At 50.3% G+C, this 53,874-nt stretch carries 75 protein-coding genes (1 of these 75 only partly in view); 22 read left to right on the forward strand and 53 right to left on the reverse strand.

Going from position 1 to position 53,874, the window contains the following annotated elements; translation table 11 throughout:
• The first annotated feature begins 289 nt into the window (after positions 1-289).
• Positions 290-832 carry a gamma carbonic anhydrase family protein gene (locus EYY67_RS16170; protein WP_131693874.1) on the forward strand — a complete coding sequence of 181 codons (543 nt, stop codon included), beginning with the start codon at positions 290-292 and terminating at the stop codon, positions 830-832.
• A 52-nt stretch (positions 833-884) separates the two neighbouring features.
• On the opposite strand, the gene aroE is transcribed toward EYY67_RS16170, so the two are convergent.
• Genes aroE through dprA form a run of 5 tightly spaced genes read right to left on the reverse strand, consistent with a single transcriptional unit; the run spans position 885 to position 4,477 of the window.
• Positions 885-1,712 carry a shikimate dehydrogenase gene (gene aroE / locus EYY67_RS16175; protein ID WP_131693875.1) on the reverse strand — a complete coding sequence of 276 codons (828 nt, stop codon included), beginning with the start codon at positions 1,710-1,712 and terminating at the stop codon, positions 885-887.
• Positions 1,713-1,715: 3 nt separating this feature from the next.
• Entirely contained in the window at positions 1,716-2,285 is a 570-nt protein-coding gene (gene tsaC / locus EYY67_RS16180) for an L-threonylcarbamoyladenylate synthase type 1 TsaC (protein WP_131693876.1), read from the reverse strand.
• On the reverse strand, positions 2,278-2,838 hold the full coding sequence (locus EYY67_RS16185) for a DNA topoisomerase family protein (protein ID WP_131693877.1): 561 nt from the start codon (positions 2,836-2,838) through the stop codon (positions 2,278-2,280). The genes tsaC and EYY67_RS16185 overlap by 8 nt, the downstream gene beginning before the upstream one ends.
• Before the next feature lie 24 nt (positions 2,839-2,862).
• On the reverse strand, positions 2,863-3,336 hold the full coding sequence (locus EYY67_RS16190) for a DUF494 family protein (protein WP_095923740.1): 474 nt from the start codon (positions 3,334-3,336) through the stop codon (positions 2,863-2,865).
• Positions 3,308-4,477, reverse strand: coding sequence for a DNA-protecting protein DprA (gene dprA / locus EYY67_RS16195; RefSeq protein ID WP_131693878.1), 1,170 nt, complete (start codon positions 4,475-4,477; stop codon positions 3,308-3,310). Before dprA ends, EYY67_RS16190 begins: the two co-directional genes overlap by 29 nt.
• Before the next feature lie 128 nt (positions 4,478-4,605).
• On the opposite strand from dprA, the gene def reads away from it, so the two are divergent.
• The 5 genes from def to mscL all read left to right on the forward strand — a co-directional run bounded on the left by def (position 4,606) and on the right by mscL (position 9,423).
• On the forward strand, positions 4,606-5,118 hold the full coding sequence (def, locus tag EYY67_RS16200; RefSeq protein ID WP_119825222.1) for a peptide deformylase: 513 nt from the start codon (positions 4,606-4,608) through the stop codon (positions 5,116-5,118).
• Position 5,119: 1 nt separating this feature from the next.
• Complete coding sequence (gene fmt, locus EYY67_RS16205; RefSeq protein WP_195817664.1) at positions 5,120-6,079, forward strand: methionyl-tRNA formyltransferase; 960 nt, start codon at positions 5,120-5,122, stop codon at positions 6,077-6,079.
• A 75-nt stretch (positions 6,080-6,154) separates the two neighbouring features.
• Positions 6,155-7,444 (forward strand): 16S rRNA (cytosine(967)-C(5))-methyltransferase RsmB, encoded by a 1,290-nt coding sequence (rsmB, locus tag EYY67_RS16210; protein WP_131693880.1) that lies wholly within the window; start codon positions 6,155-6,157, stop codon positions 7,442-7,444.
• Positions 7,445-7,504: 60 nt separating this feature from the next.
• Positions 7,505-8,881: a Trk system potassium transporter TrkA gene (trkA, locus tag EYY67_RS16215; RefSeq protein WP_095923745.1), complete on the forward strand. Its 1,377-nt coding sequence runs from the start codon at positions 7,505-7,507 to the stop codon at positions 8,879-8,881.
• 125 nt (positions 8,882-9,006) lie between these two features.
• On the forward strand, positions 9,007-9,423 hold the full coding sequence (gene mscL / locus EYY67_RS16220; RefSeq protein WP_095923746.1) for a large-conductance mechanosensitive channel protein MscL: 417 nt from the start codon (positions 9,007-9,009) through the stop codon (positions 9,421-9,423).
• Between the two features lie 20 nt (positions 9,424-9,443).
• Here the strand turns inward: mscL and EYY67_RS16225 are convergent, their stop codons facing one another.
• The 33 genes from EYY67_RS16225 to EYY67_RS16385 all read right to left on the reverse strand — a co-directional run bounded on the left by EYY67_RS16225 (position 9,444) and on the right by EYY67_RS16385 (position 26,654).
• Positions 9,444-9,644 carry an alternative ribosome-rescue factor A gene (locus EYY67_RS16225; RefSeq protein WP_095923747.1) on the reverse strand — a complete coding sequence of 67 codons (201 nt, stop codon included), beginning with the start codon at positions 9,642-9,644 and terminating at the stop codon, positions 9,444-9,446.
• Between the two features lie 98 nt (positions 9,645-9,742).
• Positions 9,743-10,159 carry a Zn(2+)-responsive transcriptional regulator gene (gene zntR, locus EYY67_RS16230; protein ID WP_131693881.1) on the reverse strand — a complete coding sequence of 139 codons (417 nt, stop codon included), beginning with the start codon at positions 10,157-10,159 and terminating at the stop codon, positions 9,743-9,745.
• A 2-nt stretch (positions 10,160-10,161) separates the two neighbouring features.
• Complete coding sequence (locus EYY67_RS16235; protein WP_095923749.1) at positions 10,162-10,530, reverse strand: DnaJ family domain-containing protein; 369 nt, start codon at positions 10,528-10,530, stop codon at positions 10,162-10,164.
• A gap of 171 nt (positions 10,531-10,701) precedes the next feature.
• Positions 10,702-11,091 (reverse strand): 50S ribosomal protein L17, encoded by a 390-nt coding sequence (gene rplQ / locus EYY67_RS16240; protein ID WP_013573706.1) that lies wholly within the window; start codon positions 11,089-11,091, stop codon positions 10,702-10,704.
• 40 nt (positions 11,092-11,131) lie between these two features.
• Positions 11,132-12,121: a DNA-directed RNA polymerase subunit alpha gene (locus EYY67_RS16245; RefSeq protein ID WP_002919219.1), complete on the reverse strand. Its 990-nt coding sequence runs from the start codon at positions 12,119-12,121 to the stop codon at positions 11,132-11,134.
• Between the two features lie 25 nt (positions 12,122-12,146).
• Complete coding sequence (gene rpsD, locus EYY67_RS16250) at positions 12,147-12,767, reverse strand: 30S ribosomal protein S4 (protein WP_095923750.1); 621 nt, start codon at positions 12,765-12,767, stop codon at positions 12,147-12,149.
• A 30-nt stretch (positions 12,768-12,797) separates the two neighbouring features.
• The gene (rpsK, locus tag EYY67_RS16255) at positions 12,798-13,187 is read right to left on the reverse strand and encodes a 30S ribosomal protein S11 (protein ID WP_004929731.1); all 390 of its coding nucleotides are present in this window, start codon (positions 13,185-13,187) and stop codon (positions 12,798-12,800) included.
• Between the two features lie 17 nt (positions 13,188-13,204).
• Entirely contained in the window at positions 13,205-13,561 is a 357-nt protein-coding gene (rpsM, locus tag EYY67_RS16260; protein WP_013573704.1) for a 30S ribosomal protein S13, read from the reverse strand.
• A 148-nt stretch (positions 13,562-13,709) separates the two neighbouring features.
• Positions 13,710-13,826: a 50S ribosomal protein L36 gene (gene rpmJ / locus EYY67_RS16265; protein ID WP_012768118.1), complete on the reverse strand. Its 117-nt coding sequence runs from the start codon at positions 13,824-13,826 to the stop codon at positions 13,710-13,712.
• Between the two features lie 33 nt (positions 13,827-13,859).
• A complete protein-coding gene (gene secY, locus EYY67_RS16270) occupies positions 13,860-15,191 on the reverse strand; it encodes a preprotein translocase subunit SecY (protein WP_014333605.1) in 1,332 nt (443 codons plus the stop codon).
• Positions 15,192-15,198: 7 nt separating this feature from the next.
• Positions 15,199-15,633 (reverse strand): 50S ribosomal protein L15, encoded by a 435-nt coding sequence (rplO, locus tag EYY67_RS16275; protein WP_013573702.1) that lies wholly within the window; start codon positions 15,631-15,633, stop codon positions 15,199-15,201.
• Positions 15,634-15,636: 3 nt separating this feature from the next.
• On the reverse strand, positions 15,637-15,816 hold the full coding sequence (gene rpmD, locus EYY67_RS16280) for a 50S ribosomal protein L30 (protein ID WP_013573701.1): 180 nt from the start codon (positions 15,814-15,816) through the stop codon (positions 15,637-15,639).
• 6 nt (positions 15,817-15,822) lie between these two features.
• Positions 15,823-16,323, reverse strand: coding sequence for a 30S ribosomal protein S5 (rpsE, locus tag EYY67_RS16285; RefSeq protein ID WP_013573700.1), 501 nt, complete (start codon positions 16,321-16,323; stop codon positions 15,823-15,825).
• A gap of 14 nt (positions 16,324-16,337) precedes the next feature.
• Complete coding sequence (gene rplR, locus EYY67_RS16290; protein ID WP_013573699.1) at positions 16,338-16,691, reverse strand: 50S ribosomal protein L18; 354 nt, start codon at positions 16,689-16,691, stop codon at positions 16,338-16,340.
• 9 nt (positions 16,692-16,700) lie between these two features.
• Entirely contained in the window at positions 16,701-17,234 is a 534-nt protein-coding gene (rplF, locus tag EYY67_RS16295) for a 50S ribosomal protein L6 (RefSeq protein ID WP_119825232.1), read from the reverse strand.
• Between the two features lie 13 nt (positions 17,235-17,247).
• Positions 17,248-17,640 carry a 30S ribosomal protein S8 gene (gene rpsH, locus EYY67_RS16300; RefSeq protein ID WP_013573697.1) on the reverse strand — a complete coding sequence of 131 codons (393 nt, stop codon included), beginning with the start codon at positions 17,638-17,640 and terminating at the stop codon, positions 17,248-17,250.
• Between the two features lie 33 nt (positions 17,641-17,673).
• On the reverse strand, positions 17,674-17,979 hold the full coding sequence (rpsN, locus tag EYY67_RS16305) for a 30S ribosomal protein S14 (protein ID WP_013573696.1): 306 nt from the start codon (positions 17,977-17,979) through the stop codon (positions 17,674-17,676).
• A gap of 13 nt (positions 17,980-17,992) precedes the next feature.
• Positions 17,993-18,532 (reverse strand): 50S ribosomal protein L5, encoded by a 540-nt coding sequence (rplE, locus tag EYY67_RS16310; RefSeq protein ID WP_013573695.1) that lies wholly within the window; start codon positions 18,530-18,532, stop codon positions 17,993-17,995.
• Between the two features lie 14 nt (positions 18,533-18,546).
• Entirely contained in the window at positions 18,547-18,861 is a 315-nt protein-coding gene (rplX, locus tag EYY67_RS16315; RefSeq protein WP_095923752.1) for a 50S ribosomal protein L24, read from the reverse strand.
• 10 nt (positions 18,862-18,871) lie between these two features.
• Complete coding sequence (rplN, locus tag EYY67_RS16320) at positions 18,872-19,243, reverse strand: 50S ribosomal protein L14 (RefSeq protein ID WP_008457164.1); 372 nt, start codon at positions 19,241-19,243, stop codon at positions 18,872-18,874.
• 170 nt (positions 19,244-19,413) lie between these two features.
• The gene (gene rpsQ, locus EYY67_RS16325; RefSeq protein ID WP_014333604.1) at positions 19,414-19,668 is read right to left on the reverse strand and encodes a 30S ribosomal protein S17; all 255 of its coding nucleotides are present in this window, start codon (positions 19,666-19,668) and stop codon (positions 19,414-19,416) included.
• Positions 19,668-19,859, reverse strand: coding sequence for a 50S ribosomal protein L29 (gene rpmC, locus EYY67_RS16330; RefSeq protein WP_013573692.1), 192 nt, complete (start codon positions 19,857-19,859; stop codon positions 19,668-19,670). The genes rpsQ and rpmC overlap by 1 nt, the downstream gene beginning before the upstream one ends.
• A complete protein-coding gene (gene rplP / locus EYY67_RS16335) occupies positions 19,859-20,269 on the reverse strand; it encodes a 50S ribosomal protein L16 (protein ID WP_009639183.1) in 411 nt (136 codons plus the stop codon). The genes rpmC and rplP overlap by 1 nt, the downstream gene beginning before the upstream one ends.
• 12 nt (positions 20,270-20,281) lie before the next feature.
• Entirely contained in the window at positions 20,282-20,980 is a 699-nt protein-coding gene (gene rpsC, locus EYY67_RS16340) for a 30S ribosomal protein S3 (RefSeq protein ID WP_013573691.1), read from the reverse strand.
• Between the two features lie 17 nt (positions 20,981-20,997).
• On the reverse strand, positions 20,998-21,330 hold the full coding sequence (rplV, locus tag EYY67_RS16345; RefSeq protein WP_004391423.1) for a 50S ribosomal protein L22: 333 nt from the start codon (positions 21,328-21,330) through the stop codon (positions 20,998-21,000).
• Between the two features lie 14 nt (positions 21,331-21,344).
• The gene (gene rpsS / locus EYY67_RS16350) at positions 21,345-21,623 is read right to left on the reverse strand and encodes a 30S ribosomal protein S19 (RefSeq protein ID WP_004929772.1); all 279 of its coding nucleotides are present in this window, start codon (positions 21,621-21,623) and stop codon (positions 21,345-21,347) included.
• A 14-nt stretch (positions 21,624-21,637) separates the two neighbouring features.
• Complete coding sequence (gene rplB, locus EYY67_RS16355; RefSeq protein WP_095923753.1) at positions 21,638-22,462, reverse strand: 50S ribosomal protein L2; 825 nt, start codon at positions 22,460-22,462, stop codon at positions 21,638-21,640.
• An 18-nt stretch (positions 22,463-22,480) separates the two neighbouring features.
• Positions 22,481-22,783: a 50S ribosomal protein L23 gene (rplW, locus tag EYY67_RS16360; protein WP_013573689.1), complete on the reverse strand. Its 303-nt coding sequence runs from the start codon at positions 22,781-22,783 to the stop codon at positions 22,481-22,483.
• A complete protein-coding gene (gene rplD, locus EYY67_RS16365; RefSeq protein WP_013573688.1) occupies positions 22,780-23,385 on the reverse strand; it encodes a 50S ribosomal protein L4 in 606 nt (201 codons plus the stop codon). Before rplD ends, rplW begins: the two co-directional genes overlap by 4 nt.
• Before the next feature lie 16 nt (positions 23,386-23,401).
• Positions 23,402-24,031 carry a 50S ribosomal protein L3 gene (gene rplC, locus EYY67_RS16370; protein ID WP_013573687.1) on the reverse strand — a complete coding sequence of 210 codons (630 nt, stop codon included), beginning with the start codon at positions 24,029-24,031 and terminating at the stop codon, positions 23,402-23,404.
• Positions 24,032-24,064: 33 nt separating this feature from the next.
• Positions 24,065-24,376: a 30S ribosomal protein S10 gene (gene rpsJ / locus EYY67_RS16375; RefSeq protein ID WP_009639175.1), complete on the reverse strand. Its 312-nt coding sequence runs from the start codon at positions 24,374-24,376 to the stop codon at positions 24,065-24,067.
• 234 nt (positions 24,377-24,610) lie between these two features.
• The gene (locus tag EYY67_RS16380) at positions 24,611-25,114 is read right to left on the reverse strand and encodes a hypothetical protein (protein ID WP_095923754.1); all 504 of its coding nucleotides are present in this window, start codon (positions 25,112-25,114) and stop codon (positions 24,611-24,613) included.
• 7 nt (positions 25,115-25,121) lie between these two features.
• Positions 25,122-26,654: an ExeA family protein gene (locus tag EYY67_RS16385; protein WP_242675605.1), complete on the reverse strand. Its 1,533-nt coding sequence runs from the start codon at positions 26,652-26,654 to the stop codon at positions 25,122-25,124.
• Between the two features lie 188 nt (positions 26,655-26,842).
• On the opposite strand from EYY67_RS16385, the gene gspC reads away from it, so the two are divergent.
• The 12 genes from gspC to EYY67_RS16445 are packed head-to-tail and all read left to right on the forward strand — an operon-like array spanning position 26,843 to position 37,920.
• Positions 26,843-27,676 carry a type II secretion system protein GspC gene (gene gspC, locus EYY67_RS16390; RefSeq protein WP_131693882.1) on the forward strand — a complete coding sequence of 278 codons (834 nt, stop codon included), beginning with the start codon at positions 26,843-26,845 and terminating at the stop codon, positions 27,674-27,676.
• Complete coding sequence (gspD, locus tag EYY67_RS16395) at positions 27,660-29,639, forward strand: type II secretion system secretin GspD (protein ID WP_119825236.1); 1,980 nt, start codon at positions 27,660-27,662, stop codon at positions 29,637-29,639. The genes gspC and gspD overlap by 17 nt, the downstream gene beginning before the upstream one ends.
• A 3-nt stretch (positions 29,640-29,642) precedes the next feature.
• Entirely contained in the window at positions 29,643-31,166 is a 1,524-nt protein-coding gene (gene gspE / locus EYY67_RS16400; protein WP_131693883.1) for a type II secretion system ATPase GspE, read from the forward strand.
• Positions 31,166-32,383, forward strand: a complete 1,218-nt coding sequence (gene gspF / locus EYY67_RS16405) for a type II secretion system inner membrane protein GspF (RefSeq protein ID WP_131693884.1) — start codon at positions 31,166-31,168, stop codon at positions 32,381-32,383. Before gspE ends, gspF begins: the two co-directional genes overlap by 1 nt.
• A 12-nt stretch (positions 32,384-32,395) precedes the next feature.
• Entirely contained in the window at positions 32,396-32,851 is a 456-nt protein-coding gene (gspG, locus tag EYY67_RS16410; RefSeq protein ID WP_095923759.1) for a type II secretion system major pseudopilin GspG, read from the forward strand.
• 2 nt (positions 32,852-32,853) lie between these two features.
• Positions 32,854-33,375 carry a type II secretion system minor pseudopilin GspH gene (gene gspH, locus EYY67_RS16415; protein ID WP_131693885.1) on the forward strand — a complete coding sequence of 174 codons (522 nt, stop codon included), beginning with the start codon at positions 32,854-32,856 and terminating at the stop codon, positions 33,373-33,375.
• Positions 33,375-33,764 (forward strand): type II secretion system minor pseudopilin GspI, encoded by a 390-nt coding sequence (gene gspI / locus EYY67_RS16420; RefSeq protein ID WP_131693886.1) that lies wholly within the window; start codon positions 33,375-33,377, stop codon positions 33,762-33,764. The genes gspH and gspI overlap by 1 nt, the downstream gene beginning before the upstream one ends.
• Entirely contained in the window at positions 33,761-34,441 is a 681-nt protein-coding gene (gene gspJ / locus EYY67_RS16425) for a type II secretion system minor pseudopilin GspJ (RefSeq protein WP_131693887.1), read from the forward strand. Before gspI ends, gspJ begins: the two co-directional genes overlap by 4 nt.
• Positions 34,438-35,424: a type II secretion system minor pseudopilin GspK gene (gene gspK / locus EYY67_RS16430; protein WP_095923763.1), complete on the forward strand. Its 987-nt coding sequence runs from the start codon at positions 34,438-34,440 to the stop codon at positions 35,422-35,424. Before gspJ ends, gspK begins: the two co-directional genes overlap by 4 nt.
• Positions 35,425-36,600, forward strand: coding sequence for a type II secretion system protein GspL (gspL, locus tag EYY67_RS16435; RefSeq protein ID WP_131693888.1), 1,176 nt, complete (start codon positions 35,425-35,427; stop codon positions 36,598-36,600). It abuts the gene before it with no gap.
• The gene (gene gspM / locus EYY67_RS16440) at positions 36,597-37,055 is read left to right on the forward strand and encodes a type II secretion system protein GspM (protein WP_131693889.1); all 459 of its coding nucleotides are present in this window, start codon (positions 36,597-36,599) and stop codon (positions 37,053-37,055) included. The genes gspL and gspM overlap by 4 nt, the downstream gene beginning before the upstream one ends.
• A 31-nt stretch (positions 37,056-37,086) precedes the next feature.
• On the forward strand, positions 37,087-37,920 hold the full coding sequence (locus tag EYY67_RS16445) for a prepilin peptidase (RefSeq protein WP_131693890.1): 834 nt from the start codon (positions 37,087-37,089) through the stop codon (positions 37,918-37,920).
• Between the two features lie 11 nt (positions 37,921-37,931).
• Here EYY67_RS16445 and bfr read toward each other — a convergent pair whose 3' ends face one another.
• The 11 genes from bfr to fkpA form a co-directional block, all read right to left on the reverse strand.
• Complete coding sequence (gene bfr / locus EYY67_RS16450; RefSeq protein WP_014333589.1) at positions 37,932-38,411, reverse strand: bacterioferritin; 480 nt, start codon at positions 38,409-38,411, stop codon at positions 37,932-37,934.
• An 85-nt stretch (positions 38,412-38,496) separates the two neighbouring features.
• Positions 38,497-38,691 (reverse strand): bacterioferritin-associated ferredoxin, encoded by a 195-nt coding sequence (gene bfd, locus EYY67_RS16455; protein ID WP_014333588.1) that lies wholly within the window; start codon positions 38,689-38,691, stop codon positions 38,497-38,499.
• Positions 38,692-38,839: 148 nt separating this feature from the next.
• Positions 38,840-40,024 carry an elongation factor Tu gene (tuf, locus tag EYY67_RS16460; RefSeq protein ID WP_095923767.1) on the reverse strand — a complete coding sequence of 395 codons (1,185 nt, stop codon included), beginning with the start codon at positions 40,022-40,024 and terminating at the stop codon, positions 38,840-38,842.
• 71 nt (positions 40,025-40,095) lie between these two features.
• Positions 40,096-42,210 carry an elongation factor G gene (gene fusA / locus EYY67_RS16470; RefSeq protein WP_013573669.1) on the reverse strand — a complete coding sequence of 705 codons (2,115 nt, stop codon included), beginning with the start codon at positions 42,208-42,210 and terminating at the stop codon, positions 40,096-40,098.
• A gap of 96 nt (positions 42,211-42,306) precedes the next feature.
• Complete coding sequence (rpsG, locus tag EYY67_RS16475; RefSeq protein WP_005969574.1) at positions 42,307-42,777, reverse strand: 30S ribosomal protein S7; 471 nt, start codon at positions 42,775-42,777, stop codon at positions 42,307-42,309.
• Between the two features lie 96 nt (positions 42,778-42,873).
• Positions 42,874-43,248: a 30S ribosomal protein S12 gene (gene rpsL / locus EYY67_RS16480; RefSeq protein ID WP_013573668.1), complete on the reverse strand. Its 375-nt coding sequence runs from the start codon at positions 43,246-43,248 to the stop codon at positions 42,874-42,876.
• 143 nt (positions 43,249-43,391) lie between these two features.
• A complete protein-coding gene (tusB, locus tag EYY67_RS16485; RefSeq protein ID WP_119825258.1) occupies positions 43,392-43,679 on the reverse strand; it encodes a sulfurtransferase complex subunit TusB in 288 nt (95 codons plus the stop codon).
• Positions 43,680-43,692: 13 nt separating this feature from the next.
• Complete coding sequence (tusC, locus tag EYY67_RS16490; protein WP_095923769.1) at positions 43,693-44,052, reverse strand: sulfurtransferase complex subunit TusC; 360 nt, start codon at positions 44,050-44,052, stop codon at positions 43,693-43,695.
• 22 nt (positions 44,053-44,074) lie between these two features.
• Positions 44,075-44,467, reverse strand: coding sequence for a sulfurtransferase complex subunit TusD (gene tusD / locus EYY67_RS16495; RefSeq protein ID WP_095923770.1), 393 nt, complete (start codon positions 44,465-44,467; stop codon positions 44,075-44,077).
• Positions 44,464-45,186: a helix-turn-helix transcriptional regulator gene (locus tag EYY67_RS16500; RefSeq protein WP_013573664.1), complete on the reverse strand. Its 723-nt coding sequence runs from the start codon at positions 45,184-45,186 to the stop codon at positions 44,464-44,466. Before EYY67_RS16500 ends, tusD begins: the two co-directional genes overlap by 4 nt.
• A 265-nt stretch (positions 45,187-45,451) precedes the next feature.
• Positions 45,452-46,303 carry an FKBP-type peptidyl-prolyl cis-trans isomerase gene (gene fkpA / locus EYY67_RS16505; protein WP_131693891.1) on the reverse strand — a complete coding sequence of 284 codons (852 nt, stop codon included), beginning with the start codon at positions 46,301-46,303 and terminating at the stop codon, positions 45,452-45,454.
• A gap of 292 nt (positions 46,304-46,595) precedes the next feature.
• Here fkpA and EYY67_RS16510 point away from each other — a divergent pair, with 292 nt between their 5' ends.
• Positions 46,596-46,814, forward strand: coding sequence for a protein SlyX (locus EYY67_RS16510; protein ID WP_095923772.1), 219 nt, complete (start codon positions 46,596-46,598; stop codon positions 46,812-46,814).
• Positions 46,815-46,880: 66 nt separating this feature from the next.
• Here EYY67_RS16510 and slyD read toward each other — a convergent pair whose 3' ends face one another.
• The 4 genes from slyD to kefG form a co-directional block, all read right to left on the reverse strand.
• Positions 46,881-47,486 (reverse strand): peptidylprolyl isomerase, encoded by a 606-nt coding sequence (gene slyD, locus EYY67_RS16515; protein ID WP_095923773.1) that lies wholly within the window; start codon positions 47,484-47,486, stop codon positions 46,881-46,883.
• A gap of 198 nt (positions 47,487-47,684) precedes the next feature.
• Positions 47,685-47,888, reverse strand: coding sequence for a YheV family putative zinc ribbon protein (locus EYY67_RS16520; protein ID WP_013573660.1), 204 nt, complete (start codon positions 47,886-47,888; stop codon positions 47,685-47,687).
• A 78-nt stretch (positions 47,889-47,966) separates the two neighbouring features.
• The gene (gene kefB / locus EYY67_RS16525) at positions 47,967-49,775 is read right to left on the reverse strand and encodes a glutathione-regulated potassium-efflux system protein KefB (protein ID WP_095923774.1); all 1,809 of its coding nucleotides are present in this window, start codon (positions 49,773-49,775) and stop codon (positions 47,967-47,969) included.
• Entirely contained in the window at positions 49,775-50,329 is a 555-nt protein-coding gene (gene kefG / locus EYY67_RS16530; protein ID WP_095923775.1) for a glutathione-regulated potassium-efflux system ancillary protein KefG, read from the reverse strand. Before kefG ends, kefB begins: the two co-directional genes overlap by 1 nt.
• Before the next feature lie 129 nt (positions 50,330-50,458).
• On the opposite strand from kefG, the gene EYY67_RS16535 reads away from it, so the two are divergent.
• The 3 genes from EYY67_RS16535 to EYY67_RS16545 all read left to right on the forward strand — a co-directional run.
• Positions 50,459-52,375, forward strand: coding sequence for an ABC transporter ATP-binding protein (locus EYY67_RS16535; protein ID WP_095923776.1), 1,917 nt, complete (start codon positions 50,459-50,461; stop codon positions 52,373-52,375).
• Positions 52,376-52,529: 154 nt separating this feature from the next.
• A complete protein-coding gene (locus tag EYY67_RS16540; protein WP_411740905.1) occupies positions 52,530-53,696 on the forward strand; it encodes a toxic anion resistance protein in 1,167 nt (388 codons plus the stop codon).
• A protein-coding gene (locus tag EYY67_RS16545) for a 5-bromo-4-chloroindolyl phosphate hydrolysis family protein (protein ID WP_131693892.1) crosses the window boundary here: on the forward strand, positions 53,693-53,874 show its beginning. The gene runs 874 nt beyond the window's last position; only the first 182 of its 1,056 coding nucleotides appear in the window; its start codon is at positions 53,693-53,695; the stop codon falls past the right edge of the window. Before EYY67_RS16540 ends, EYY67_RS16545 begins: the two co-directional genes overlap by 4 nt.

Genomic DNA, 53,874 nt, shown 5'->3' on the forward strand with positions numbered 1-53,874 from the left:
GTCAACCGTTTATTTCATCCGGTCATCACTGTTTTTAATCTTTCCGACCCGGTCACTTCGTGATGTTGTTCACGTTGTTCCCTGTCGATGGAGCGGCATTATAGGGATCCGATTTTTTTGCACAAGCCTTTTTTCCAATAAAAGGATCGACTGCGTGTTTTTCGACCCTTTCGCGGAGATCTCACCCGATCCGCTGGTTTTGACACCGATCTCAGCGGGTCCAAATTGGTATTTCCTCTGACCCGAACTATATTGCCAAGGTTATAACTCACTTATGGGGTACTTACAGATGTCTGAGGCTTTACGTATTTATCAGGGATTAACACCCACATTGGGCGAAAGAGTCATGGTTGATCCCTCCAGTGTGGTCATTGGCGATGTGGATCTTGCGGATGATGTCAGCATCTGGCCGTTAGTTGTCATACGTGGTGATGTGAATAATGTCGTAATCGGCTGCAGAACCAATGTTCAGGATGGCAGTGTGCTACATGTGACCCATCAGTCACGACAGAATCCCGAGGGCTATCCTCTTATTATTGGGGAAGATGTTACTGTCGGACATAAAGCAATGCTGCATGGCTGCACAATCGGAAATCGGGTTCTGGTCGGGATGGGATCCATTTTGCTGGACGGGGCGATTGTAGAAGATGATGTCATGATTGGTGCCGGTAGCCTGGTTCCACCGGGCAAGACGCTTGAAAGTGGCTACCTCTATTTAGGCAGCCCCGTTAAGCAGATACGGGAACTGACCTCTGAAGAACTCGCAGGACTGACGTACTCTTCTAATAACTATGTGACATGGAAAGATCTCTATCTGTCGCAAGAACCATAAAGAAGTGCGTTGCCTGAACAGTAATGAATCCGGACTGTTCAGGCATTACCGGTTATCCCAGCAAATCTTCCTTTAGCTGTTCCAGCACAGGTTCTATCTCCGGCATCACGCCATGCCATAAATAGAAAGCATGAGCCGCCTGCCCCACCAGCATACCCAATCCATCGGCATAACGGATTACCCCATTATTTATAGCCCACGCAATAAAAGGCGTTAATCCTGCCTGATAATACATATCGTAGACGCGAGTCCGGGCTGTCAGTACTTTTTCGGGGATCGACGGGATCTCACCTTTGATACCCGATGCTGTGGCGTTAATAATCAGATCGAAAGATTCATCAGCGAGATCCGCTAATGCTACCGCGCGGATATCTCCTTTTTCTTCGAAAATATGGCTCAGCTGCTGCGCCCTTTCAAACGTCCGGTTTGTGACGATCACTGAACAGCCATAAGACAACAGAGGAAGGATCACCCCACGCGCGGCCCCACCCGCACCGACCAGTAAAACCCGGTCGCCGTGCTGCAAAAGCGCCAGCCGCTCCAGATCACTCAGCATACCGATGCCATCCGTGTTATCCCCAAGCAGTCGCCCATCCTCACATATTTTGAGGGTGTTAACCGCTCCGGACAGCGCAGCACGTTCCGTCAGCTCATCAGATTGTGCAAAAGCACGCTCTTTGAAAGGGACAGTAATATTGGCACCACGAGCGCCGTCTTCAAAAAAGGATCGCAGGGTTTCTTCAAACGTTTCATGCGGAGCCAGAACCGTACCATAGGTGTGATCAATTCCCGTCTGGCTGGCAAACAGCGCATGAATACGCGGGGATTTACTATGGCCGATAGGATTCCCAAATACTGCAAAGGATGGCGTGACTTTCATTGTTTAGCCCTGACGAATAAGGTTGCCGGTAATGGCATCCCTGATTTCAGATGGATTGTCTCTTCCTCCCACATGGCCATTCAGCACCGGGAAATCATTTCCAAACTGGCGTCTGACCTCGTCGGAAAGTCGGCACGGCGGCTGGCCATTCAGATTGGCACTGGTGGACACCAGCGGTTTGCCAAACTTTTGGCTGAGTTCTTTTACCAGGGGATGATCGGTGACACGGACGGCCAGCGAGCTGAAGCGGCCGGTTAACCAGTCTGGTGTCGATGGCTTCGCTGGCATCACCCAGGTGACCGGGCCGGGCCAGAATGACCAGATATGCTGAAGTTGCTGCTCAGTTAATGATGAGTCATCGATATAGGGAAGGAGTTGCTGGTAGCTGTCAGCAATCAGAATCAGTCCTTTATCTTTAGGCCGCTTTTTAAGTGCCAGAAGGGCCTCTACTGCTTGTTCACTGTCAGGATCACAACCCAGACCGAATACTGCTTCTGTCGGATACGCAATGACTTGTTGCCCGCGCAGCGCTTCAAGCACTGTGCTTAATGTATTTTCTGTTTCTTTATTCATCTTGTTCGTTATCTTTTATTTCGACGGCCTTACCGCACAATTTACTGGCACAGAATAACTTTATTCCCTGAGCCGTTTTCTTTTCCATCAATAAGGGGTAGTGGCAATGTTCGCACTCACCCGCCACCGGCTTATTGTTGATAGCAAACTGGCAATCCGGGTAACGGTCACAGGCGTGGAAAGCTTTACCAAAACGTGATTTTCGTTGTAGTAAATGACCTTTTGCACATTGCGGGCATCCGAGGCTGGTTTCTTCAGGTTTATCGATGGCTTCAATATGGTCACATTCAGGATACTGACTGCAGCCAATAAACATTCCATAGCGGCCCTGACGCAGCACTAAAGTAGATTCACATTTAGGGCATGCTTGTCCCTCCAGAATTTTCACAATATGACCATCTGCCTGTGATTTCAGGGGACGAATATATTGGCATTGTGGATAGGATGAACAACTGAGAAAAGGGCCGTGGCGACCACTACGGATCACCAACCCGGCCCCGCATTCTGGACAGGATCCATTTTGCTTCTCAGCAAAAAGTGCTGCTTTTGTCATAGGTTACGTTTTACCTGTTATCTCTTAATGGAGATAACCTTCATTAACTTCAAATAATAGCTCTTCCATTTGCTGATACGCACTTTCATATCCGGGAATATTAAACAGAACCATCAGCACGACCCATTTCAGATCCTCAAGATCAAATTCCTCAGTGTCCAGAGCCATAACACGATCGATAACCATCTCCCTGGTATCGAAATTCAATACTTTGATCTGTTCGAGGAACAACAGAAAACCACGACAACTGCAATCTAACCGACTTGTTTCCTCATCGGTGTAAACACGCAATGCTGAAGGATCAGAATCCAGCATATAAGATGGGGTTCCACCCTCTTGCATATCCGCAAGTTTTTCAAGCCAATTCAGCGCATTGTGAATATCGGCCCGGTGAAAACCAGCCTCGGTCAAGTCATCCGTTAACCTATCCTCGTCAACATTCATCTCCGCTTCGTTGTGAATGTAAGTTTCAAATAAGTACATTAGTACGTCGAACATGGCTTGCCCTCTTAATTCGGACATAGCCGCCGGATACAGCTGCGATCCATCCTGCTAACTCCAGCTCGAGTAGTTTACCTACCACTTCTGGCACAGGTTGGCCGGCACGTTCGGCGACGACGTCAACAGATGTCACCTCATATTCTACGTTAGCCAACACATCAGCAAATGGCAATTCAACTTCGCTATCTGATGCACAAATAATCGCCTCTGACGCCGTTAATCGTTTCGCCGGTGTCCGTTTAAAAGACTCTGAAGACTGGATATTGGGAAACCACGTCAGCCCGCTTCCTATCTGTTCAGCGATATCATTGGGTGCCGTCACCAGATACGCCCCCTGCTGAATCAGCCAGTGCGTGCCTTCTGAGGTGACACTTCCCAACGGGCCGGGTAACGCGAAAACTTCTCTTCCCTGTTCCAGCGCATAACGCGCGGTAATCAGTGACCCGCTGCGCAACGTTGCCTCAATCACAAGCACACCGGCACTTAACCCGCTAATCACACGGTTCCGCCGGGGGAAATGAGCAGCTAAAGGCGGAGCCGTTACCAGATGCTCAGAGACCAGAGCCCCTCCCTGCTCAAGGATATGGTCCGCAAGCTTTGCATGCTGGAGTGGATAACGGTTCAGCAGCCCGCTGCCCAGCACCGCAATCGTCTTCCCCTGAGCCTCTAATGTTGCCCTGTGGCTGATGCCATCAATCCCCATTGCCAGTCCGCTGGTGACGGTAAAACCGCTGCTGACAAGGCCACCGGCAAAAACCTGAGCATATTGTTCGCCGTAGTGCGTGAAATTCCGGCTACCCACCACTGCGATTTGCGCAGACTGGAGCAGATCAGCGGTGCCTTCGACGAACAACATTAAAGGTGGGGAGGATATTTGTGCCAGCAGCTGCGGATACAACGCGCTACCGAACGTCACCAGGTGGCGGTTGTCCCCTTCCAGCCATCGCAGAGATGCTGACACCCACTTTTGACTGAGATGCTGAAAGTCTGCGACCTGTTCGGCTGAAAGACCGCAGACGGGCAACGCTGACGGCGAATACGTTCCGCGACAAAATAATGCCTGAACGATCTCAAGGGCATGTCTTGCACCGAGGCGTTTCACCGCAGATAAACGTATCCATACTTCCTGTAATGTCATTATCCTTTCCCTTCTCAATGCCTTTCGGCGACTGATTCAATTGGCAGAGGATGCTGTCAATCGGGGCAGGAAATGTCTAGAATAGAGTCTATATATCTTCAATCAATTGAATAAAGATCCAGAAAAATATGTCCGTATTACAGATATTACATTTCCCAGACGAGCGGCTTCGCATAACTGCAAAACCGGTCAAAGAAGTTAACGCCGAAATCCAGCAGATCGTGGATGATATGTTTGAAACCATGTATGCAGAGGAAGGCATTGGTCTTGCTGCTACTCAGGTCGACATTCACCAACGGATCATCGTTATTGATGTCTCTGAAAATCGCGACGAGCGTCTGGTTCTCATCAACCCGGAATTGCTGGAAAAGAGCGGCGAAACGGGGATTGAAGAAGGCTGCCTGTCGATCCCGGATCAACGGGCGCTGGTGCCGCGTGCGGAAAAAGTTAAAATTCGCGCACTTGACCGTGAAGGCAAATCCTTCGAACTGGAAGCTGATGACTTGCTGGCAATTTGTATCCAGCATGAAATGGATCATCTGGTGGGCAAATTGTTCGTGGATTATTTGTCTCCACTGAAACGTCAGCGTATTCGCCAGAAAATGGAAAAAATGGCCAAGCTGAACGCACGGGCTGACTAATATTCGTGTAACACAGGACACTGCTTTGCGAATCATATTTGCCGGTACTCCCGACTTTGCAGCGCGTCATCTCGACGCGCTTTTATCATCAGAACATCAGGTTGTCGGTGTTTTCACTCAGCCTGATCGCCCGGCTGGCCGCGGAAATAAACTCACCGCAAGCCCGGTAAAAGTTCTGGCTCAAACCCACGACATTCCTGTTTTCCAACCTAAATCGTTACGCCCTGAAGAAAACCAATCGCTGGTTTCCTCGTTAGAGGCTGATGTCATGGTTGTTGTTGCTTATGGTTTGATTTTACCTAAAGCAGTGCTGGATATGCCGAAACTGGGCTGCATCAATGTGCACGGCTCTTTGCTGCCGCGCTGGCGTGGCGCCGCGCCGATCCAACGTTCTCTGTGGGCTGGCGACGCCAAAACAGGCATCACGATCATGCAGATGGATGTCGGGCTTGATACCGGTGACATGTTGCATAAAGTCGAGTGTGACATCCTGCCCGAAGACACCAGCGCATCGCTTTATAACAAGCTGGCCGAACTTGGCCCGCAAGGCATGCTGGAAACTCTTGAGCAGTTGGCAAACGGTACCGCCAGACCGGAAGTTCAAAGCGAAGAACACGTCACCTACGCTGAAAAACTGAGCAAGGAAGAGGCCCGTTTAGACTGGAACTTATCCGCTGAACAACTCGAGCGTTGTATTCGCGCGTTTAATCCCTGGCCTGTCAGCTTTTTCATGATTGAAGAACAACCGGTTAAAGTCTGGCAGGCGGAATGTTTGTCAGAGAAAAGCAGTGCGGCTCCCGGAACCATTGTGTCTGCCAACAAAAAAGGCATTCAGATTGCGACGGCCGACGGGATCCTGAACATTACCCAGCTACAACCTTCGGGTAAAAAAGCGATGTCTGCACAAGACTTGCTGAACTCTCGTCGCGAATGGTTTACCGAAGGCACCCGTTTAGCCTGACCATAACGACTACGCCCGATATTTCGTCGGGCCTTATCTCTCTGATGATGCTGGCTCCGGTCAGCTTTTTTGACTATGAAAACAGCCTATAATCTCCGTAGCATTGCCGCCCAAGCCATCAGTCAGGTTCTGGACAAAGGTTTATCCTTGTCTACCGTGCTTCCTGGTCTGCAAAAAAATGTCTCAGAAAAAGATCGCGGACTCCTTCAGGAACTGTGTTTTGGTACGCTTCGGGTTCTTCCTCAGCTGGAATGGTGTTTGCAGCAACTGATGGCAAAACCTCTCACTGGTAAGCAAAGAACTTTGCATTACTTGCTGATGGTTGGCCTGTATCAGTTAATCCACACCCGTATTCCGGCGCATGCCGTTCTTGCTGAAACTGTGAACGGTGCCGTGGCACTGAAACGTCCTCAGCTTAAAGGCCTTATCAACGGTGTTTTACGTCAGTTTCAGCGACAGCAGGAAGAATTACTGCCCCGCATGGCCAACAATGACAGCCGTTATCTTCACCCAAGCTGGCTGCTTAACCGCCTGAAAAAAGCCTATCCAGCTGATTGGGAAGCGATTATTGAAGCAAACAATCAAAGGCCACCAATGTGGTTGCGCGTCAACAGAATGCACCATACCCGCGAAGAATACCTGCATCTGCTGAATGAAGCCCAGATTGAAGCCATGCCGCATCATGAGTACAGCGATGCATTAAGGCTGATGACACCTTGCCAGGTGAACCTGCTTCCTGGTTTTGCTGAAGGCTGGGTCACCGTACAGGATGCTTCGGCGCAGGGCAGTGTTGATCTGTTGGATCCGCAGAATGGCGAATTGATCCTCGATTTATGTTGTGCGCCTGGCGGTAAAACAACTCACATTCTGGAAGCTGCACCAAAAGCACATGTTCTCGCAATTGATGTGGATGAGCAGCGTTTGAAACGCGTTCATGAAAATCTGCAGCGCCTGAAACTGAGTGCAGAAGTGAAACAAGGTGATGGCCGTGAGCCGCAGGCGTGGGCCGGTGATCGCCTCTTCGATCGGATTTTGCTTGATGCCCCTTGCTCAGCGACCGGTGTTATTCGCCGACACCCTGATATCAAATGGCTGCGCCGGGACAGCGATATTGCCGAACTGGCGAAGCTTCAGAGAGAAATTCTTGAAGCTGTCTGGCCACGATTAAAAAGCCAGGGTGTCATGGTTTACGCCACCTGCTCAATTTTGCCAGATGAAAATTGCCAGCAAATCGCCGCGTTTCTGGCATCTCATCCGGAGGCAACGCTGGTTGAAACCGGAACGGCGGAAAAACCTGGCCGACAAAATCTTCCCCATGCTGAAGATGGCGATGGCTTCTATTACGCTAAACTCATCAAAAGCTGATCATCTTGTATTAGTGCTTTTTACGCAGGCTGATACCTTCGAGGCAAAGCAGAGAGTCATATGAAAATAATAATTCTCGGGGCCGGGCAGGTTGGCGGAACACTCGCCGAAAACCTGGTGGGTGAGAACAACGACATCACGGTTGTCGATACGAATACCGTCCGGCTGCGCCAGCTTCAGGATAAATTCGACCTGCGGGTCGTCCAGGGTCATGGTTCACATCCGCGCGTACTGCGAGAAGCCGGTGCGGAAGATGCCGATATGCTGGTCGCTGTGACCAATTCGGACGAAACCAATATGGTGGCGTGTCAGATCGCCTACTCGCTTTTTAATACCCCCAATCGTATTGCCCGCATTCGTTCAACCGAATACATCCGTGAATCCGAAAAGCTCTTCCATCCCGAAGCCGTGCCGATTGATCACCTGATTTCGCCAGAACAACTGGTGACGGATTACATCTACAAACTCATTGAGTATCCGGGTGCATTGCAGGTGGTGAATTTCGCTGAAGGGAAAGTCAGCATTGCCGCAGTAAAAGCGTACTACGGCGGGCCGTTAGTGGGCAACGCGCTGTCTTCAATGCGTGAGCATATGCCGCATATTGAAACCCGTGTGGCCGCGATTTTCCGTCAGGATCGTCCTATCCGTCCGCAGGGATCCACCATCGTTGAGGCTGGTGACGAAGTTTTCTTTGTGGCCGCTTCTCAGCATATCCGTGCAGTCATGAGTGAGCTTCAGAGGCTGGAAAAGCCTTATAAGCGAATCATGATTGTAGGTGGCGGTAATGTCGGTGCGGGTCTGGCACAACGGCTGGAAAAAAACTACAGCGTAAAACTGATCGAACGTGATCAACAGCGTGCCGCTGAGCTTGCGGAAATCCTGCAGGACACCATTGTTTTCTATGGCGATGCGTCCGATCAGGAACTGTTGGCCGAAGAACATATTGAACAAGTCGATGTGTTCATTGCAATTACCAATGATGACGAAGCCAATATCATGTCGGCCATGCTTGCCAAGCGCATGGGCGCCAAAAAAGTCATGGTACTCATTCAGCGCAGCGCGTATGTCGATTTGGTTCAGGGCAGCGTTATCGATATAGCAATTTCACCCCAGCAGGCAACCATCTCCGCGTTGCTGGGACACGTCAGGAAAGCGGACATAGTCAGCGTTTCATCCCTGCGGCGTGGTGTCGCTGAAGCGATTGAAGCCATTGCACACGGTGACGAAACAACATCTAAAGTTGTTGGCCGTACTGTAGAGCAAATCAAACTGCCGCCCGGCACGACTATCGGGGCGATTGTCCGCGGAAATGACGTAATCATTGCTAACGGTACCAGCCGGATCCAACAAGGTGATCACGTGGTGATGTTTATCACCGACAAGAAATTTGTCAGGGATGTAGAGCGCCTGTTCCAGCCAAGCCCATTCTTCTTATAATTCGGGTGTCACTGTTAATCGAATTTAGCGTTAATCAGGCTTCGGGTAAGAACTTTTGTAGCGAAGACACCACAAATGGTCTTTACTTGGTTTGTTATATTTGATGAATTTGCCAAGGAGTATTTATGAGTTTTATGAAAGAGTTTCGTGAGTTTGCCATGCGTGGCAACGTGGTCGACCTGGCTGTCGGTGTTATCATCGGGGCCGCATTTGGCAAAATAGTATCTTCATTTGTCGCCGATATTATTATGCCGCCACTGGGTTTACTGATTGGTGGGGTCGATTTTAAGCAATTTGCTTTCGTACTCAGGGATGCTCAGGGAGCAACACCCGCCGTAGTCATGCATTACGGGGTATTTATTCAGAATATTTTTGATTTCGTCATCGTCGCACTGGCTATATTCTGCGCAATTACCTTGATGAACAAAATGCGTCGTAAGCAGGAAGACAAACCCGCTGCACCACCAAAACCTACTGCGGAAGAAACTCTGTTAGCGGAAATTCGCGATTTACTGAAAGAACAGCAGACACCAAAACTGTAAGCCCTCTCTGCGAAGACTTTTTAGAAGGGCAGTGTTGAATACTCAAGCGAACACTCAACACTGCCCTCCAGATAACTCCCCTTGCCATTTTTTTCTTTGCGCCGATAACTCCCTTTCCCCTTCTGATTTTTCTCAACTCTCTGTTTAAACAGCGGGTCATGAAGAAGTGCCTGCAATGCGTTATCCTGAATAGTGCCTTTCTGATGCTTATAGTGGGACATATAACCTCGATTATTGTCATACATGTTGAACAAAATACGCGCACATCATACTGCGATAATTATTACTGTGAAAGCGGTTTATAGACAGGTGCGAAGGCTCATGCAACTTTTCCAGCACCATCTTCCAGTGCTTCCAAAATAGAACAACTTACACTGGTATGCGCGGAGCCGCAGCAGGCGGCACTGAGTATCTGCAACGATTCGCGCATCTGATTAAGCTCTTTTAATTTCAACTCAACCTCGGCAAGTCTTTCATCTACGATAGATTTTGATTCCTGACAGGTGTGATGCAGAGGATCGATCCGAATCGAAAGTAACTCCTTAATCGCATCGAGTGTAAAACCCGTCGATTTGGCATAGCGGATAAAGCGTAACCGCTGCACATCACTGTCGTCATATTGACGGTAACCCGAGGGATTACGTGTCCCCGCACTCATCATCCCCTGCTTTTCGTAGTAGCGGACGGTATCTGTGGATACATTTGCCAGGCTGGCAAGCTCACCAATTTTATACATGTCTATTTACCTTTGAATTTATCTATCAGTGCATTTTCGTAATGCCCGTGAAGGAAATCAGTATTCATTCCGGCTTGCTGTAAACGTAACTGCAAGACTTTCAGTCGCTTTTCAGTGGGCGCAAAGTTCGGGTCATCACTGCCTAATGTTTGCAGCAAATGATCCAGTTCGATTGCTTCCTTTCGATCCTGTAATTCCGGGGGTAAGTAACCCGCATTTTTGAGGATACGATAGGAGGTTCTGAGCTCATCCGGAACAGCGCTGTCATCATCCAGAACAAGGGGTTGTCCGCTTCCGGGCAGATTATCAAACTCGCCCTTTTCCTGAGCATCTTTGATGTGCTTTTCAACCCATTGATCAATCAAAAACATGATTTTCCTCTACTCATCAGAACGAATCATTGTGAATCATAGTCTCTGACTGACTGGCTTAAAAGAGGAAGAAACGCAGGACAAATATTGCGGTAAGAAAAAGAAGTGGGGCACTAAAATTCAGATGTAAAAAAACCGGGCAAAAGCCCGGTTTTTTCATGCATCTACAGATTATTCAGCAGTTGCTACTTCTGCTTTTGACTCTGCACGATCAACGAGCTCGATGTATGCCATCGGCGCATTGTCGCCTGCACGGAAGCCACACTTAAGAATACGAGTGTAACCACCGGCACGGCTCGCGAAACGCGGGCCCAGTTCATTAAACAGTTTTGCCACGATCTCGTTATCACGAGTACGGGCGAATGCCAGACGACGATTTGCAACGTTGTCGGTCTTGGCAAGAGTAATCAGCGGCTCAACAACGCGACGCAGCTCTTTCGCTTTCGGCAGGGTCGTCTTGATGATCTCATGACGAACCAAAGAGCCGGCCATGTTACGGAACATAGCCTGTCGGTGGCTGCTGTTACGGTTCAGTTGACGACCACTCTTACGATGGCGCATGACCTTATCCTTCTCAGTAAAACCTTAACCTGTGATCCGGTTACTCGTCAGCAATACTTGCTGGTGGCCAGTTTTCCAGGCGCATGCCCAGAGACAAACCACGGGACGCAAGTACGTCTTTGATCTCAGTAAGAGATTTTTTACCCAGGTTAGGTGTTTTAAGTAACTCAACCTCGGTACGCTGTACCAGATCACCGATGTAGTGGATTGCTTCTGCCTTAAGGCAGTTAGCAGAGCGGACAGTCAATTCCAGATCGTCAACAGGGCGCAGCAGGATTGGATCGAATTCCGGCTTCTCTTCTTTGACTTCCGGTTGACGTACATCACGTAAATCAACGAAAGCTTCAAGTTGTTCAGCAAGAATGGTCGCCGCACGACGGATCGCCTCTTCAGGATCGATCGTACCGTTGGTTTCCATTTCGATAACCAGCTTGTCCAAATCAGTACGCTGTTCTACACGCGCTGCTTCAACATTGTAGGCAATACGCTCTACAGGGCTGTAGCATGCATCTACTAACAGACGACCAATTGGGCGCTCATCTTCTTCCGAATGAATTCGGGCAGACGCCGGCACATAACCACGACCGCGCTGAACTTTGATACGCATGCTGATAGCAGCGTTCTCATCGGTCAGGTGGCAGATGACATGTTGCGGCTTGACGATTTCGACATCACCATCATGGGTAATGTCGGCTGCAGTCACAGGGCCAATGCCAGACTTATTCAGGGTAAGAATAACTTCATCTTTCCCTTGAACTCTCACCGCCAGCCCTTTCAGGTTGAGCAGGATCTCCAGGATATCTTCCTGTACGCCTTCTTTGGTGCTGTACTCATGCAGTACACCATCAATCTCAACCTCGGTCACCGCGCAACCCGGCATGGATGAAAGCAGAATACGGCGCAGTGCGTTGCCTAAAGTATGGCCAAAGCCACGTTCTAAAGGCTCAAGGGTCACCTTGGCGTGCGTCGAACTGACTTGCTCGATATCTACCAGGCGCGGTTTTAGAAACTCTGTCACAGAACCCTGCATTGTGTCCTCTCTTTGGTACTAAGCTTTACTTGGAGTAAAGCTCGACGATCAGGTGTTCGTTAATGTCGGAAGACAGATCAGTACGTTCAGGCATACGCTTGAACACACCTTCCATCTTAGCAGCATCAACTTCAAGCCAAGTCGGCTTTTCACGCTGTTCAGCCAACTCCAAAGCGGCCTTCACGCGAGATTGCTTTTTAGCTTTCTCACGGATGCTGACAACGTCATTCGGAGATACCTGATAAGAAGCGATGTTAACAACGCGACCGTTTACCATGATAGCTTTGTGGCTAACTAACTGGCGGGATTCCGCACGAGTAGCGCCGAAGCCCATACGATAAACTACGTTGTCCAAACGACCTTCAAGCAGTTGCAACAGGTTTGCACCGGTGTTGCCTTTCAGGCGTGCTGCTTCTTTGTAATAGTTACGGAACTGACGCTCCAGAACACCGTAGATACGGCGAACTTTTTGCTTTTCACGTAACTGTACACCATAGTCAGACAGACGCGGTTTACGCGCACCATGCTGACCAGGAGCTTGTTCAATTTTACACTTGGTATCGATCGCGCGAACGCCAGATTTAAGGAATAAATCTGTGCCCTCACGACGGCTAAGCTTGAGCTTAGGACCCAAATATCTTGCCATTTTCTCTCTCCAACAAACCTAAAAGCAGCGTTATACGCGACGCTTTTTCGGCGGACGACAACCGTTATGAGGGATAGGAGTCACATCAGTAATATTAGTGATGCGGAAACCAGCCGCGTTTAATGCGCGGATAGTAGACTCACGACCAGGACCAGGTCCTTTAACCATAACTTCCAGATTCTTGATACCGTATTCTTTCACTGCGTCAGCGCAGCGCTCTGCTGCAACCTGAGCTGCGAACGGAGTGGATTTACGAGAACCACGGAAACCGGAACCACCAGCTGTTGCCCAACCCAAAGCATTACCCTGACGATCGGTAATGGTAACAATGGTGTTGTTGAAAGAAGCATGGATATGAGCCACGCCGTCAGAGACTTGTTTTCTTACACGTTTACGTGTACGAACAGGTGCCTTTGCCATTTATTCAATCACCCCGATTATTTCTTGATCGGTTTACGCGGACCCTTACGGGTACGTGCGTTAGTCTTGGTACGCTGACCGCGTACTGGAAGACCACGACGATGACGCAAACCACGATAAGTTCCAAGGTCCATAAGACGCTTGATGCTCAGGGTGACTTCACGACGCAGATCACCTTCAACAATGAACTTGGCAACTTCGTCACGCAGTTTTTCGATTTGCTCTTCAGACAGCTCACTGATCTTAACATTTTCAGCAATACCTGATGCAGCACAGATAGACTGTGAGCGGGTTTTGCCGATGCCGTAGATCGAAGTTAATGCGATCACGGTATGTTTCTGATCAGGAATGTTAATGCCTGCTATACGGGCCACTATGCACTCCTACTATTTATATACGGCAATACCATTCTGAAAAGCCCGTTTTCAGGATACTCAAATAGTATTGCTGCTTACATACAAAAGATTGGCTGGCTAATCTAGCCAGCTCAACCCAACTTTGCAAGAAAAATATGCGAGATAATCAGCCTTGACGCTGTTTATGCTTCGGTTCTGCGCTGCAGATTACGCGAACGATACCGTTACGCTTAACAATTTTGCAGTTACGACATAATTTCTTGACGGAAGCACGAACTTTCATTTTTACTCTCCGTAACTTCGCAAACTCACCAGATTAGCGGTTATAGCCTTTCAGGTTTGCTTTCTTCAATGCAGACTCGTACTGACTTGACATCATCAGAGTTTGCACTTGAGCCATAAAGTCCATGATAACGACGACTACGATCAGTAGAGAAGTACCACCAAAGTAGAATGGAACTTTCATCGCGTCACGCATGAACTCCGGGATAAGGCAGATGAAAGTAATATACATCGCACCAATTAAGGTTAAACGAGTCATCACTTTATCAATGTACTTCGCCGTTTGCTCTCCCGGACGAATTCCTGGTACAAATGCACCGGACTTCTTCAGGTTATCTGCTGTCTCACGCGGGTTGAACACCAACGCAGTATAAAAGAAACAGAAGAAGATGATTGCAGTCGCATAGAGTAACACATAAAGCGGTTGCCCAGGCTGCAAATACAGCGAAATCGTAGTCAGCCAGTTCCAACCAGTCCCGCCCCCAAACCATGATGCAATCGTGGCAGGGAACAGAATAATGCTGGAAGCGAAGATTGCTGGGATAACCCCGGCCATATTCACTTTCAACGGTAAGTGCGTGCTCTGTGCTGCATAGACACGACGACCTTGTTGGCGTTTAGCATAGTTAACGACGATACGACGTTGACCACGTTCAACAAACACCACAAAGAAAGTCACTGCAAACACTAAAACTGCAACCAACAGCAACAGGAGGAAGTGCAGGTCGCCTTGCCGAGCTTGTTCGATAGTATGGGCGATTGCTGGCGGGAGACCCGCTACGATACCTGCAAAGATAATGATTGAAATACCGTTACCGATACCTCGTTCAGTAATTTGCTCACCCAGCCACATCAGGAACATTGTCCCAGTCACTAAGCTCACAACTGCAGTAAAGTAGAACGCAAAGCCTGGATTTAACACCAGACCTTGCATACCAGGCATGTTCGGCAGACCGGTAGCAATACCGATCGACTGAAACACTGCCAATACCAGCGTACCGTAACGGGTGTACTGACTAATCTTACGACGGCCAGCCTCCCCTTCTTTCTTTATTTCTGCTAACGCTGGATGAACCACCGTTAACAGCTGGATAATGATCGATGCAGAAATGTACGGCATGATCCCCAGAGCAAAGATTGAAGCACGGCTAAGGGCACCACCAGAGAACATGTTAAACATTTCAATGATGGTACCTCTTTGCTGCTCGAGCAATTTGGCAAGTACAGCGGCATCAATACCAGGGATCGGAATAAAAGAGCCGATACGGAAAACAATCAGCGCACCGATAACAAACAAAAGTCTGCGCTTCAGTTCGCCTAGTCCACCCTTGGCACTTTGAAAATCTAATCCCGGTTGCTTAGCCATCTGCTACTTATTCCTCAATTTTACCGCCAGCAGCTTCGATAGCAACACGAGCGCCTTTGGTGACACGCAAACCACGCAGAGTTACCGCACGACCAACTTCGCCAGAAAGGATTACTTTCGCGAACTCGATCTGGATACCAACTACGTTAGCGGCTTTCAGCGCGTTCAGGTCGATCACGTCGCCTTCCACCAGAGCCAGTTCAGACAGACGAACTTCTGCCGTGATCATAGCTTTGCGGGAGGTGAAGCCGAATTTCGGCAAACGACGATATAAAGGCATCTGACCACCTTCAAAACCACGACGTACGCCACCACCAGAACGTGAGTTCTGACCTTTGTGACCACGACCGCCGGTTTTACCCAGGCCAGAACCAATACCACGACCTACACGCCTTGGCGCTTGTTTGGCACCATCAGCCGGAGACAGAGTATTTAAACGCATCTCTTACTCCTCAACCTTAACCATGTAGGAAACCAGGTTGATCATACCGCGTACAGCAGGAGTATCCTCGCGCTCAACGGTGTGACCAATACGACGCAGACCCAGGCCCAGCAGAGTAGCTTTATGCTTCGGCAGACGGCCAATGGAACTGCGAGTTTGTGTAACTTTAATAGTCTTTGCCATGGTTAATTACCCCAGAATTTCTTCAACGGATTTACCACGCTTGGCAGCGACCATTTGTGGGGATTTCATATTTGCCAAAGCATCGATAGTTGCACGAACCACGTTGATCGGGTTGGTGGAACCATAAGCTTTAGCCAATACGTTATGAACCCCTGCAACTTCCAGGACGGCGCGCATTGCACCACCGGCGATAATACCGGTACCTTCGGAAGCCGGCTGCATGAACACACGGGAACCCGTATGAGCACCTTTAACAGGATGCTGCAGGGTGCCGCTATTCAGCGCGACATTCATCATGTTGCGACGGGCTTTTTCCATCGCTTTCTGGATCGCTGCCGGAACTTCGCGTGCTTTGCCGTAGCCAAAACCAACGCGACCGTTACCATCACCAACTACTGTCAGTGCGGTAAAGCTGAAGATACGGCCACCTTTTACGGTTTTAGATACGCGGTTTACCGCGATCAGCTTTTCCTGCAGTTCGCCAGCTTGTTTTTCGATGTGAGCCATCTTAAACCTCTTCCTTAGAACTGAAGGCCAGCTTCACGGGCAGCATCTGCCAGTGCCTGGACTCGACCATGATATTGGAAACCGGAACGGTCAAAGGATACTTTCGTGATCCCTTTTTCCAATGCGCGTTCTGCGATAGCTTTACCTACAGCAGTGGCAGCATCTTTGTTGCCGGTATACTTCAGTTGCTCAGTGATAGTTTTTTCTACAGTAGATGCAGCAACTATTACTTCAGAACCGTTTGGTGCGATGACCTGTGCGTAAATATGACGCGGGGTACGATGTACCACCAGACGAGTCGCACCCAATTCTTTGAGCTTGCGGCGTGCGCGGGTCGCACGACGGATACGAGCAGATTTCTTATCCATAGTGTTACCTTACTTCTTCTTAGCCTCTTTGGTACGCACGACTTCGTCGGCGTAACGGACACCCTTGCCTTTATAAGGCTCAGGACGACGGTAGGCACGTAAATCTGCAGCAACCTGACCGATTACCTGCTTATCAGCGCCTTTCAGCACGATTTCAGTTTGGGTCGGACATTCTGCAGTAATGCCTGCCGGCAGTTGGTGATCGACCGGGTGAGAGAAGCCTAAGGCTAAATTCACCACGTTGCCTTTAACAGCAGCACGATAACCAACACCTACCAGTTGAAGCTTTTTAGTGAAGCCGTCGGTAACACCTACAACCATAGAGTTCAACAGTGCACGAGTGGTACCCGCTTGGGCCCAACCGTCTACAGCGCCTTCGCGTGGAGCGAAAGTCAGTGTATTTTCTTCCTGTTTAACTACAACAGCGTCATGGATAGTACGTGACAGCTCGCCGTTTTTACCCTTAATCGAAATAACCTGACCGTTGAGTTTTACCTCTACGCCGGCAGGAATGACGACGGGTGCTTTTGCAACACGAGACATTCTTTCCTCCCAATTAAGCTACGTAGCAGATAATCTCGCCACCAAGACCAGCCTGGCGAGCTGCACGATCGGTCATAACACCTTTAGAGGTAGAAATAACAGCGATACCCATACCGGCCATAACTTTTGGCAGCTCATCTTTTTTCTTGTAGATGCGCAGACCTGGACGGCTGATACGTTGAATGCTTTCTACCACTGCCTTGCCCTGGAAGTACTTCAGTACTAATTCCAGTTCAGGTTTGGCGTCGCCTTCGATTTTAAATTCTTCAATATAGCCTTCTTCCTTCAGCACGTTGGCAATAGCCACTTTCAGCTTGGAGGAAGGCATGGTGACCGCAACTTTGTTCGCGGCTTGACCGTTACGGATACGGGTCAGCATATCCGCGATCGGATCTTGCATGCTCATCTGTCTTTACTCCCGTGATTCAATTGGTGACAATTACCAGCTAGCCTTCTTAAGACCCGGAATTTCACCGCGCATAGCGGCTTCACGGACCTTAATACGGCTCAACCCGAACTTCCGCAGGAAAGCATGCGGACGACCAGTTTGACGGCAGCGGTTACGCTGACGAGACGGGCTGGAATCACGCGGCAGAGACTGCAGCTTAAGAACTGCATCCCAACGATCTTCGTCGGATGAGTTCACACCAGAGATAATAGCTTTCAATTCCTCGCGTTTAGCGCGGTATTTATCAGCCAGTTTTACGCGAACGACTTCGCGTGCTTTCATGGATTGCTTAGCCATTAGTAACCCTGCCTTACTTGCGGAACGGGAAGTTAAAGGCTGTCAGCAATGCACGGCCTTCATCATCGGATTTCGCAGTAGTGGTGATAGTAATATCTAAACCACGAACGCGATCGACTTTATCATAATCGATTTCCGGGAAGATGATCTGTTCACGCACGCCCATGCTGTAGTTACCACGACCATCGAAAGACTTAGCAGACAAGCCGCGGAAGTCACGAATACGTGGAACAGCAATGGAGACCAGACGCTCAAAGAACTCCCACATGCGTTCGCCGCGGAGGGTTACTTTACAGCCGATCGGATAGCCCTGACGGATTTTGAAGCCTGCAACTGATTTGCGTGCTTTGGTGATCAGCGGTTTTTGACCGGAGATTGCTGCCAGGTCAGCTGCTGCGTTATCCAGCAGTTTCTTGTCAGCGATCGCTTCACCAACACCCATGTTCAGGGTGATCTTCTCGACCCGAGGGACTTGCATGACAGAATTGTAACCAAACTCAGCCATGAGTTTTTTTACGACATCGTCTTTGTAGTAATCATGCAGTTTCGCCATCGTACTACTCCAAATTACTTGATAGTTTCGCTGTTAGATTTGAAGAAACGGACTTTTTTGCCGTCTTCGAATCTAAAGCCTACACGGTCCGCCTTGCCAGTTGCCGTGTTGAAGAGAGCAACGTTAGAAACCGGAATTGCAGCTTCTTTTTCAACGATGCCACCTGGTTGGTTCAGGGCCGGTACAGGCTTCTGATGTTTCTTAACCAGGTTGATACCTTCAACAATGACCTTGCCAGAAGACAGGACATTTTTTACTTTACCGCGCTTACCTTTATCTTTACCGGTAAGCAGGATAACTTCGTCATCGCGACGGATTTTCGCTGCCATGGTTCGCTCCTTAGAGTACTTCTGGTGCCAGAGAGATAATTTTCATGAACTTCTCATTACGCAGTTCACGAGTTACCGGCCCAAAAATACGCGTGCCGATTGGCTGCTCGCTGTTATTGTTTAAAATAACGCATGCATTACCATCGAAGCGAATGACAGAACCGTCCGGGCGACGAACACCCTTCTTGGTGCGCACCACTACCGCCTTCAGCACATCGCCTTTCTTCACCTTACCGCGAGGAATTGCTTCCTTGATGGTAATTTTGATGATGTCGCCGACGCCTGCGTAGCGACGGTGCGAGCCACCTAGAACCTTGATACACATTACGCGACGTGCACCGGAGTTGTCGGCCACGGTCAGCATAGTCTGTTCTTGGATCATGTTAGTGCTCCGCTAATGTCAACTACAACTTTAGGACCCAGGATAGGTCGTTAAGAAATCCCCACAATATGAGGGCGCGGCATTATAACACCGGTTCCCGATTATGGGTAGAAAAAATAAACGGCCCACGTTCATGAGCCGTTTATCTATTTTTGAGAGGCGCTACTGTATTACAGAATCGCTTTCTCTACAACGCGAACCAAGGTCCAAGACTTAGTCTTAGACAGTGGACGGCATTCGCTGATTTCCACAACGTCGCCGATACCACATTCATTGTTCTCGTCATGTACGTGCAATTTGGTCGTACGTTTGATGAATTTACCGTAAATCGGGTGTTTCACCACACGTTCAATCGCAACAACAATGGATTTTTCCATTTTGTCACTGATTACACGACCCTGCAGAGTACGGATCTTGTCAGTCATTACGCACCCGCCTTTTCAGTCAGTAAAGTTTTCACACGTGCAACATCACGACGCACTTGCTTCAACAGGTGTGTTTGCTGCAACTGACCGCTTGCCGTTTGCATGCGCAGGTTAAACTGCTCACGCAAAAGGTTCAGCAACTCAGTGTTCAGCTCTTCCACGCTTTTTTCGCGCAGCTCTTGTGCTTTCATTACATCACCGTCTTAGTTACAAAGGTGGTTTTGATAGGCAGTTTGGCTGCTGCCAGCTGGAAGGCTTCACGAGCCAGCTCTTCAGGCACACCGTCCATTTCGTACAGGACTTTACCAGGCTGGATCAAAGCAACCCAATACTCTACGTTGCCTTTACCTTTACCCATACGAACTTCGAGCGGTTTCTCGGTGATCGGTTTGTCCGGGAATACTCGGATCCAGATCTTACCTTGACGCTTAACTGCACGGGTCATCGCACGACGTGCTGCTTCAATTTGACGAGCAGTCAGACGACCACGGCCAACAGCTTTCAGACCGTAAGTGCCGAAGCTCACATCCGTACCTTGCGCAAGACCACGGTTGCGGCCCTTGTGCACCTTACGGAATTTTGTACGCTTTGGTTGTAACATCAGCGACTCTCCTTACTTGCGGCCTTTACGCTGCTGCTTTTTAGGTTGAGCAGCCGGTTCCGGTTGTTCAACTGCAGCCATACCACCCAGGATCTCACCTTTGAAGATCCATACCTTAACGCCGATTACACCGTAAGTGGTGTGCGCTTCAGATGTGTTGTAATCGATATCCGCACGCAGAGTGTGCAACGGAACACGACCTTCACGGTACCATTCAGTACGCGCGATTTCAGCACCGCCAAGACGGCCGCTTACTTCAACTTTGATACCTTTAGCGCCAAGACGCATTGCGTTCTGTACTGCACGCTTCATAGCACGACGGAACATAACACGACGTTCCAGCTGTGAAGTGATGCTGTCAGCAACCAATTTTGCGTCCAGTTCCGGTTTACGGACTTCGGCGATGTTAATCTGCGCAGGAACGCCAGCGATATCCGCTACGACCTTACGCAGTTTTTCGACATCTTCGCCTTTCTTGCCGATAACGATGCCAGGACGAGCAGTGTGAATAGTCACACGGATGCTCTTCGCTGGACGCTCGATAACGATGCGAGAAACGGAAGCTTTCGCCAATTCCTTAGTCAGGAACTGACGAACTTTAAAGTCGCCGTCCAGGTTGTCAGCGAAATCTTTGGTATTTGCATACCAAGTAGAGTTCCAAGGTTTGACAATACCCAGTCGAATACCATTAGGATGTACTTTCTGACCCATTGCTAGTCTCCAGAGTCTCAGCGATCGGACACAACCACAGTAATGTGGCTGGTGCGCTTCAGAATGCGATCTGCACGACCTTTAGCACGCGGCATAATGCGCTTCATGCTTGGGCCTTCGTCTACGAAAATCTTCGTGACTTTCAGATCATCGATGTCAGCGCCATCGTTGTGTTCTGCGTTAGCAATGGCAGACTCCAGTACCTTCTTAACCAGACCAGCAGCTTTCTTGTTGGTGTAGGCCAGAGTTTCCAGAGCTTGCGACACTTTCTTACCGCGAATCAGGTCAGCAACAAGGCGAACCTTCTGAGCAGAAGAACGAGCGTGGCGATGTTTAGCGATAGTTTCCATCTCTTCCTCCTACCTTAGCGCTTTTTAGCTTTTTTATCAGCCGCATGGCCGCGATAAGTACGAGTCGGCGCGAATTCACCCAGTTTGTGACCGACCATTTCGTCGGAAACAAATACTGGTACGTGCTGACGACCATTATGGACAGCGATGGTCAAACCGATCATGTTAGGAAAGATCGTTGAACGACGGGACCAAGTGCGCAAAGGCTTCTTGTCACCGCTTTCCACCGCTTTCTCTACCTTCTTCAGCAAGTGCAGGTCAATAAAAGGACCTTTCTTGAGAGAACGTGGCATGGCTTATCCTCTAATTATTTTTTGCTACGGCGACGTACAATGAATTTATCAGTACGCTTGTTGCTACGGGTCTTCTTACCTTTGGTTTGAACGCCCCACGGAGTTACCGGGTGCTTACCAAAGTTACGACCTTCACCACCACCGTGTGGGTGATCGACTGGGTTCATCGCAGTACCGCGAACGGTAGGACGAATACCACGCCAACGAGCAGCACCTGCTTTACCCAGAACGCGAAGCATGTGTTCAGAGTTACCGACTTCACCTAAGGTGGCGCGGCAATCGATCTGAACTTTACGCATTTCGCCAGAGCGCAGACGCAGAGTTACGTAGGAACCGTCACGAGCAACGATCTGAACGTAGGCACCGGCTGAACGAGCCATCTGGCCGCCTTTACCTGGTTTCATTTCTACGTTGTGAACCGTTGAACCTACTGGGATGTTGCGCATAGGCAGGGCGTTACCTGTCTTGATTGCAGCATCAACACCAGATTGGATCTGGTCACCCACTTTCAGGCCTTTCGGCGCCAGGATATAACGGCGTTCGCCGTCTTTGTACAGAACCAGCGCGATGTTCGCGGAACGGTTCGGATCGTACTCCAGACGCTCAACCACTGCAGCGATACCATCTTTGTTGCGTTTGAAGTCAACCAGACGATAATGCTGTTTGTGGCCACCACCGATATGACGGGTGGTGATACGGCCATTGTTGTTACGGCCACCGCTTTTGCTCAGTTTTTCAAGCAGCGGAGCATAAGGTTTACCCTTGTGCAGCTCAGGGTTAACCACTTTAACAACGTGGCGACGACCCGGAGATGTAGGTTTACATTTAACAATTGCCATTGTTCTTACTCCTCCGACTTACTCAGCGCCGCTGATGAAGTCCAGATTCTGGCCTTCTTTCAGGGTTACGTAAGCTTTTTTCCAGTCGCTACGACGACCAACACGCTGACCGTGACGTTTAACTTTGCCTTTAACCAGCAAGGTGTTCACATCTTCGACTTCGACTTCAAACAGTTTCGAAACCGCAGCTTTGATTTCCGCTTTAGTCGCGTCTTTGGCAACTTTGAGAACGATGGTGTTGTTCTTTTCCATCGCAGTAGACGCTTTTTCAGAAACGTGCGGCGCGCGCAGCACTTTCAGCAGACGTTCTTCACGAATCATGCCAGCATCTCCTCAACTTGCTTCACAGCGTCAGCAGTCATAACTACTTTGTCGAAGGCGATCAGGCTTACTGGATCGATACCTGCTACATCACGAACGTCAACCTTGTACAGGTTACGTGCGGCCAGGAACAGATTCTCGTCGACTTCGCCAGTTACAATCAGCACGTCTTCCAGAGCCATGTCTTTCAGTTTCTGTGCCAGCAGCTTAGTTTTAGGCGCTTCTACAGAGAACGTCTCGACAACGATCAAACGATCTTGACGTACCAGTTCGGACAGGATGCTTTTCAGCGCGCCGCGGTACATCTTTTTATTTACTTTTTGACTGTGGTCCTGTGGCTTTGCAGCGAAGGTTACACCACCGGAACGCCAGATCGGGCTCTTTACAGAACCTGAACGCGCACGGCCAGTACCTTTCTGACGCCAAGGTTTTTTACCGGAACCGGTTACTTCAGCACGGGTCTTCTGAGCGCGAGTACCTTGACGGGCACCTGCTGCATAAGCAACAACGACCTGGTGTACCAGCGCTTCATTGAAATCACGCCCGAAGGTAGTTTCGGAAACAGTCAGCGCGCTCTGCGCGTCTTTCACTACTAATTCCATTCCTATCTCCTCGACGTTAAGCCTTAACAGCAGGTTTAACGATCAGGTTGCCACCGGTAGCACCCGGAACAGCACCCTTGACCAGCAGCAGGTTGCGCTCAGCGTCAACACGTACTACGTCCAGGCTTTGAACGGTTACACGCTCGTTACCCAGTTGGCCTGCCATTTTCTTGCCTTTGAACACTTTGCCCGGAGTCTGGTTCTGACCGATAGAACCCGGAACACGGTGAGACAAGGAGTTACCGTGGGTAGCGTCTTGGGTACGGAAATTCCAGCGCTTAACTGTGCCAGCAAAACCTTTACCTTTAGAAGTACCGGTAACATCAACTTTCTTAACGTCTGCGAAAATTTCAACGCTAATGTTCTGACCTGCAGTGAACTCTTCACCTTCTGCAAGGCGGAATTCCCACAGACCGCGGCCAGCTTCTACGCCAGCTTTAGCGAAGTGACCCGCTTCTGGTTTGGTTACACGGTTAGCTTTTTTGCTACCAGTAGTAACCTGCACAGCGCGGTAACCGTCGTTGTCCAGGTCTTTGACCTGAGTAACGCGGTTTGCTTCAATTTCGATAACGGTTACAGGGATAGAAACGCCATCTTCAGTGAAGATACGAGTCATACCCACTTTCTTACCGACTAAACCAATCATTGTTTCAACCTCTCAATCGCTCAATGACCCTGATTAACCCAGGCTGATCTGCACGTCTACACCAGCAGCCAGATCCAGACGCATCAGAGCATCAACGGTTTTCTCGGTTGGCTCAACGATGTCAACCAGACGCTTGTGAGTGCGAATCTCATACTGATCGCGCGCATCTTTATTGACGTGCGGAGAAATCAGAATGGTAAAGCGCTCTTTGCGGGTCGGCAGCGGGATTGGACCACGAACTTGCGCACCAGTGCGCTTCGCAGTCTCAACGATTTCCGCAGTTGATTGATCGATCAGACGATGATCAAACGCTTTCAGGCGGATACGGATTCTTTGGTTCTGCATGAGACCAGAGCTCCAATTATTTTAAACGTAAATGATTACTCCTCAAACCCATTTCGATTGATGGGAGAGTGTAATCGTTCTTCACATAACCCCCATATCGGGAGTATTGTTGACCGGCAAGTAAACTTATCGGCCAGCTGATTCTCAATGAATCAGACCTACCAAGATTAGGTAAGCCCGCGCATTATACTTAAACACCAGCAAGAAGCAATCCGAACCACAAAGAAAATGCTTTTATTTTGCGCTCTTCTCTTCTTGTTGCTGTTCCTGCATTGCCTTATTCAACCAGTCCTGCAATGGCATGTCCGGGCTCTTTTCTTCTAACGCCATGTTTTGACTGTCATCACTTTCATCTGCCGCGGCGTCTTCAGGAACTTCATTTTCCATAGTTGACGTTTCTGCCGGGTCTTCAGCCTCAGCGGGCATTTCATCTTCAGGCGTTGCATTGTCATCTATATAGGCGGTTTGGTTCACTGCCGGCAGCGTCCTGTTCTTATAGATATAGTGCAAAGGGGATTGTTTATACGGAAGGCGGGAGACTTCGCTGACGGCTACCCGATGGCTTTTCCAGTTGAGGTAAGTCAGGTGGAGATAGGAACCCGCCAGCCCGCCCAGAACCAAACAAATGCTACTAAACACCAGGCAGTAAAAACTTTTCCTGAGCGAACGACGGACAGCTACCTTCACCTTTTGTTTGTTCAAGTGGCTTGTGTAAGCCGATAAGTGGATGTTTTGCATTTTTAACCTAGAGATCTTCTTTTGTAATCAGCCCAGGCATGTTGCCGGTACGTTTAGCGATTTGCATCAGGGTGCCTTTACCTACCCTTCCATCAACAACCAGATCTTCCCGTTGCTGGAATGTTTTGATTTTTCCGATCAAATCATTATCCCACCGCCCCGTTTTACTGAATGGCAGGTTAAGTATCTTGCTGAGGGTCATATCCAGCCAGGCGGTATCCGCTTCGGAGCTGGTATTGTTGATGACGCTCTTCCCGCTCGGTGTCTGGGGTATTAACTGGATATATTCGCCGGCCCACACGCTATCGAACCAGCTGCGCTGGACCGTCCACGTATCGCCTTTAATGAGAATATCTAACGACTCATCTGTCACTTTCACCACGGTAGCGTAAACAGTCTGCCCATCAACAGTAATCGGACTCAGCCAGGGGATCCCTTCTTCCGTTAAGGTATCGAGTATGGCCGTGCCCTTCTTGCAGGTAAGCTGTGCCCGTGCAGCCTGATCACAAAACGCATCATCTGGGGAAACGTCATACCCCCATACCTGGAAGAGCTGACGCATGCCATGACGCTCATTACTGCCAACATCATTAAGTGTTTTGGCCCCTGCCGGGATTTCATGCAGTTTTTCAGAAAGGGTTAATGGCATCGGGAGATAGGGTTTTGCATAGTTGAAATAAGTCCACCCCAGAACGCCGCCAAAAAGCATGTAGCAGGCGATCAGCAGCGTGAGGCATTTTTTTCTGCCCGGCTTCAATCCACGAGCCTCAATACAGAGCTTCATCTGCCGGTAGGTGACTGACGGTGTTTTTTCTGCATAAGCACTGTTAAGCGAATCCGCCGCCAGTTCATTCATCAATTGGATCCGTCCCCCCGAAGCATTCTGCAGCAGTCTGGCCACCGGCCCGTGGATCGGGACCGGATCTTCTCCGGCTGTTTGCAACCGCTGTGACAGATATTCGGTGGTTTCGGCAAAGCTCATTGGAAGCAGATGATAATCCGTATGCGGAAGCAGCTTCTGTCGGCGCTTACCCTCACGGGTACTCCCCTTGCGTTCTTCCACTAGCAGGAACGAGACGCGGGAAGATTGCGGATAGCTTTTGAATGTTTTCAAAAATTCATAGCTTTCTACAGACAGATTTTCAGCATTGTCCACAACAACCAGCCAGGGCTGAGCCGAATCCGTATTTTGGTCAAAAGATTCTGCAATGCGCAGAGGCAGAATCGACGCTGGCAACGTTCTCCATTTTTTCAAATGAAAACAGCATGCTAACAACTGCCCCAGGCTTTCACTGTCGGTGCCATTCACCGACGCGGCACTTAAGCTCAGGATCTGGCGTTGGCTCTGTCTGGCAATTTCATGAGCCAGACGCGTTTTCCCAACACCTTTATTTCCACTGATAATCGCAATACCGCCCTGGTTTAACTTCTGCAGAATAAAATCCTGAGCGGCCAACAAACGTATATTATTGAAATAATTACCGTCCCCAAAAGGGTGGGTAATAAATTTAAAGTAATCACAGTACATGCCAATTTCCATAACCATTTACACATTCGATGAATGTTGATAAATACAAGAACCCGAAAGAGGAGTCAGTCTGAAAATCAAGAAACACAACCTCATTCATATTGAACATGTATTAATGTGCATCAATGTTTTTCTGCGTATAATATAGCCTAATATGTAACCCACAGGAATAATGAAAGTGCAAAGGAATGATTCAACGCATGTATGCCATCAAGATTAAAGGGTATTGGCCAAAGGTATCATTGAAGATGGCAATATTTATCGCAATTATATTCACCTGTGCAATGATTTGTTGCTCAAGCATATTCATGCTGGCGATGAATGACAGCACAAAGAATGAGGCGTTGCACCCGCCGTCTCAACGTGGACAAGCCATGACAAATATACCCGGTACGCTTTTCGAGAATCGAAAAAAACCTGAGATAAAACAGCCCGCGCGACCTGCTGTGGAGAACGTTAAACTGCCGTTGTTCCTCAAAGGCGTACTGGCAAGCAGCGACAGCAGGCACTCTCTGGCTATACTGCAAGGCCCTTCAGGTCAGCACACTTATCGCGAAGGCGAGAAAATTGCTGATTTGGGAAATGCCTACCTCCAGTCAGTCAAACCTGATGAGGTATTAATACGCACCCCCAAGGGAATAGCAGCTTTATACCTTAATGATAAATTAAGAGATAGTAAACCTGCTGAACCGAGGAATAAAAAGGTAAAAATAGAACATGCAAAATACTTAATGCATTATTTAGTTGCCAACCCCATATACAAAGATGAGAAACTTACAGGTTATAGGTTTAATCCCAGAACGAGCAGTACTATTTATCTTAGAACGGGACTTATTCCTGATGAGATTGTCACGAAAATAAACGGACAAGCTCTCGACGACATCACAACCGCAGAAAAATACATTGAACAACTGGAAAGTCTGAGAGATGTACAACTTACCGTTCTGAGAGAGAATCAACTTCAGAATATCTATATAAATTTAGCCACTATCGAAACATCGTTGGATACAGAAAGTCATGAAGAAGTTCATTAACCCTCTCTTAGTAAAGGCATGCATATTATTTGCTACCCTTCCGGGGATTGTCCATGCGGAAGAATTTACTGCGAGCTTTAAAGGCACGGATATTAAAGAGTTTATTGATACGGTCAGCAGGAATCTCAATAAAACTATCCTTATCGATCCGTCCGTGCAGGGGACTGTTTCTGTCAAAAGCTATGATGTTTTAAATGAAGAGCAGTACTACCAGTTCTTTCTGAGTGTTCTGGATGTCTATGGTTTTGCAGTGGTTCCTATGGATAACGGACTGCTTAAAGTTGTACGTTCCGCCAATGCCAAGATGTCAGGCGTCCCCGTAGCGGACAAAAACCGACCGGGAAAGGGAGATGAGATCGTCACCCGCGTGGTGACACTTCGTAATGTGCCGGTCCGGGAATTGGCTCCTTTGCTTCGCCAGATGAATGACAGTACCGGTGTGGGCAATGTCGTTCACTACGAACCCTCGAATGTTTTGCTGCTCACCGGCCGTGCGTCTGTGGTCAACCGTCTTATTGATCTGGTCGAACGCGTTGACACGATGGGCGATCAGCAGAGACAGACCATCAAACTCAAATATGCCTCTGCGCCCGAAATGGCCGAGATGATGAACAACCTGGTCCGTGAGGAATCCAAAGGGCAATCGTCGTCCATATTACAAGCCAAAATCGTCGCGGATGAGAGAACCAATACCTTAATCATCAGCGGACCAGAAAGCGTGCGCAGCCGCGCAGCAAAACTGGTGAGTCAGCTGGATAAAGACCAGTCATCTCAGGGCAACACGCGTGTTTTCTATCTGAAATATGCCAAAGCAGAGAAAATCGTTCCCGTGCTAACCGGCATCACTCAGGAAATGCAAGAAGGCAAAACAACTCAGTCTTCGAGCGCCTCTAATAAGCCGATGAGCATCACCGCAGATGAACAAACCAATTCCATTGTGATTACGGCTCAGCAGGATGTCATGCAGTCACTCGAGCAGGTCATCACCAAACTTGATATCCGCCGTGCGCAGGTATTAGTCGAAGCCATTATTGTTGAAGTACAGGATGGTAACGGACTCAATCTTGGGATCCAATGGAGCAACGACAAGTTTGGCGGAACACAATTCACCGGCACCGGCGCACCGATATCAACGGTTGCGTCAGGCGTACGTCAGTACAAAAAAGACGGCGTTATCAGCAGTGATAATCCGCTCAGCAGCACCCTGCAAACCTTCAACGGCATGACGGCAGGTTTCTTCAGCGGCGACTGGAATGTCTTAATGACCGCGTTATCCACCAGCAATAAAAACGACATTCTTGCCACGCCAAGCATTGTCACACTCGATAATAAAGAAGCCTCGTTCAATGTCGGTCAGGAAGTCCCTTCCCTCTCGGGTTCGCAAACCACAGCCGGCGACAACATCTATAGCAGTGTGGTTTACAAAACCGTCGGTACCAAATTGAAAGTCACGCCGCAGATTAACGAAGGTGATTCGGTTCTGATGGAAATCGAACAGGAAGTATCCAGTGTCGATACCTCAACCAATTCATCGCTGGGTCCGACCTTCAATACCCGCACCATTTCCAACGCCGTGCTGGTTCGCACCGGGGAAACCGTCGTGCTTGGCGGCTTGCTGGATGACAGTACCAAAGAAACCAAATCCAAAGTGCCGCTGCTGGGTGACATTCCATGGGTCGGTAATTTGTTCCGCTATACCAGCACGGAATCAGCAAAACGTAACCTGATGGTGTTTATCCGGCCGACCATTATTCGTGATGATGAGGTGTATTCTTCGATTTCCAATAAGAAATACTCCCATTTCCAAAAGCTGCAGAAAAAACGGCAGGATGAGGATCATCAGGATCTGCTCACACCAAATACCCGTTCTGTTTTACCGGATTATCCGGAAAATCCTGCGCCCAAAACGTCCATTTCGGCTGCGCCAGATGACGGCAGACCTCGTAACCCGTTTAGCGGATAAGCCATGAACAGGGACAACGAATTGCAACAGACCCCGGAACCAGAACAGATCACCCCTGTTCTGCCGTACGCCTATGCCAAACAAAAGGGCATTACGCTGGTTGATAACGTGCTTTTTTGCCGCCAGGACATCTCGGTGGAAACGCTGCTTGAAGCACGTCGTGTCCTGGGGGAAATCACGGCAATTGAAATCGTGGAGACTCCCCTTTTCGATGAAAAGTTATCGGCTACCTACCAGCGGAGCAGCGGAGCCTCCCAGCAAATTATTGATGACCTTGATAATGAAGTCGACCTTCTGTCCTTGTCTGAAGATCTGCCGGATAACGAAGACTTGCTGGCCAGCGACGAAAACTCACCGATTATCCGTCTGATTAATGCGGTGCTCTCCGAAGCGGTAAAAGAAGGGGCTTCAGATATTCATATCGAAACCTTCGAACGCATGCTTAGCATCCGGTTCCGGATCGATGGCGTCTTGCGTCAGATCCTGCAGCCAGCCCGCAAGCTGGCTCCGTTTCTGGTATCCCGTATCAAGGTCATGGCAAAACTGGATATCGCCGAAAAGCGGTTACCTCAGGACGGGCGCATTTCGTTGCGTATCGGTCACCGTGCAATTGATATTCGCGTGTCGACGATCCCGGCTCAATACGGTGAGCGTGTGGTAATGCGTCTGCTGGATAAAAATAATTTATGCCTTGATATCCCGCAACTTGGCCTTTCTCCACAGGATGAGCAACAGCTCACCGCATTAATCCATAAACCTCATGGCATCATTCTGGTCACCGGACCGACCGGTTCCGGTAAAAGTACGACGCTCTATGCGGTGCTTTCTGCACTGAACAATAACGAGCGCAACATTCTTACCGTAGAAGACCCGATCGAGTATGAACTGGAAGGCGTGGGTCAGACTCAGGTTAACCCGCGCGTGGAAATGACCTTTGCTCTCGGACTGCGGGCAATTTTACGTCAGGATCCGGATGTGGTGATGGTGGGTGAGATCCGCGACAACGAAACCGCTCAGATTGCCGTACAGGCGTCACTGACCGGCCATCTGGTCATGTCAACGCTGCACACCAACAGCGCCGTCGGTGCCATTACTCGTCTGCGTGATATGGGACTGGAGCCTTTCCTCCTCGCCTCGTCATTGCTGGGGGTGGTAGCTCAGCGTCTTGTTCGGCGTCTGTGTCCACATTGTGCTCAGCCAGCGCCGCTGGATATCTCCCACATTCCTTTGTTCCACTTTTTACCTGAACCACCGGTCGCCGTTTTTAAAGCCGTGGGATGCGCACAGTGTCATTTTACGGGTTACAAGGGCCGGGCAGCGATACACGAATGCATGGTTGTCGATAATGCCATCCGCCAGGCCATTCATGAAAATCAGGATGAATTTTCCATTGAGAATATTCATCGCAAAACAGCCCGAAGCCTGCGGGAAAATGGTCTGCTTAAAACCATCAGCGGCGAAACAACGCTGGAAGAAGTCATCAGGGTCACTGCGGAACATGAGATGACGACAGGGAGCCCTGTCTGATGAGCCGCTTCTCCTTCCATGCCACCTCCGTGGCGGGCAAGACGCAACGTGGCGTAATAGAAGCCGACAATCTTCGTCAGGCACGCCAGATGGTGCGGGAGCGGGGTTTAACGCTGCTCGACATAAAGCAGGTCGGCAACTTGCTGACAGCCAGCAAGATGAAAAGCAAAGGTTTAAAAACCCGCGTCCCTTCTCATGCGGTCTCCTTGTTTTCACGTCAGCTTGCGACATTAACCAACGCAGCCCTGCCCGTTGAGGCAGCCCTGGCAGTTATCGCACGACAAACAGAGCACGCCGGACTCACGCAGGTACTCACCGCCATTCGTCACAAAGTGGTGGAAGGACATACGCTTGCCGATGCGCTGGCTGATTTCCCCCGCATCTTTGACCCGATGTTCAGAACGCTGGTCACCGCCGGGGAACGCACCGGACAACTCGGGTCCGTGCTGGAAAAAATGGCGGATTATTATGAAATCCGGCAACAGATCAAAAGCAAACTGTCGCAGGCTATGATCTATCCGGCGATGCTGACGATCGTCGCCATTCTGGTAATTATTATTTTACTGGTGGCCGTCGTCCCGCAAATCATCGAACAGTTTGTTCATATGAAGCATACGCTGCCCATCACAACCCGCATTTTAATCGGCATCAGCGGATTCCTCGAACGGACGTGGTGGTTATTATCCATTGGGATATTTGCGGCAATCGCTGCAGCGAAACTGGTTCTCCGCCGTAAAAACAACCTTATGCGTTTTCATACTGCGTTGCTCAGTGTTGCCGTTTTCGGGCCGCTGATCAGGGCGATAAACAGTGCGCGTTATGCCCGTACACTCAGCATCCTGCAATCAAGTGGTGTCCCTTTACTGGACGCGATGAAAATCTCGACAGAAGGGATAACCAACCTGCGTATCCACTCTCTGCTTGTACAGGCGGCAGAAAATGTCCGTCAGGGCAGCTCGCTGTTTGCCGTGCTGGAACAAACACGCCTCTTCCCGCCCATGATGCTGTACATGATTGCTTCCGGCGAACAAAGCGGACGCCTCGGGGAGCTCATGGCGCACGCCGCAGACAATCAGGACAAGCTGATGCAACACCGGCTCTCCATGGCCTTAGCTCTGTTTGAACCCCTTTTGATCGTCACAATGGCGAGCATCGTTTTGTTCATCATCATGTCGATTTTACAACCCATCCTCCAGCTCAATAACCTGGTCAGTTAAAGGAATAAACCCATGTCAGACATTTCAAAAAATCTTCCGGTGACGGATAAAAAACAACAAGGCTTCACCTTAATGGAGCTGATGGTGGTCATCGTCATTCTCGGCGTTCTGGCCGCTCTGGTTGTTCCCAATGTTATGGGGAATAAAGAGCGGGCCGATACGCAGAAAGCCGTCAGCGATATCGTCGCTCTCGAGAACGCGCTCGACATGTATAAGCTGGATAACCACCGCTATCCGACAACAGAACAGACACTGGATGCGCTGGTAACCTTACCTACGCTTAGCCCGGTGCCTGGGAATTACCGCAACGACGGCTACATCAAACGCTTACCTGCCGATCCGTGGGGCAACGAATACATGCTGCTCAGCCCGGGTGAACATGGTGCTATCGATGTTTTCTCCGCCGGACCGGACAGTGAACCGAACACGGCAGATGACATTAAAAACTGGGTTGAGAAGGATCAATAACCTTGTCTGCGGCTAAACAATCCGGCTTTACGCTACTGGAAATCCTGATGGTACTGGCGATCTTCGCCATTGCCGCGGGGGTAGTTGTCATGGTTTTACCTTCTGACAACGCCCAACTCCAGCGCGCTGAAAAAATGAAAGCGATGATGGAATATGCTTCTGAGCGTGCCGTGTTAGAAGGAAAACCCCTTGGGCTTTCTTTGACGAGCAGCGCCTACCGGTTTGTTATTTTGGGTAACGCGCTGCCGTTAATTCCTGACGCCAGCGAGCCGCAGTGGGCAGAGATGGATTCTGCCCGTATGCCGCTCACGGGTGAATTTACGCAAGAAGAAACCCTTTCCCTGACTCCGATGCCGCTCAACAAATCTGTCAGCCGTCCACCACAGATTGTTTTTATGCCCGACGGCACGCTTTCAGTATTTGAACTTAGCTACGCCCCTTCAGCGTCTGAACCGGCCTGTTGCAGCATCATTTCAGAAGGCCGACTGCCTCTGATTTTCACTGTCAAAAGGCCTGAAAAATAATGTGCATCCCGGTAAAAACCGACGCTAAAAATCAGCAAGGAATGACTCTGCTTGAGGTGATCATCGCACTCGCTATTTTCGCCACTGCCGCGCTGGCATTGCTGAACAGTATGAGTTCGCAGATGCGTGCAGCAGAGCATTTCCGCACCAGCCTTTTTGGCAGCTGGGTCGCCGAAAATACGCTGGCAGAAGCGCAGATCAAATCCGGAAAGAAAACAAAAGAACCCGTCACACTGGCGGGTCAGGAGTGGTTTGTTGAGCAACAGCAACCCACTGATCGGGATAATAAAATTCGCAAGAATCGTGTTCTGGTTAAGCAATCTGAAGATGCCCGATCACCGCTCCTTTCCGTCAGCAGCTGGGCTCAGATATCGGCAGACAAGCCATGAGTAAAAACCGTACAGCCCGGCAGCAAGGCTTTACGCTGATAGAAGTCATGATTGCGATGGCGATATTTTCCCTGCTCAGCTTACTGGCCTATCAGATCCTCTCGGCATCAGTGAAAAACAGCGAAATAGCACAGGAACATACTGCGCGACTCAACGAAATCCAGACGGCGTTTTCACTGCTGGAGCGTGACCTGATCCAGGTATTGCCAAGGCAAACGGAGGAAGAAGAGGCGTACTTATCCGCGACGGAGACCTCACTGCGTTTTACCACCCTGGGAAGTTATCCGGCAGCAACCCCCTTATCTGCCAGCGATTTATCCCGGGTTGATTGGGCCATAATCGATCATGCGTTGACGCGCAGCGCGAGCGCCCTGCCTTCCGCCCCTTTACCGGATGCCGCACCGCTCACTCCCGTGACCATGTTGACCGGCGTACGCACGTTGCACTGGCGTTTCTTTTCTGCCGGCTGGGCTGACAAATGGGATCAAGCCACCACGTTTCCTGCCGCTATCGAACTCGTTGTCACGCTGGATGATATGGGTGAAATACGCCGTTTGTTCCTCCTGCCTGCCGCACTTGAGGATACAAAGGCGAATACCGATGACAAAGCGCCGGAACAGACGGAACCCACTTCGGCAACGCCGGTTCCGATGAGCGGGGAGGCGCTTCAACAATGAATAAGCAACAAGGTGTGGCGCTGCTGATCGTGTTAATGATCCTGGCAATCATGGCGGCATTAGCCGCGAAAATGACGCTGCAATTTCAGGTCAGCCAGCAACGTCAGAGCTGGTTACTCAACCAGCAGCAGTTGCGCTGGCTGACCCTTGGCGCAGAAGAAATTGCCTTGCCCCGGCTTCGGAAAGAGCTGACCGAAAACGCATATAACAACAACCTGGATCAGTTTTCCATGCAGGAAGGGACGTTCATCGCACCAGACGGTTTCTCCGTAAACTATGTTGTCACGGATGGCCAAAACTGCTTCAACCTCAATAGCCTGCGCAATAACGAACCTGACACGAAGCTTGAGGACGAACCCTACAATACGCAGATATTGAAACAACTGCTGCTCGATGCACAGGCAACTTCCGTGGAAATTGACCGGTTCACCGACAGCCTCAGTGATTATCTGGATACAGATAACGACACCCGTACCGCCGGTGCCGAATCCGAGTATTACGAAACCCTGACGCCACCACGGGCTGCGGCTAACCAACGCCTTTTCTCCATGAATGAACTGGCTTTACTGCCAGACCTGCCTCTTTCGCCCCTGAAGCGGATCCGCACTCAGCTTTGCGCGCTTCCGGAAGAGTCTCAGCAAATCAATGTCAATACGCTGACCGAAGCGCAGGCTCCCCTGCTGAGCGCCTTATTTCTTGGCGGAATTAATCAGGACGATGCAATGAAATTAATCGCCGTACGGCCACGCAGAGGCTGGGTCTCTGTCGATGCTTTTCTGAAAGAGGTTAAAAAACAAAAGCTGACTCTCGACGTGCAAACCGGGGATTTGAAACCGCTGCTGACAGTGCGCAGCCAGTATTTCGTTCTGCACACACAGGGTCACTTTGAAGAACAGCAAAACACCATGAGCAGTTATGCGCACTTCAATCCAGAAGATTCAAAAATCACAATTTATCAGCGACGCTATCGGGTAATTGAGTAAATGGAACACCGTCAACCGGCCAACAGGCTGTTTATCAGAGCAGGCAGTACGCCAGAACGCTCACTTAACTGGTTCACTGAGCTGGCAGAAAATGATGAGGATATTCATCTTTTACCAGACGCTGAGCATTTATCAGAACTGGCCGCACAACCGTCGGCACAGAACGTTTCTCTGCTTATCCCCGCCAGTGAAGTCATTTTTCGTCAGGTCACAGTGCCACAACGTGCGGGTAAAAATACCCGGCAGATGATTGCCTGGCAGACAGAAGAAAGCATTGCCACGGATGTGGATACCTTGCATTGGGTTGAGCTGTACCGTCAGGAGCAAACACTGTATGCCGCCGGTATTGAAGTCGATTTTTTACGAAACTGGATACACCGTTTTCGTGATGCCGGCCTGACAGTCAGGCACGTTTATATTGATGCGTTACTGCTCCCTCTGCCTGAGGAAGGCTGGTCGGCCGCCCGTCTTGACCATCAATGGCTGCTCCGGCAGTCAGAATATTCGGGGTGTCTGGTCGAACAGGTATTACTTGATGCGTTGCTGGCTATCGCAATGCCTGAAGTAGTGCACTATTACGGGCATGATCAGGAGATTCCTCCTGACTGGGTTCACGCAGAAGCGCCTTCCGACCCGCTGATAGTGATGAAAAATAATTGTGCATCCGCCGTGAATCTTCTTCAGGGCGAATTTGCCGTGCGCGAGGAAGATCCCGCCTGGGGCCGTCATCTGCAACGGATAGCGGCAGGTATGGTGATATTCACGCTGGTACTCATTCTCGGCAGCAAACTTTTCACATGGTGGCAGGTATCGCAGCAAGAATCCTTGCTGAAAAACCAGATGCTGACCCTGCATCAAAGCGCGTTCCCTCAGGACAAGCACACCCGCAACCTGAAATTCTATTTTGAACAAAACATGAAAAAAGCGCCCACAGCCTTTCTGCCTGCGCTGGCAAAACTCACGGCTTATCAGGGACAAGTCCCGCAAATCGCCATCGATAAATTGGATTTCCAGCAGAAAACGAATCAGTTCACATTGCAGATCACGACCGATAACCGTGTGGCGATTGATGATTTTCTCAAAATTACCGCCAATGATTTTCACTTTGCTGTTTCCAACCTCACGACATCGGCAACAGGCGTGACTGCCACGCTGACTCAGCGGAGTAAATCATGAAACAGTGGTTGATGCTTAAAAGCGAAAGTGAAAGACGGCTGATACTGATCGCAGCCTGCCTGTTAATGATGGCTTTTATCTGGTTTGGTTTGTTAACCCCCCTCGATAACCAAATCGCCAAATCCCGGGTCATGGTCAATACCCAGCGTAACCAGCTGGAATGGATGGTGAAGCAAACTCAACGGCTTGGCGCACCTGCCGGAAAGAGAACGAGTAAGGAAAAGCTGACGGAAGCGATCAACACCTCAGCGGCCGGTTTATCCCTGAAAATGCCAAAAACGACACAGAATGAACAGGGCGTCACCTTCAGCGTGGGACAAATTCCTTACTCCACCCTGCTGCGCTGGCTTGAAATCCTCAACAAGGAATACGGCATTCAGGTCGTGGCCATCACGATAGTGACCGGTGGTGGACAATCCGGAAATGTCAGTGTTCCACAACTCACACTGCGTTAACGGGCAGATGACCTCACCAGGAAATTTTCATATGATTGTTGGCTGGCAGCAAATGGACTACATCACACCTTTGTCAGGTGGGTTTTATTACACCAGTGTCGCTATTTTCGGCTTGCTGTTGGGCAGCTTTCTCAACGTCGTCGTTTATCGCTTACCGTTGATGATTCAGCATGATGGCCAACAGGGTGAATGTGGCTTTAACCTGAGCCTTCCCGCATCGCACTGTCCGGCCTGTAAACACCCGCTGCAATACTGGCAAAATATTCCGGTGCTGAGCTGGTTGCTGTTACGCGGAAAATGCCATTATTGCGCAGCCCCGATCGCGAAAAGATATCCACTGACGGAAGCCGGTTGTGCCGTCATGTTTCTGGGTCTCTCCTTTCTGTTTACCACACCACTGAGCCTGTTGAGTGCATTATTGCTGTTCTGGTTTCTTCTCGCCCTGAGCCTGATTGATCTGGCGACTTACCTGCTCCCGGATCGCCTGACCCTTCCCCTGCTCTGGGCAGGATTATTGATTCATTCGATTTCCGGTGAGGTAACACTTCAGGATGCATTATATGGCGCGGTCGCAGGCTATCTGGTGCTTTGGGTTTTGTACTGGGGAGTCAAAATCGTCAGTGGAAAAGAAGGGATGGGATACGGCGATTTCAAACTGCTGGCGGCGCTTGGCGCCTGGGTGGGCTGGCAGATGTTGCCGTATTTGTGCATTCTCGCCGCGCTTGCGGGGATCGTTTTTGCACTGGTGCGTGTGGGCCTTTATAAGATGTCAGAGCAAATCCCTTTCGGTCCTTGTCTGGCATTGGCTGGTGCGCTGGTTTACATCAGCCAGGAGAGCAGAACCATCTGGCTGATGTTTAGTTAACGCAGCAAAAATTACTGAGATTCTTCTTTGAGCTGAGACTGAATGTAATTCTGGATACCGATACGACCGATCAATTCCAGTTCAGTTTCCAGCCAGTCGATGTGATGTTCTTCATCGGCCAGAATAGTAATCATTAAATCGCGGCTGACGTAATCATGCACCGAGTCTGCGTAAGCAATGCCTTCGCGTAAGTCTTTCGCGCCTTCCAGTTCCAGAAGCAAATCAGACTTCAGCATTTCCTCAACATCTTCACCGATATTGAGTTTTCCGAGATCCTGCAAATTAGGAAGGCCTTCCAGGAACAGGATCCGCTCAATATAGATATCGGCATGCTTCATTTCATCGATGGATTCATGATATTCGATACCGTTGAGGCGCATCAGCCCCCAGTTTTTAAACATACGGGCATGCAAAAAATACTGATTGATGGCAACCAGTTCATTTCCAAGAAGTTTATTGAGGTGTGCAATGACTTTTTTATCGCCTTTCATAGGTAACTCCTCCGTTCCGGTATCTAAAGCGTAGATCCGGTTCAGAGTAAGTCAAAGAAAACACCTACTTTTTAGCGATGTATTTTCAGGCGATATTGTCGAATTGGGGTATCTGTTGTAATTCATCTTCCATTATCTGCCGCGCGACACGGACACACTTACCGCACTGCGTGCCCACCGGAACAAAATTTCTGAGCTGCTGAAACGTCTGAGGCTGATAACGACGAACTGCCTGCCGTATCGTTTTATCACTGACACTGTTGCATAAACACACGTACATAGAGACCACACTTCGAACAAAACCTGACCTAACTGTAAATGAGAATGGTTATTATTGCAAATGCAGTTTGCATACTTCTGAGAACAAATTTCAGGCAATAAAAAAGGGTGCCGAAGCACCCTTTTTATTTTGCAAAAATTATCAGCGATTAAGCGATAACTTTAGCAACAACACCAGCGCCTACAGTACGGCCGCCTTCACGGATTGCGAAACGCAGACCGTCATCCATCGCGATTGGGTGGATCAGGGTAACAACCATGTTCACGTTGTCACCAGGCATTACCATCTCAACGCCTTCTGGCAGTTCGATAGTACCGGTCACGTCAGTTGTACGGAAGTAGAACTGTGGACGGTAGCCTTTGAAGAATGGAGTATGACGACCACCTTCATCTTTGCTCAGGATGTACACTTCAGAATCAAACTTGGTATGTGGTTTGATTGAACCTGGTTTAGCCAGAACCTGACCACGTTCGATGTCTTCACGTTTGATACCACGCAGCAGAACACCAACGTTCTCACCAGCACGGCCTTCGTCCAGCAGTTTGCGGAACATTTCAACGCCAGTACAAGTAGACTTAACAGTGTCCTTGATACCAACGATTTCAACTTCTTCGCCCACTTTAACGATACCGCGCTCTACACGACCGGTAACAACTGTACCACGACCGGAGATGGAGAATACGTCTTCGATTGGCAGCAGGAATGGCTTATCGATAGCACGCTCTGGCAATGGAATGTAGCTGTCCAGTGCTTCTGCCAGTTCGATGATTTTCGCTTCCCAATTTGCATCGCCTTCCAGTGCTTTCAGCGCTGAACCTTTGATGACCGGGATGTCGTCGCCTGGGAATTCGTAAGCAGACAGAAGTTCACGAACTTCCATTTCTACCAGTTCCAGCAGCTCTTCATCATCAACCATGTCGCATTTGTTCATGAACACGATCATGTATGGAACGCCAACCTGGCGACCCAGCAGGATGTGCTCACGAGTCTGAGGCATAGGGCCATCAGTTGCAGCAACAACCAGGATAGCGCCGTCCATCTGAGCAGCACCGGTGATCATGTTTTTCACGTAGTCGGCGTGCCCTGGGCAGTCAACGTGCGCGTAGTGACGAGTCGGGGTGTCATATTCAACGTGGGAAGTGTTGATGGTGATACCACGAGCTTTTTCTTCTGGTGCGTTATCGATCTGGTCGAATGCGCGTGCAGAACCGCCGTAGGTTTTAGCCAGAACGGTAGTGATTGCTGCAGTCAGGGTAGTTTTACCGTGGTCGACGTGGCCGATAGTACCAACGTTGACGTGCGGTTTGTTACGTTCAAATTTTTCTTTAGACACGGCTATATTCCTTACTCTTGTGCTCTCCCTTCATAGAGAGAGCACGGGATCATTGTGTTTAAAACTGTGGCTTATTTGCCACGAGCTTCAATAACGGCCAGGGCCACGTTATTTGGCGCATCATCATACTTCAGGAATTCCATGGAGTAAGATGCACGGCCTTTGGTCAGTGAACGCAGCTGAGTTGCATAACCGAACATTTCGGAAAGCGGAACTTCAGCATGAATCACAACGCCAGTAGCGTTAGATTCTTGGCCTTTCAGCATACCACGACGACGGCTAAGGTCACCGATGACGTCACCAGTGTTCTCTTCCGGAGTCTCTACTTCAACCTTCATGATCGGCTCAAGCAGAACTGGTTTCGCTTTCTTAAAGCCATCTTTGAAGGCGATAGAAGCGGCCAGTTTAAACGCCAGCTCAGAGGAGTCGACGTCATGGTAAGAACCGAAGTGCAGACGCACGCCCAGATCTACTACCGGGTAACCGGCCAGTGGACCAGACTTCAGCTGTTCCTGGATGCCTTTGTCAATCGCGCCGATGAATTCACCAGGAATTACACCGCCTTTGATTTCGTTGACAAACTCATATCCTTTCGGATTTGTGCCAGGTTCTAATGGGTACATGTCGATCACAACGTGACCATACTGACCGCGACCACCAGACTGCTTAGCGTGTTTACCTTCAACATCGGTAACTTTAGCGCGGATAGCTTCACGGTATGCAACCTGCGGCTTACCGACGTTAGCTTCAACGTTAAATTCACGACGCATACGGTCAACCAGGATATCCAGGTGAAGCTCACCCATACCTGCGATGATTGTCTGACCAGACTCTTCATCAGTCCAAACGCGGAATGATGGGTCTTCTTTCGCCAGACGGCCCAGAGCCAGACCCATTTTTTCCTGGTCAGCTTTGGTTTTTGGTTCTACCGCAACGGAGATTACCGGCTCAGGGAATTCCATGCGTTCCAGGATAATCACGTTATCTGGATCACACAGGGTATCACCTGTAGTCACGTCTTTCAGACCGATCGCTGCAGCGATATCGCCTGCACGAACTTCTTTAATTTCTTCACGCTTGTTAGCATGCATCTGAACGATACGACCCAGACGTTCACGCTGAGATTTCACTGGGTTAAATACAGTGTCACCTGAATTGACGAGACCGGAATAAACACGGAAGAACGTCAAGTTACCCACGAATGGGTCAGTAGCGATTTTGAACGCCAGAGCAGAGAACGGCTCTGAATCGTCAGAATGGCGAACTGCCGGAGTGTCTTTACCGTCATCCAACAGACCGTTGATAGCTTCAACGTCAGTTGGTGCTGGCAGATACTCAACAACAGCATCCAGCATTGCCTGTACACCTTTGTTTTTAAACGCAGAACCACAGGTAACCAGGATGATTTCGTTGTTCAGAACGCGCTTACGCAGAGAAGTTTTGATCTCTTCTTCAGTCAGCTCTTCGCCACCAAAGAATTTCTCCATCAGCTCATCAGAGCCTTCAGCAGCGGCCTCAACCAGTTTCTGACGCCATTCTTCAGCCAGTTCTTGCATGTTTGCAGGGATTTCTTCGTATTCGAAGGTAACGCCCTGATCAGCTTCGTTCCAGTTGATAGCTTTCATCTTCACCAGGTCAACAACACCGGTGAATTTCTCTTCCGCGCCGATTGCCAGTTGCAGTGGCACCGGAGTTGCGCCCAGACGTTTTTCAATCTGATCAACAACTTTCAGGAAGTTAGCACCCATACGGTCCATTTTGTTAACGAACGCGATACGTGGAACTTTATATTTGTTTGCCTGACGCCATACGGTCTCAGACTGTGGCTGAACACCACCAACAGCACAGTAAACCATTACCGCGCCATCAAGAACACGCATGGAACGTTCAACTTCGATGGTGAAGTCAACGTGCCCTGGGGTGTCGATGATGTTGATGTGGTGTGGTTCGAACTGCTTAGCCATACCTGACCAGAAACAGGTCGTCGCAGCGGACGTGATGGTAATACCACGTTCCTGCTCCTGCTCCATCCAGTCCATGGTAGCTGCGCCGTCATGAACTTCACCGATTTTGTGGTTTACACCGGTGTAGAACAGAACACGTTCGGTAGTGGTTGTCTTACCGGCGTCGATGTGAGCACTGATACCAATGTTACGGTAGCGCTCAATGGGTGTTTTACGAGCCATTTGATTCCTCTATAACTAGGACGTTCAAGTTCAGTTAACCCAAGCGGGTTGGCTTCTTGAAGCGCCCGCTTGGTTAGCATAACTACAGCGAAGTGATTACCAGCGGTAGTGGGCGAACGCCTTGTTGGCTTCAGCCATACGGTGAACGTCTTCACGTTTCTTAACTGCAGTACCTTTGTTCTCTGCAGCATCAGAAAGTTCGTTCGCCAGGCGGAGAGCCATGGATTTATCACCGCGTTTACGAGCAGCTTCAACGATCCAACGCATTGCCAGAGCATTACGACGAACCGGACGGACTTCAACTGGAACCTGATAAGTAGAACCACCTACGCGGCGGGACTTAACTTCGACAGTCGGACGAACGTTGTCCAGTGCGACTTCGAAAGCTTCCAGGTGGCCTTTACCGCTACGTTGAGCCAGGGTCTCAAGAGCAGTGTAGACGATTGCTTCTGCAGTAGATTTTTTACCATCTACCATCAGAATGTTGACGAATTTTGCCAGCAGTTCGGATCCGAACTTAGGATCTGGCAGGATTTTACGTTGACCAATGACGCGACGACGTGGCATGGAAATACTCCGTTGTTAATTCAGGATTGTCCAAAACTCTAAGAGTTTATTTTGACAGTAAAGTGAAAATGTTTGGCCTTACTTAACGGAGAACCATTAAGACTTCGGCTTTTTAACGCCGTATTTAGAACGAGATTGCTTACGATCCTTAACGCCTGAACAGTCCAGTGCGCCACGGACGGTGTGATAACGCACACCTGGCAAGTCTTTTACACGACCGCCACGGATCAGGATCACGGAGTGTTCCTGCAGGTTATGACCTTCACCGCCGATGTAGGAGGTAACTTCAAAACCGTTAGTCAAACGCACACGGCATACTTTACGCAGTGCGGAGTTTGGTTTTTTAGGGGTGGTAGTATATACACGAGTACATACGCCACGTTTCTGCGGGCAAGCTTCCAGCGCTGGAACGTTGCTTTTAGCAACCTTCGTAGAGCGTGGTTTGCGTACCAGCTGATTAATTGTTGCCATTAAAAAGCTCCTGGATTTTGGTTCATAAACTACTTTGTAAACGCGTGATAAATCGCCCCATAAAAAGCATTAGCTAATATGGGGACGCAGAATTTTAGGGCTGACCTATGAGGGTGTCAAGAAATATACAGCACATCAGTGATTCACCATGCTGTTTGCTGGGCATGTTTCTCAGTCAGCGCGACGAATCCAGTATAGTCGATCAACGTGATTTTGTGCGAAATTTGACCAACCAATCCCCGGGCAGCTAAATCTTCGCTCAACACATAGACTGACTGCACCTGTTGAATCATCCGGTCACATGCCTCACTGCTATCCAGTGCGGCCAGTACGCCATCCTGCATCAGCAATAGTGCATCGTCCTGAGCAACCATATTAATAAGCAGTGAGAAATCACAATGTTGCGGGGAATGTGCAAGCGTAAAAAGCATGGAATATCCTGAATTAAAACGTCATTACCACATCATAATCAGCCAGTCGTCCGCGAATTTCAGCCACTGATAACGGCTCGACGTCCAGAACCCAGTCGTGTCCGGCAGACAGACCCCGCGTCTTCAAAGACGTTTCGCAAACGAAACACTGATCGACATCGTAAAGAGATAACACGCCGAACGTGGCAATATAATTACGCGCTAAAATTTTTTCCGGCTGCTGGGATGGCATTAACTGAAAAACGCCATCCGCCATGAAAAAGACACCAATGTCTTCGGTCAGGGCGGAGGTGGCCAGCAAGGCATCCAGTCCTTCACGGCCTGCGGATGTTCCATGTGGTCCCTGCGTGAACACAAACGCGATCTTTTTCATTTTTGTTCCCTGCCCTCACGCATCAGAACTGCACCAGACGGTCGCAGGTCAGCGAGGCTTCCGCCAGACTGCCCAGCCCGGTCAGGGTAAAACCCGGTTGTAAATTTGTCTGCCCGTGCCCCTGATTATGGGCTTCCGTTTCGTCGATCACGCCACGGCGTAATGCGGCAGCAACACAGACATTGAGCGCCACCTGATAATCTGCCGCCATCCGTTGCCAGGAACGCACGAGATCGAATTCATCCGATGCGGGAGCAGAAAGCACATTGCCGTTGAGCACCCCTTCGCGATAAAAAAACACGCTGTCGAGCTGGTGACCGCTGGCGATCAGCGCGAGAGCAAACTGATAGGCGGCACTGGCCTGTTGCGTGCCATACGCAGGGCCGGTGACCAGCAGACAGTAACGCAGTTTCAACGTTCGTTCCCCACCAGATCACCGCTTTTAAACTGGCGGATATACAGGTAGACCGTGTGCTTGGAAATGTTCAGGCGATCAGCCACCTGGTTAATGGCATCTTTGATATCAAAAATACCCTTTTCATAAAGATTCAGTACCACCTGACGATTCTTCGCATTGTTAGAAACGTTGCGGTCCGCGTTCACTTCTTCAATGGTGAATTCCAGCGTCTGCGCGACCAGATCATCGACGGATGACGCGAAGTTCACCGACGAGGCGACTTCCTGCGTCTCAGGCGGCATAAAGGTCTGAATGATTTGCGAGAAAGGCACGTCAAGATTCATGTTAATGCACAGCAGGCCAATCACACGCTGCTCACGGTTGCGGATGGCGATGGTGACCGACTTCATCAGCACACCGCTTTTCGCGCGGGTAAAATAGGCTTTGGACACATTGCTGTCCGCACCGGTCATGTCATGTAACATGCGCAATGCCAGATCAGTAATTGGTGAGCCGATCTTACGGCCGGTATGCTCACCATTAGCGATACGAACCGCCGAACATTTCAGGTCTTCCAGAGAATGCAGAACAATTTCGCAATGCTCACCAATCAGCATTGCCAGTCCATCCACCACGGCCTCATATGAAGACAAAATCTCATGATCGACCTGGCTGAAAGGACGTTGGTCCAGCAAATCCAGTTCGCCGGTTTCGCCAGTTATAAGCGAATTAGACATCGAAGCTACCACCCTCTATATCGCGCCTTCCAACGGGAGTCAGGACGCATTATTCATCATTTCAGGGTCGTTACTGTATCAAAAATACAGAAAAAACGGCCTTACGATTATATGGATCTGTGACGTTATGCCGGGGAGACAAAAGCGTCAAGTTATCATCATAGAGTAACCGCAACAAAAAGAGGGGCGGGTACAGAGAAAAGTGACGGGCGAAAAAAAACCGCCGCGTTAAGCGACGGTTTCCGAACAGTAACCCGACACCCACTTAGTTTGCTTTTGGTGCCGCTTCTGCTTCAGCAGGTTTCTCTGCTGTTTTTGGATCCGCTTTAGGCGCAGCTTTCACATCCAGCAGTTCAACATCGAACACCAGTGTGGAGTTAGCCGGGATCCCCGGGACGCCCGTTTTGCCGTAAGCCAGTTCCGGTGGAATGACCAGCTTGATTTTGCCGCCTTTCTTAATGTGTTTCAGGCCTTCGGTCCAGCCTGGGATCACACCGTCAAGACGGAAGGACAGCGGCTCACCACGGGTGTAAGAGTTATCGAACTCTGTACCGTCGGTCAGCGTGCCTTTGTAGTTGACGACAACGGTATCGCTGTCTTTAGGCGCTGCGCCGGTACCTGGTTTTTCTACCTGATACAGCAGGCCGGATTCAGTCTTCTTCACGCCTTTTTCTTTGGCGAAATCAGCACGGAATTTGTCGCCTTTGTCAGCGTTAGCTTTAGCGTCTTGTTCCATCTTAGCCTGTGCAGAAGCTTTCACACGGCCTTCGAAGGTTTGCAGAGTCTTCTCGATTTCCTGATCAGACAGTTTGCTTTTGTTAGCAAACGCGTCCTGAACACCCGCGATCAACTGGTCTTTATCCAGTTTGATGCCCAGTTTTTCTTGTTCTTTCAGGGAGTTGTCCATGTAGCGACCCAATGATGCGCCGAGAGCGTATGCCGCCTGCTCGTCATCACTTTTAAACTTGGTCGTATCTGTTGCTGCCGGAGCAGCTGCAGCGGCTGGCGCAGGTGCAGCAGCGGCCGGTGCGGTGGCTTCAGCAGCCATAACCTGAGTGGCATTCAGGGCAAGCGCCATGGTGGTTGCCAGCAGAGTTACTTTAAACAGTGATTTCATCCATTTCTCCAGGACCAGAAGCGTATGACCTCTGGTAATAATTACGAAAGTTCGGCGGTTACTATAACTGTCCGTCTCACGACAAAACAATCTCTATACACGCCATTAGCGTCATATTCAGACCTTTTTTACATCAATTAGTTTCGTCGGGTCATGGAGAGCGAAGATAAAGCGCCGCAGAGGTCAGGTAATCAGAGGGGTTTACGGGTAGAATCGCCGGTCTACAATACAGGATGAGGTTCCGGTCAGTGCTCGACCTGATCAATTTGAGCCACACAGCGAGGAAATGATGATGAACTCAGATACCGTTGAACAACGTCTGGAGATGCTGGAAAACAAACTGGCTTTTCAGGAAATCACGATTGAAGAGCTGAATTTGATCGTCACACAGCATCAGCTGGAAATGAGCAGATTGCACGACCATCTGCGCCTGCTGACAGACAAACTGCGCGCCAGCCAGCCATCAATGATTGCCGATCAGTCGGAAGAAACGCCGCCCCCGCATTATTGATACGGATTGCGACGCAACAAAAAGGCGCCCTTGCGGCGCCTTTCGTTTATATCACTGTGCGGGCGATTAATGACAACCGCAGCCGCCGTTACCGCCGCAACCACCTTTCTTACCGTGGTCATGGTCATGGTCGTGATCATGGCTGTGACCGTGGCCACCGCAGCAACCGTCACCGTGTTCATGGTCGTGACCATGATCATGGCCGTGTTCGCCGTGAACGTGGCCATGAGCCAGTTCTTCTTCGGTCGCTTCACGGATTGCCACAACTTCAACGTGGAAGTTCAGGTTCTGGCCAGCCAGCATATGGTTGCCATCAACCACAACGTGATCGCCATCTACTTCAGTGATTTCGACAGGAACCGGGCCCTGATCGGTATCAGCCAGGAAACGCATACCCACTTCCAGTTCGTCAACGCCCATGAATACGTCTTTAGGGACGCGCTGAACCAGATTGTCGTCGTAGTTGCCGTAAGCGTCATTCGCGCCAACATGCACGTCGAATACGTCACCAATGGCATGACCTTCCAGGGCAGTTTCCAGACCGGAGATCAGGGAACCATGGCCGTGCAGGTAATCCAACGGCGCGCTCACCGGAGATTCATCAACCAACACACCGTCTTCTGTACGTACCTGATATGCCACGCTGATGACCAGGTCTTTTGCTACTTTCATGATAACTCCTACCGTTGGAAACTCAATTTGTTGTCTGCGGGCGTTGCATAACGCACGCTACTTCGCTTAAGGCTAATTCAGTGACGGACGCCTTTCGATGAGATCATCCTGAAAAGCGTGACCGGATAAATTTGGCGAAGAGTGTAGCGGAAATCCGCGTCTCTGTACTAACAGCATAAAAAAACACGGGCGATAACGCTACTTCGGATCGAAAATACCAATCACCTGCTCTTCCGGACGCAGCTTCTTACTGACCTGCGCATCCGTCTGACGCTGATGGTGTCCGCACTTCACGCACTCCACCACTTCAACCTGATCTTCCTGCCATAAAGCCAGTGTATCCATCGCCTTACATTTCGGACACACCGCGCCAGCGATGAACCGTTTACGGGTTGTAGCCATATTACTTCTCCAAAAATTGCCGACATTGCGTCCGGTCAGTTTTCGATCAACCACCGAAATTATTTTTCCGCGACCGGACTATTCGTCATCGTCCCAGCCATCAAGCTGGCGACGTTCGTTATGCATTTCACTCTGGAAAATGTCTTCCAGCTCGCGCCGGGCTTCTTTCACACGGGAAATCTGCGCCACATCGCCACGGTTTTGCGGTACCAGTTCACGCAACATGCGCATGTCGAGACGACGAAAATGCTGCTGCGCGCGGTACGCACTGTGCGGATGCATACCCAGCGTGACCAGTGCTTTCTTACCCAGTTCAAGCGCGCTGGAAAAGGTCTCGCGGGAGAAATTCACCACACCCGCCTGCAACAATTCGTGTGCCTCCACGCGTCCGCGTGCGCGCGCCAGAATATTCAGATGCGGAAAATGCTGCTGACACAAATGCACGATGGTCATGGTGTCTGCCGGTTCATCACAGGTAATGACGATGGATTTCGCCTTCTCCGCGCCGGATGCCCTGAGCAGCTCCAGTTCGGTGGCATCGCCGTAATACACCTTGTAGCCGTATGTGCGCATCAGCCCGACAGCACTGATATCCCGCTCAAGCACGGTAATGCGCATCTTGTTGGCCATCAGCAAACGCCCGATCACCTGGCCGAAACGGCCGAAGCCGACAATGATCACCTGAGGCTCATCATCCTGCACAAAATGTTTTTCGTCGCTTTCTTCACCGTCGTTGTAGCGTTTGACCAGGATCCGGTCGACCCACTGCATCAGCAACGGCGTGGTCATCATCGATATCGTCACCACCACCAGCAACAGGGAAAGCTGCGAGGAGGAAATCACTTTCTGCGCCCCTGCCGCCGAGAACAGCACGAAAGCAAATTCACCGCCCTGACTGAGCACCGCCGAAAATTGCAGCCGGACTGAAGTGCGCAAACCAAACACGCGGGACAGCCCGTATAACACCGCACCTTTCACCGTCACCAGAATAATCACGCCTGCCAGCACCAGCAAAATGTGGGTGTACAGCACGCCCAGATTCAGCGCCATGCCGACGGAAATAAAGAACAGCCCGAGCAGTAAACCCTTAAATGGCTCGATAGCGATTTCCAGTTCGTGCTGATATTCACTTTCTGCCAGTAAAATCCCGGCGATAAAAGTACCGAGCGCCATCGAGAAGCCCAGCGTATCCATAAACAGCGCCGAACCGAGTACCACCAGCAATGCGGCAGCGGTAAACACTTCACGCACGCCGGAGGCCACAATCAGCCGGAAAATCGGCCGCAGCAGATAACGTCCGCCGATCAACATGCCGCCAAAGGCCAGCACTTTCAGGCCGATCATTTCCCAGTTATTGCTGCCTTCCGAACCGCCCGCGAGGATCGGGATCAGCGCCAGTGCCGGAATAACCGCAATATCCTGGAACAGCAGCACGGCGAAACCCAGCTGACCGCCTTCGTTACGCGTCATGCCTTTGTCGCGCATCAGCTGCAATGCCATCGCGGTGGAAGACATCGCCAGCCCGATACCGCCGATCACCGCCGCCTGCCAGGAAAACTTCGTCAGATATAACAAACCGCCAAGCACCAGCGCAGTCAGGACCACCTGCCCGGCGCCGACGCCAAAAATTTGCCGCCGCAGCGCCCACAGCTTTCCGGGGTTCAGTTCCAGCCCGATGATAAACATCAGGAAAACCACACCCAGCTCGGAGAAATGCAGAATTTCATCCACGTCGCGGATAAAGCCCAGCCCCCACGGACCGATGGCAATCCCGGCCAGCAAATAGCCCAGCACCGCGCCGATACCCAAACGTTGAGCCAGCGGGACGGCAACCACCGCAGCGAACAAAAACAGCAGGATGGCCGTCGGAATATTTGATACGTCCATCAGACGATCCCTCCGTGCGGCAACGGGGATTGCAGCCATTCACCGTAGGCTTCAGCATGGTTTTGCAACACATCGGGTTTCTGACGTCGCGCCCAGTAAATAATAATCGGCGTCATCCAGTGCATATGACACATCGCCGATGTCAGTTCGAACGGACGCATAATGTCGGACATCGGATAACGGTTATAGCCGCCCGCACGGTAGGCACCTTCCGGTTCGCCGGTGGTCACCACTGAACGCCAGTATTTGCCGTTGAGGGCATTGCCGCCGGCCCCGCTGGCAAAACCCCGCGCCAGCACGCGATCCATCCATTCCTTCAATAGCGCCGGGCAACTGTAGGTATAAAGAGGATGCTGAAAGACAATCACTTTGTGTTCGCGCAGCAGCTGTTGTTCGCGGTGGATATCAATAAAAAAATCAGGATAGTGGGCATACAAATCATGCACGGTGACATGTTCAAGCCGCTGTGCCTGTTGTAACAAAACGCGATTGGCGACCGAATCGGGTGATTCCGGATGGGCGTACAGCAGCAAAACCTTTGGTGGCTGCGACATCAATACCTCCAAAGCGTCGTCAGGGTGCGGTTTTTCCGTTACCATGCTTCGCAAAGACTAAATGGGACGCGATACGTCTTGTTTAAACGAATTTCATGACAATTTAACATACTCTCAACACGGCGCTTTATGATTGTTTTCTCCTCCTTACAAATCCGACGCGGCACAAATGTGCTGCTGGACAACGCGTCTGCGACCATCAATCCCGGCCAGAAAGTCGGGCTGGTGGGCAAAAATGGCTGCGGTAAATCCACCCTGATTTCGCTGTTAAAAGGTGAAATGAGCGCTGACGCAGGCAACCTGACCTTTCCGTCTAACTGGGCGCTGGCCTGGGTCAACCAGGAAACACCGGCTCTGGACGAGCCTGCGATAGAGTATGTTATCGACGGCGACCGCGAATTCCGCCAGCTGGAAGCACAATTACAACAAGCCAACGAGCGGGATGACGGCCACGCCATCGCCACGCTGCACGGTAAACTCGATGCCATTAACGCCTGGACCATTCCGGCGCGCGCCGCCAGCCTGCTCAGCGGCTTAGGCTTCACACAGAATCAGTTGCAGCAACCGGTGAAATCCTTCTCCGGCGGCTGGCGTATGCGTCTTAACCTGGCGCAGGCGCTGATTTGCCGTTCTGATTTACTGCTGCTCGACGAACCGACCAACCACCTGGATTTGGACGCGGTCATCTGGCTGGAAAAATGGCTGAAAGGCTACACCGGCACGCTGGTGCTGATTTCCCATGACCGTGATTTCCTTGATCCGATCGTCGATAAAATCCTGCATATCGAACAGCAGTCGCTGAACGAATACACCGGTAACTACTCCTCTTTCGAACGCCAGCGGGCGACCAAACTGTCGCAACAGCAGGCATTATTTGAAAGTCAGCAGGAAAAAGTGGCGCATCTGCAAAGTTACATCGACCGTTTCCGTGCGCAGGCGACCAAAGCCAAACAGGCGCAAAGCCGTATCAAAATGCTGGAGCGTATGGAGCTGATTGCCCCGGCGCACGTCGACAATCCTTTTCATTTTAGCTTCCGCTCGCCGGAAAGCTTGCCCGATCCGCTGCTGCGGATGGAAAAAGTCAGTGCCGGTTACGGCGACACCACCATTCTGGAGTCGATCAAACTGAATCTGGTGCCCGGCTCGCGGATCGGCTTGCTGGGGCGTAACGGTGCCGGTAAATCCACGCTGATTAAATTGCTGGCTGGCACTATGCCGCCGCTTCAGGGCGATATCGGGCTGGCAAAAGGCGTCAAACTCGGTTACTTCGCCCAGCATCAGCTGGAATTCCTGCGCGCTGAAGATTCACCGTTGCAACATCTGGTGCGTCTGGCAAATAAAGAGACCGAACAGCAACTGCGTGATTATCTCGGCGGCTTTGGTTTCCACGGCGATAAAGTGACGGATCCGACCGGGCGCTTCTCCGGCGGTGAAAAAGCGCGTCTGGTGCTGGCGCTGATCGTCTGGCAGCGCCCTAACCTGCTGCTGCTCGATGAACCGACTAACCACCTGGATCTCGATATGCGACAGGCGCTGACCGAGGCGCTAATCGACTTCGAAGGCGCGATGGTGGTTGTGTCGCATGATCGCCACTTACTGCGCTCCACCACTGACGATTTGTATCTGGTTCACGGCGGCAAAGTGGAACAGTTCGACGGCGATCTGGAAGACTATCAGCAGTGGCTGGTGGACATTCAGCGTCAGGAAAGCCAGCAGGATGCACCGGCCAAAGACGGCGGCGTGAACAGCGCGCAATCGCGTAAAGACCAGAAACGTCGCGAAGCCGATTTCCGCAACCAGACCCAGCCACTGCGCAAACACATCACCAAACTTGAAGCGCAGATGGAAAAACTGAGTACCGAGCTGGCGACCCTTGAAGAACGTCTGGCGGATTCCGCGATCTACGACATCAGCCGTAAAGCCGAACTCACTGAATGTCTGCAACAACAGACCAAAGTGAAAGGCGCGCTGGAAGAGACCGAAATGACCTGGCTCGATGCGCAGGAACAACTGGAAGACATGTCGAAGGCCTTTGATCTCGACTAGAAGATCCCCCCTGAAACCGCCATCGTCCGTAACAGGCATGGCGGTATATCTCTCCCCGCCGGGTTCACTGGCAGTCATGCGTGTTGCGCGTTAAAATCCTTTCATCTTTTCGATTGTGCAATCGATAACCGCCCAAAGTTAAAAGGATTATGACGTGACGGACATCTCTTCTTCGCAACCTTTGCCCGAACCTGTTTTATCATCCCAGCTCGCCACCGACCTGACCTCCGACGCCGGTGAATCTACCCCCGCTATCAGTGCAGAAGAACAACAAAAAATTGAAGAGATTGCGGCACAGATCGACATTACTGATCCGGTGCTCTCGATTGCCTATGGTGCAAAAACCCTGAATGCCATGTCGCGCTTTAACGAATCGCTGATGCAGGAAGTGCGCGCCAAAGACGCGGGCGAAGTGGGTGCCCAACTGACCGACCTGCTGAGTAAAGTAAAAGGCATTGACCTGACGGTGTTCGATCAGAAAAAAAGCCTGCTGGCCTCTGTCCCGCTACTCGGAAAACTGTTTAACAAGGTCGAGCGGACGTTACTGGAATACCAGACGCTGGCCGGACAGGTGGATACGCTTTCCGAAAAATTGCAGAACACCATCACCGAACTGCTGCGCAATATCGCCACGCTGGAACAGCTTTTTATCCGCAACCGTGATTACTTCAAAGACATCAGCCTGCACATTCTGGCGGGCAAAAAGAAGATCGCGCAAATTCAGTCCGACGTGATCCCGGCGGCACAGGCGCGGGTGCAGGCTTCCGGCGATGCAATGGAAGCCCAGAATGTGCGGGATCTGGTCGAAGGTGTTCAGCGTTTCGAACGCCGCCTGAGCGACCTGATGCTGACGCGCACGCTGTCCATCCAGACCGCACCGCAAATTCGTCTGATGCAAAGCAACAGCCAGTCGCTGGCTGAGAAGATTCAGAGCAGCATTCTGACCACCATTCCGGTGTGGAAAAGCCAGATCGTGCTGGCGCTGTCGCTCAATTCCCAGCGTCAGGCGGCCAGACTGCAAAAAGATGTCGCCGACACCACCAATGCCATGCTGCGCCGCAATGCTGAGTTGTTGCAGACCGGTAGCATCGAAACCGCCACCGAAGTGGAACGTTCGATTGTGGACGTGGAAACATTACGGGATGTTCAGGGCCGTTTGCTGAGCACACTGGAAGACACCATGCAGATCGCCAGCAATGCCCGCACCCGCCGCGCGGAAGTGGAAAAAGAACTGGCCGCAATGGAGCAGGAACTGCGCAGCAAACTGGCATCGATTGCAGCGGAAAATAGCTCACAGAATAAAGTGACCGCGCAGTCATGAGGGCAATCAATCACAACACGGACATACTCAGCACCACCTATCATCAGTCACGGGGCGCGCAGATATTCCTCCATTTTTTGCTGTTGATAGCTGCCATTGCCTATGGAAAAGCGACCGCCAGCGGGTATCTCAACGTGGCGGACAGCGTTGTCAGGAAAGATCTGAGCGGCGCCTCTTC

It is taken from the genome of Rahnella victoriana (genome assembly GCF_004330295.1).
GTDB classification, from domain to species: domain Bacteria; phylum Pseudomonadota; class Gammaproteobacteria; order Enterobacterales; family Enterobacteriaceae; genus Rahnella; species Rahnella victoriana.

Excerpts from the sequence above, each read along its gene's own strand:
- zntR (WP_131693881.1), bottom strand. The coding sequence starts at position 10,159 with ATGTATAAAATTGGTGAGCTTGCCAGCCTGGCAAATGTATCCACAGAT.
- gspE (WP_131693883.1), top strand. The coding sequence starts at position 29,643 with ATGAACAGGGACAACGAATTGCAACAGACCCCGGAACCAGAACAGATC.
- EYY67_RS16245 (WP_002919219.1), bottom strand. The coding sequence starts at position 12,121 with ATGCAGGGTTCTGTGACAGAGTTTCTAAAACCGCGCCTGGTAGATATC.
- EYY67_RS16190 (WP_095923740.1), bottom strand. The coding sequence starts at position 3,336 with ATGTTCGACGTACTAATGTACTTATTTGAAACTTACATTCACAACGAA.
- rplQ (WP_013573706.1), bottom strand. The coding sequence starts at position 11,091 with ATGCGCCATCGTAAGAGTGGTCGTCAACTGAACCGTAACAGCAGCCAC.
- EYY67_RS16520 (WP_013573660.1), bottom strand. The coding sequence starts at position 47,888 with ATGGCTACAACCCGTAAACGGTTCATCGCTGGCGCGGTGTGTCCGAAA.
- gspI (WP_131693886.1), top strand. The coding sequence starts at position 33,375 with ATGTGCATCCCGGTAAAAACCGACGCTAAAAATCAGCAAGGAATGACT.
- def (WP_119825222.1), top strand. The coding sequence starts at position 4,606 with ATGTCCGTATTACAGATATTACATTTCCCAGACGAGCGGCTTCGCATA.
- slyD (WP_095923773.1), bottom strand. The coding sequence starts at position 47,486 with ATGAAAGTAGCAAAAGACCTGGTCATCAGCGTGGCATATCAGGTACGT.
- EYY67_RS16500 (WP_013573664.1), bottom strand. The coding sequence starts at position 45,186 with ATGTCTAATTCGCTTATAACTGGCGAAACCGGCGAACTGGATTTGCTG.
- gspG (WP_095923759.1), top strand. The coding sequence starts at position 32,396 with ATGTCAGACATTTCAAAAAATCTTCCGGTGACGGATAAAAAACAACAA.
- mscL (WP_095923746.1), top strand. The coding sequence starts at position 9,007 with ATGAGTTTTATGAAAGAGTTTCGTGAGTTTGCCATGCGTGGCAACGTG.
- gspF (WP_131693884.1), top strand. The coding sequence starts at position 31,166 with ATGAGCCGCTTCTCCTTCCATGCCACCTCCGTGGCGGGCAAGACGCAA.
- EYY67_RS16510 (WP_095923772.1), top strand. The coding sequence starts at position 46,596 with ATGAACTCAGATACCGTTGAACAACGTCTGGAGATGCTGGAAAACAAA.
- rplW (WP_013573689.1), bottom strand. The coding sequence starts at position 22,783 with ATGATTCGTGAAGAACGTCTGCTGAAAGTGCTGCGCGCGCCGCACGTT.
- rpsD (WP_095923750.1), bottom strand. The coding sequence starts at position 12,767 with ATGGCAAGATATTTGGGTCCTAAGCTCAAGCTTAGCCGTCGTGAGGGC.
- rplV (WP_004391423.1), bottom strand. The coding sequence starts at position 21,330 with ATGGAAACTATCGCTAAACATCGCCACGCTCGTTCTTCTGCTCAGAAG.
- EYY67_RS16380 (WP_095923754.1), bottom strand. The coding sequence starts at position 25,114 with ATGCAAAACATCCACTTATCGGCTTACACAAGCCACTTGAACAAACAA.
- rplD (WP_013573688.1), bottom strand. The coding sequence starts at position 23,385 with ATGGAATTAGTAGTGAAAGACGCGCAGAGCGCGCTGACTGTTTCCGAA.
- secY (WP_014333605.1), bottom strand. The coding sequence starts at position 15,191 with ATGGCTAAGCAACCGGGATTAGATTTTCAAAGTGCCAAGGGTGGACTA.
- tsaC (WP_131693876.1), bottom strand. The coding sequence starts at position 2,285 with ATGAATAAAGAAACAGAAAATACATTAAGCACAGTGCTTGAAGCGCTG.
- gspK (WP_095923763.1), top strand. The coding sequence starts at position 34,438 with ATGAATAAGCAACAAGGTGTGGCGCTGCTGATCGTGTTAATGATCCTG.
- rplO (WP_013573702.1), bottom strand. The coding sequence starts at position 15,633 with ATGCGTTTAAATACTCTGTCTCCGGCTGATGGTGCCAAACAAGCGCCA.
- rplX (WP_095923752.1), bottom strand. The coding sequence starts at position 18,861 with ATGGCAGCGAAAATCCGTCGCGATGACGAAGTTATCCTGCTTACCGGT.
- EYY67_RS16535 (WP_095923776.1), top strand. The coding sequence starts at position 50,459 with ATGATTGTTTTCTCCTCCTTACAAATCCGACGCGGCACAAATGTGCTG.
- rsmB (WP_131693880.1), top strand. The coding sequence starts at position 6,155 with ATGAAAACAGCCTATAATCTCCGTAGCATTGCCGCCCAAGCCATCAGT.
- rplB (WP_095923753.1), bottom strand. The coding sequence starts at position 22,462 with ATGGCAATTGTTAAATGTAAACCTACATCTCCGGGTCGTCGCCACGTT.
- dprA (WP_131693878.1), bottom strand. The coding sequence starts at position 4,477 with ATGACATTACAGGAAGTATGGATACGTTTATCTGCGGTGAAACGCCTC.
- rpsS (WP_004929772.1), bottom strand. The coding sequence starts at position 21,623 with ATGCCACGTTCTCTCAAGAAAGGTCCTTTTATTGACCTGCACTTGCTG.
- gspJ (WP_131693887.1), top strand. The coding sequence starts at position 33,761 with ATGAGTAAAAACCGTACAGCCCGGCAGCAAGGCTTTACGCTGATAGAA.
- fkpA (WP_131693891.1), bottom strand. The coding sequence starts at position 46,303 with ATGAAATCACTGTTTAAAGTAACTCTGCTGGCAACCACCATGGCGCTT.
- gspD (WP_119825236.1), top strand. The coding sequence starts at position 27,660 with ATGAAGAAGTTCATTAACCCTCTCTTAGTAAAGGCATGCATATTATTT.
- rplE (WP_013573695.1), bottom strand. The coding sequence starts at position 18,532 with ATGGCGAAACTGCATGATTACTACAAAGACGATGTCGTAAAAAAACTC.
- trkA (WP_095923745.1), top strand. The coding sequence starts at position 7,505 with ATGAAAATAATAATTCTCGGGGCCGGGCAGGTTGGCGGAACACTCGCC.
- rplF (WP_119825232.1), bottom strand. The coding sequence starts at position 17,234 with ATGTCTCGTGTTGCAAAAGCACCCGTCGTCATTCCTGCCGGCGTAGAG.
- rpmJ (WP_012768118.1), bottom strand. The coding sequence starts at position 13,826 with ATGAAAGTTCGTGCTTCCGTCAAGAAATTATGTCGTAACTGCAAAATT.
- rpsH (WP_013573697.1), bottom strand. The coding sequence starts at position 17,640 with ATGAGCATGCAAGATCCGATCGCGGATATGCTGACCCGTATCCGTAAC.
- bfd (WP_014333588.1), bottom strand. The coding sequence starts at position 38,691 with ATGTACGTGTGTTTATGCAACAGTGTCAGTGATAAAACGATACGGCAG.
- EYY67_RS16185 (WP_131693877.1), bottom strand. The coding sequence starts at position 2,838 with ATGACAAAAGCAGCACTTTTTGCTGAGAAGCAAAATGGATCCTGTCCA.
- EYY67_RS16225 (WP_095923747.1), bottom strand. The coding sequence starts at position 9,644 with ATGTCCCACTATAAGCATCAGAAAGGCACTATTCAGGATAACGCATTG.
- gspC (WP_131693882.1), top strand. The coding sequence starts at position 26,843 with ATGTATGCCATCAAGATTAAAGGGTATTGGCCAAAGGTATCATTGAAG.
- gspM (WP_131693889.1), top strand. The coding sequence starts at position 36,597 with ATGAAACAGTGGTTGATGCTTAAAAGCGAAAGTGAAAGACGGCTGATA.
- rplR (WP_013573699.1), bottom strand. The coding sequence starts at position 16,691 with ATGGATAAGAAATCTGCTCGTATCCGTCGTGCGACCCGCGCACGCCGC.
- rpsC (WP_013573691.1), bottom strand. The coding sequence starts at position 20,980 with ATGGGTCAGAAAGTACATCCTAATGGTATTCGACTGGGTATTGTCAAA.
- rpsJ (WP_009639175.1), bottom strand. The coding sequence starts at position 24,376 with ATGCAGAACCAAAGAATCCGTATCCGCCTGAAAGCGTTTGATCATCGT.
- bfr (WP_014333589.1), bottom strand. The coding sequence starts at position 38,411 with ATGAAAGGCGATAAAAAAGTCATTGCACACCTCAATAAACTTCTTGGA.
- rpmD (WP_013573701.1), bottom strand. The coding sequence starts at position 15,816 with ATGGCAAAGACTATTAAAGTTACACAAACTCGCAGTTCCATTGGCCGT.
- rpsN (WP_013573696.1), bottom strand. The coding sequence starts at position 17,979 with ATGGCTAAGCAATCCATGAAAGCACGCGAAGTCGTTCGCGTAAAACTG.
- kefB (WP_095923774.1), bottom strand. The coding sequence starts at position 49,775 with ATGGACGTATCAAATATTCCGACGGCCATCCTGCTGTTTTTGTTCGCT.
- rpmC (WP_013573692.1), bottom strand. The coding sequence starts at position 19,859 with ATGAAAGCACAAGAGCTGCGCGAAAAAAGCGTGGAAGAGCTGAACACT.
- rplC (WP_013573687.1), bottom strand. The coding sequence starts at position 24,031 with ATGATTGGTTTAGTCGGTAAGAAAGTGGGTATGACTCGTATCTTCACT.
- rpsK (WP_004929731.1), bottom strand. The coding sequence starts at position 13,187 with ATGGCAAAGGCACCTGTTCGTACACGTAAACGTGTAAGAAAACAAGTC.
- rpsG (WP_005969574.1), bottom strand. The coding sequence starts at position 42,777 with ATGCCACGTCGTCGCGTCATTGGTCAACGTAAAATCCTGCCAGATCCT.
- rpsE (WP_013573700.1), bottom strand. The coding sequence starts at position 16,323 with ATGGCTCACATCGAAAAACAAGCTGGCGAACTGCAGGAAAAGCTGATC.
- kefG (WP_095923775.1), bottom strand. The coding sequence starts at position 50,329 with ATGTCGCAGCCACCAAAGGTTTTGCTGCTGTACGCCCATCCGGAATCA.
- EYY67_RS16445 (WP_131693890.1), top strand. The coding sequence starts at position 37,087 with ATGATTGTTGGCTGGCAGCAAATGGACTACATCACACCTTTGTCAGGT.
- fusA (WP_013573669.1), bottom strand. The coding sequence starts at position 42,210 with ATGGCTCGTAAAACACCCATTGAGCGCTACCGTAACATTGGTATCAGT.
- EYY67_RS16170 (WP_131693874.1), top strand. The coding sequence starts at position 290 with ATGTCTGAGGCTTTACGTATTTATCAGGGATTAACACCCACATTGGGC.
- tusB (WP_119825258.1), bottom strand. The coding sequence starts at position 43,679 with ATGCTTTTTACGCTTGCACATTCCCCGCAACATTGTGATTTCTCACTG.
- tusC (WP_095923769.1), bottom strand. The coding sequence starts at position 44,052 with ATGAAAAAGATCGCGTTTGTGTTCACGCAGGGACCACATGGAACATCC.
- EYY67_RS16385 (WP_242675605.1), bottom strand. The coding sequence starts at position 26,654 with ATGGAAATTGGCATGTACTGTGATTACTTTAAATTTATTACCCACCCT.
- rpsQ (WP_014333604.1), bottom strand. The coding sequence starts at position 19,668 with ATGACTGACAAGATCCGTACTCTGCAGGGTCGTGTAATCAGTGACAAA.
- EYY67_RS16235 (WP_095923749.1), bottom strand. The coding sequence starts at position 10,530 with ATGTTTTTGATTGATCAATGGGTTGAAAAGCACATCAAAGATGCTCAG.
- rplN (WP_008457164.1), bottom strand. The coding sequence starts at position 19,243 with ATGATCCAAGAACAGACTATGCTGACCGTGGCCGACAACTCCGGTGCA.
- gspL (WP_131693888.1), top strand. The coding sequence starts at position 35,425 with ATGGAACACCGTCAACCGGCCAACAGGCTGTTTATCAGAGCAGGCAGT.
- aroE (WP_131693875.1), bottom strand. The coding sequence starts at position 1,712 with ATGAAAGTCACGCCATCCTTTGCAGTATTTGGGAATCCTATCGGCCAT.
- rpsL (WP_013573668.1), bottom strand. The coding sequence starts at position 43,248 with ATGGCAACAATTAATCAGCTGGTACGCAAACCACGCTCTACGAAGGTT.
- rplP (WP_009639183.1), bottom strand. The coding sequence starts at position 20,269 with ATGTTACAACCAAAGCGTACAAAATTCCGTAAGGTGCACAAGGGCCGC.